This is a genomic window from Actinoplanes sp. NPDC019969 (assembly GCF_055562375.1).
The window spans coordinates 57,137-111,968 of sequence record NZ_JBVHFK010000004.1 but is presented as its reverse complement, the minus strand read 5'-3'; the positions used below and the strand labels follow the sequence as shown (position 1 = coordinate 111,968).

Annotated in this window: 57 protein-coding genes (2 of these 57 cut by a window edge); 36 read left to right on the top strand and 21 right to left on the bottom strand. The window is 72.4% G+C overall.

The annotated features are described in order from the left end of the window. Both ACZ3II_RS14010 and ACZ3II_RS14005 read right to left on the bottom strand, forming a co-directional pair. Nucleotides 1–1,003, bottom strand: partial view of a glycosyltransferase gene (locus tag ACZ3II_RS14010; RefSeq protein ID WP_465518020.1) — the 5' portion only. 152 nt of this gene lie to the left of the window's left edge; 1,003 of the gene's 1,155 nt are visible here — the first part of the coding sequence; its start codon is at nucleotides 1,001–1,003; its stop codon lies off the left edge, out of view. A 160-nt stretch (nucleotides 1,004–1,163) separates the two neighbouring features. Then, nucleotides 1,164–2,165, bottom strand: a complete 1,002-nt coding sequence (locus ACZ3II_RS14005) for a glycosyltransferase family 4 protein (protein ID WP_465518019.1) — start codon at nucleotides 2,163–2,165, stop codon at nucleotides 1,164–1,166. Nucleotides 2,166–2,270: 105 nt separating this feature from the next. Between ACZ3II_RS14005 and ACZ3II_RS14000 the strand changes: the two genes are divergently transcribed. Both ACZ3II_RS14000 and ACZ3II_RS13995 read left to right on the top strand, forming a co-directional pair. Beyond that, the gene (locus ACZ3II_RS14000) at nucleotides 2,271–3,548 is read left to right on the top strand and encodes a hypothetical protein (protein WP_465518018.1); all 1,278 of its coding nucleotides are present in this window, start codon (nucleotides 2,271–2,273) and stop codon (nucleotides 3,546–3,548) included. A 76-nt stretch (nucleotides 3,549–3,624) separates the two neighbouring features. After that, nucleotides 3,625–5,328: an alpha-glucosidase gene (locus tag ACZ3II_RS13995; protein ID WP_465518017.1), complete on the top strand. Its 1,704-nt coding sequence runs from the start codon at nucleotides 3,625–3,627 to the stop codon at nucleotides 5,326–5,328. Here the strand turns inward: ACZ3II_RS13995 and ACZ3II_RS13990 are convergent. Beyond that, a complete protein-coding gene (locus ACZ3II_RS13990; RefSeq protein ID WP_465518016.1) occupies nucleotides 5,310–6,110 on the bottom strand; it encodes an SDR family NAD(P)-dependent oxidoreductase in 801 nt (266 codons plus the stop codon). The two genes, ACZ3II_RS13995 and ACZ3II_RS13990, sit on opposite strands and share 19 nt — an antisense overlap. A gap of 64 nt (nucleotides 6,111–6,174) precedes the next feature. Here ACZ3II_RS13990 and ACZ3II_RS13985 point away from each other — a divergent pair, with 64 nt between their 5' ends. Further along, on the top strand, nucleotides 6,175–6,756 hold the full coding sequence (locus ACZ3II_RS13985; RefSeq protein WP_465518015.1) for a TetR family transcriptional regulator: 582 nt from the start codon (nucleotides 6,175–6,177) through the stop codon (nucleotides 6,754–6,756). Nucleotides 6,757–6,760: 4 nt separating this feature from the next. On the opposite strand, the gene ACZ3II_RS13980 is transcribed toward ACZ3II_RS13985, so the two are convergent. Next, the gene (locus ACZ3II_RS13980; protein ID WP_465518014.1) at nucleotides 6,761–6,907 is read right to left on the bottom strand and encodes a helix-turn-helix domain-containing protein; all 147 of its coding nucleotides are present in this window, start codon (nucleotides 6,905–6,907) and stop codon (nucleotides 6,761–6,763) included. A gap of 364 nt (nucleotides 6,908–7,271) precedes the next feature. On the opposite strand from ACZ3II_RS13980, the gene ACZ3II_RS13975 reads away from it, so the two are divergent. Both ACZ3II_RS13975 and ACZ3II_RS13970 read left to right on the top strand, forming a co-directional pair. Then, a complete protein-coding gene (locus tag ACZ3II_RS13975; RefSeq protein WP_465518013.1) occupies nucleotides 7,272–7,760 on the top strand; it encodes a TspO/MBR family protein in 489 nt (162 codons plus the stop codon). Nucleotides 7,761–7,874: 114 nt separating this feature from the next. Further along, nucleotides 7,875–9,986, top strand: a complete 2,112-nt coding sequence (locus ACZ3II_RS13970) for a peptidoglycan recognition protein family protein (protein WP_465518012.1) — start codon at nucleotides 7,875–7,877, stop codon at nucleotides 9,984–9,986. On the opposite strand, the gene ACZ3II_RS13965 is transcribed toward ACZ3II_RS13970, so the two are convergent. Continuing rightward, a complete protein-coding gene (locus tag ACZ3II_RS13965; RefSeq protein ID WP_465518011.1) occupies nucleotides 9,974–11,158 on the bottom strand; it encodes an FAD-dependent monooxygenase in 1,185 nt (394 codons plus the stop codon). The genes ACZ3II_RS13970 and ACZ3II_RS13965 overlap by 13 nt on opposite strands. A gap of 102 nt (nucleotides 11,159–11,260) precedes the next feature. Between ACZ3II_RS13965 and ACZ3II_RS13960 the strand changes: the two genes are divergently transcribed. Next, on the top strand, nucleotides 11,261–12,142 hold the full coding sequence (locus ACZ3II_RS13960) for a TetR/AcrR family transcriptional regulator C-terminal domain-containing protein (protein ID WP_465518010.1): 882 nt from the start codon (nucleotides 11,261–11,263) through the stop codon (nucleotides 12,140–12,142). On the opposite strand, the gene ACZ3II_RS13955 is transcribed toward ACZ3II_RS13960, so the two are convergent. Beyond that, entirely contained in the window at nucleotides 12,126–13,031 is a 906-nt protein-coding gene (locus ACZ3II_RS13955) for an NADP-dependent oxidoreductase (protein ID WP_465518009.1), read from the bottom strand. The two genes, ACZ3II_RS13960 and ACZ3II_RS13955, sit on opposite strands and share 17 nt — an antisense overlap. Before the next feature lie 71 nt (nucleotides 13,032–13,102). Between ACZ3II_RS13955 and ACZ3II_RS13950 the strand changes: the two genes are divergently transcribed. From ACZ3II_RS13950 to ACZ3II_RS13940, 3 genes are read left to right on the top strand one after another with little or no spacing between them, the layout of a single operon-like run. Next, the gene (locus tag ACZ3II_RS13950) at nucleotides 13,103–14,146 is read left to right on the top strand and encodes a class I SAM-dependent methyltransferase (RefSeq protein ID WP_465518008.1); all 1,044 of its coding nucleotides are present in this window, start codon (nucleotides 13,103–13,105) and stop codon (nucleotides 14,144–14,146) included. 60 nt (nucleotides 14,147–14,206) lie between these two features. Then, nucleotides 14,207–17,071, top strand: a complete 2,865-nt coding sequence (locus ACZ3II_RS13945; RefSeq protein ID WP_465518007.1) for an AfsR/SARP family transcriptional regulator — start codon at nucleotides 14,207–14,209, stop codon at nucleotides 17,069–17,071. A 4-nt stretch (nucleotides 17,072–17,075) separates the two neighbouring features. Beyond that, nucleotides 17,076–17,639, top strand: coding sequence for a hypothetical protein (locus ACZ3II_RS13940; protein ID WP_465518006.1), 564 nt, complete (start codon nucleotides 17,076–17,078; stop codon nucleotides 17,637–17,639). On the opposite strand, the gene ACZ3II_RS13935 is transcribed toward ACZ3II_RS13940, so the two are convergent. Further along, nucleotides 17,611–17,901 carry a DUF1707 SHOCT-like domain-containing protein gene (locus ACZ3II_RS13935; RefSeq protein WP_465518005.1) on the bottom strand — a complete coding sequence of 97 codons (291 nt, stop codon included), beginning with the start codon at nucleotides 17,899–17,901 and terminating at the stop codon, nucleotides 17,611–17,613. The two genes, ACZ3II_RS13940 and ACZ3II_RS13935, sit on opposite strands and share 29 nt — an antisense overlap. A gap of 50 nt (nucleotides 17,902–17,951) precedes the next feature. Here ACZ3II_RS13935 and ACZ3II_RS13930 point away from each other — a divergent pair, with 50 nt between their 5' ends. From ACZ3II_RS13930 to ACZ3II_RS13915, 4 genes are all read left to right on the top strand, one after another. Continuing rightward, nucleotides 17,952–18,764 (top strand): hypothetical protein, encoded by an 813-nt coding sequence (locus ACZ3II_RS13930; protein WP_465518004.1) that lies wholly within the window; start codon nucleotides 17,952–17,954, stop codon nucleotides 18,762–18,764. Between the two features lie 40 nt (nucleotides 18,765–18,804). Beyond that, entirely contained in the window at nucleotides 18,805–19,443 is a 639-nt protein-coding gene (locus tag ACZ3II_RS13925; protein WP_465518003.1) for a bifunctional 4-hydroxy-2-oxoglutarate aldolase/2-dehydro-3-deoxy-phosphogluconate aldolase, read from the top strand. Further along, nucleotides 19,440–20,366 (top strand): sugar kinase, encoded by a 927-nt coding sequence (locus tag ACZ3II_RS13920; RefSeq protein ID WP_465518002.1) that lies wholly within the window; start codon nucleotides 19,440–19,442, stop codon nucleotides 20,364–20,366. The genes ACZ3II_RS13925 and ACZ3II_RS13920 overlap by 4 nt, the downstream gene beginning before the upstream one ends. Nucleotides 20,367–20,440: 74 nt before the next feature. Further along, the gene (locus ACZ3II_RS13915) at nucleotides 20,441–20,851 is read left to right on the top strand and encodes a PRC-barrel domain-containing protein (RefSeq protein ID WP_465518001.1); all 411 of its coding nucleotides are present in this window, start codon (nucleotides 20,441–20,443) and stop codon (nucleotides 20,849–20,851) included. A gap of 57 nt (nucleotides 20,852–20,908) precedes the next feature. Here ACZ3II_RS13915 and ACZ3II_RS13910 read toward each other — a convergent pair whose 3' ends face one another. Continuing rightward, entirely contained in the window at nucleotides 20,909–21,811 is a 903-nt protein-coding gene (locus ACZ3II_RS13910) for an NADP-dependent oxidoreductase (protein WP_465518000.1), read from the bottom strand. A 108-nt stretch (nucleotides 21,812–21,919) separates the two neighbouring features. Here ACZ3II_RS13910 and ACZ3II_RS13905 point away from each other — a divergent pair, with 108 nt between their 5' ends. Next, nucleotides 21,920–22,333: a winged helix-turn-helix transcriptional regulator gene (locus ACZ3II_RS13905; protein WP_465517999.1), complete on the top strand. Its 414-nt coding sequence runs from the start codon at nucleotides 21,920–21,922 to the stop codon at nucleotides 22,331–22,333. A gap of 54 nt (nucleotides 22,334–22,387) precedes the next feature. Then, complete coding sequence (locus tag ACZ3II_RS13900) at nucleotides 22,388–23,560, top strand: calcium-binding protein (protein ID WP_465517998.1); 1,173 nt, start codon at nucleotides 22,388–22,390, stop codon at nucleotides 23,558–23,560. Nucleotides 23,561–23,567: 7 nt separating this feature from the next. On the opposite strand, the gene ACZ3II_RS13895 is transcribed toward ACZ3II_RS13900, so the two are convergent. Next, a complete protein-coding gene (locus ACZ3II_RS13895) occupies nucleotides 23,568–24,227 on the bottom strand; it encodes a TetR/AcrR family transcriptional regulator (protein ID WP_465517997.1) in 660 nt (219 codons plus the stop codon). 79 nt (nucleotides 24,228–24,306) lie between these two features. Here ACZ3II_RS13895 and ACZ3II_RS13890 point away from each other — a divergent pair, with 79 nt between their 5' ends. After that, a complete protein-coding gene (locus ACZ3II_RS13890; RefSeq protein ID WP_465517996.1) occupies nucleotides 24,307–25,197 on the top strand; it encodes an alpha/beta fold hydrolase in 891 nt (296 codons plus the stop codon). On the opposite strand, the gene ACZ3II_RS13885 is transcribed toward ACZ3II_RS13890, so the two are convergent. After that, nucleotides 25,120–25,905: a MerR family transcriptional regulator gene (locus ACZ3II_RS13885; protein WP_465517995.1), complete on the bottom strand. Its 786-nt coding sequence runs from the start codon at nucleotides 25,903–25,905 to the stop codon at nucleotides 25,120–25,122. The genes ACZ3II_RS13890 and ACZ3II_RS13885 overlap by 78 nt on opposite strands. An 82-nt stretch (nucleotides 25,906–25,987) precedes the next feature. On the opposite strand from ACZ3II_RS13885, the gene ACZ3II_RS13880 reads away from it, so the two are divergent. The 3 genes from ACZ3II_RS13880 to ACZ3II_RS13870 all read left to right on the top strand — a co-directional run bounded on the left by ACZ3II_RS13880 (nucleotide 25,988) and on the right by ACZ3II_RS13870 (nucleotide 29,423). Then, nucleotides 25,988–27,637 carry a DUF6194 family protein gene (locus ACZ3II_RS13880; RefSeq protein WP_465517994.1) on the top strand — a complete coding sequence of 550 codons (1,650 nt, stop codon included), beginning with the start codon at nucleotides 25,988–25,990 and terminating at the stop codon, nucleotides 27,635–27,637. Between the two features lie 249 nt (nucleotides 27,638–27,886). After that, the gene (locus ACZ3II_RS13875; protein ID WP_465517993.1) at nucleotides 27,887–28,471 is read left to right on the top strand and encodes a cysteine hydrolase family protein; all 585 of its coding nucleotides are present in this window, start codon (nucleotides 27,887–27,889) and stop codon (nucleotides 28,469–28,471) included. Between the two features lie 7 nt (nucleotides 28,472–28,478). Continuing rightward, complete coding sequence (locus tag ACZ3II_RS13870; protein WP_465517992.1) at nucleotides 28,479–29,423, top strand: GlxA family transcriptional regulator; 945 nt, start codon at nucleotides 28,479–28,481, stop codon at nucleotides 29,421–29,423. Here ACZ3II_RS13870 and ACZ3II_RS13865 read toward each other — a convergent pair. Next, complete coding sequence (locus ACZ3II_RS13865; protein WP_465517991.1) at nucleotides 29,417–30,931, bottom strand: MFS transporter; 1,515 nt, start codon at nucleotides 30,929–30,931, stop codon at nucleotides 29,417–29,419. The two genes, ACZ3II_RS13870 and ACZ3II_RS13865, sit on opposite strands and share 7 nt — an antisense overlap. A gap of 123 nt (nucleotides 30,932–31,054) precedes the next feature. Between ACZ3II_RS13865 and ACZ3II_RS13860 the strand changes: the two genes are divergently transcribed. Beyond that, nucleotides 31,055–31,762, top strand: coding sequence for a TetR/AcrR family transcriptional regulator (locus ACZ3II_RS13860; protein ID WP_465517990.1), 708 nt, complete (start codon nucleotides 31,055–31,057; stop codon nucleotides 31,760–31,762). Nucleotides 31,763–32,300: 538 nt separating this feature from the next. On the opposite strand, the gene ACZ3II_RS13855 is transcribed toward ACZ3II_RS13860, so the two are convergent. Together ACZ3II_RS13855 and ACZ3II_RS13850 are read right to left on the bottom strand one after the other, a co-directional pair. Beyond that, nucleotides 32,301–32,792, bottom strand: a complete 492-nt coding sequence (locus tag ACZ3II_RS13855) for an SRPBCC family protein (protein ID WP_465517989.1) — start codon at nucleotides 32,790–32,792, stop codon at nucleotides 32,301–32,303. Beyond that, the gene (locus ACZ3II_RS13850; RefSeq protein WP_465517988.1) at nucleotides 32,789–33,307 is read right to left on the bottom strand and encodes a HEAT repeat domain-containing protein; all 519 of its coding nucleotides are present in this window, start codon (nucleotides 33,305–33,307) and stop codon (nucleotides 32,789–32,791) included. Before ACZ3II_RS13850 ends, ACZ3II_RS13855 begins: the two co-directional genes overlap by 4 nt. Nucleotides 33,308–33,391: 84 nt before the next feature. On the opposite strand from ACZ3II_RS13850, the gene ACZ3II_RS13845 reads away from it, so the two are divergent. Beyond that, nucleotides 33,392–33,919, top strand: a complete 528-nt coding sequence (locus ACZ3II_RS13845) for a SigE family RNA polymerase sigma factor (RefSeq protein ID WP_465517987.1) — start codon at nucleotides 33,392–33,394, stop codon at nucleotides 33,917–33,919. Next, nucleotides 33,916–35,127, top strand: coding sequence for a hypothetical protein (locus tag ACZ3II_RS13840; RefSeq protein WP_465517986.1), 1,212 nt, complete (start codon nucleotides 33,916–33,918; stop codon nucleotides 35,125–35,127). The genes ACZ3II_RS13845 and ACZ3II_RS13840 overlap by 4 nt, the downstream gene beginning before the upstream one ends. Nucleotides 35,128–35,243: 116 nt before the next feature. Here the strand turns inward: ACZ3II_RS13840 and ACZ3II_RS13835 are convergent, their stop codons facing one another. From ACZ3II_RS13835 to ACZ3II_RS13825, 3 genes are all read right to left on the bottom strand, one after another. Continuing rightward, nucleotides 35,244–36,047, bottom strand: a complete 804-nt coding sequence (locus ACZ3II_RS13835) for a pectate lyase (protein WP_465517985.1) — start codon at nucleotides 36,045–36,047, stop codon at nucleotides 35,244–35,246. 192 nt (nucleotides 36,048–36,239) lie between these two features. Then, nucleotides 36,240–36,788 carry a nucleotidyltransferase family protein gene (locus tag ACZ3II_RS13830; protein ID WP_465517984.1) on the bottom strand — a complete coding sequence of 183 codons (549 nt, stop codon included), beginning with the start codon at nucleotides 36,786–36,788 and terminating at the stop codon, nucleotides 36,240–36,242. Then, complete coding sequence (locus ACZ3II_RS13825; protein ID WP_465517983.1) at nucleotides 36,785–38,194, bottom strand: hypothetical protein; 1,410 nt, start codon at nucleotides 38,192–38,194, stop codon at nucleotides 36,785–36,787. Before ACZ3II_RS13825 ends, ACZ3II_RS13830 begins: the two co-directional genes overlap by 4 nt. 111 nt (nucleotides 38,195–38,305) lie before the next feature. Between ACZ3II_RS13825 and ACZ3II_RS13820 the strand changes: the two genes are divergently transcribed. From ACZ3II_RS13820 to ACZ3II_RS13800, 5 genes are read left to right on the top strand one after another with little or no spacing between them, the layout of a single operon-like run. Beyond that, entirely contained in the window at nucleotides 38,306–39,205 is a 900-nt protein-coding gene (locus ACZ3II_RS13820; RefSeq protein ID WP_465517982.1) for a hypothetical protein, read from the top strand. Continuing rightward, nucleotides 39,202–39,348: a hypothetical protein gene (locus ACZ3II_RS13815; protein WP_465517981.1), complete on the top strand. Its 147-nt coding sequence runs from the start codon at nucleotides 39,202–39,204 to the stop codon at nucleotides 39,346–39,348. Before ACZ3II_RS13820 ends, ACZ3II_RS13815 begins: the two co-directional genes overlap by 4 nt. A 5-nt stretch (nucleotides 39,349–39,353) precedes the next feature. Next, nucleotides 39,354–40,496 (top strand): sensor histidine kinase, encoded by a 1,143-nt coding sequence (locus ACZ3II_RS13810; protein ID WP_465517980.1) that lies wholly within the window; start codon nucleotides 39,354–39,356, stop codon nucleotides 40,494–40,496. Further along, the gene (locus ACZ3II_RS13805; protein ID WP_465517979.1) at nucleotides 40,493–41,119 is read left to right on the top strand and encodes a response regulator; all 627 of its coding nucleotides are present in this window, start codon (nucleotides 40,493–40,495) and stop codon (nucleotides 41,117–41,119) included. The genes ACZ3II_RS13810 and ACZ3II_RS13805 overlap by 4 nt, the downstream gene beginning before the upstream one ends. Before the next feature lie 39 nt (nucleotides 41,120–41,158). Continuing rightward, nucleotides 41,159–42,796, top strand: a complete 1,638-nt coding sequence (locus ACZ3II_RS13800) for a S8 family serine peptidase (protein WP_465517978.1) — start codon at nucleotides 41,159–41,161, stop codon at nucleotides 42,794–42,796. Here ACZ3II_RS13800 and ACZ3II_RS13795 read toward each other — a convergent pair. Continuing rightward, a complete protein-coding gene (locus ACZ3II_RS13795; RefSeq protein ID WP_465517977.1) occupies nucleotides 42,784–43,017 on the bottom strand; it encodes a hypothetical protein in 234 nt (77 codons plus the stop codon). The genes ACZ3II_RS13800 and ACZ3II_RS13795 overlap by 13 nt on opposite strands. Before the next feature lie 220 nt (nucleotides 43,018–43,237). On the opposite strand from ACZ3II_RS13795, the gene ACZ3II_RS13790 reads away from it, so the two are divergent. The 3 genes from ACZ3II_RS13790 (at nucleotide 43,238) to ACZ3II_RS13780 (ending at nucleotide 46,305) form a co-directional block, all read left to right on the top strand. Further along, nucleotides 43,238–43,786 (top strand): winged helix-turn-helix domain-containing protein, encoded by a 549-nt coding sequence (locus ACZ3II_RS13790; protein WP_465517976.1) that lies wholly within the window; start codon nucleotides 43,238–43,240, stop codon nucleotides 43,784–43,786. A gap of 260 nt (nucleotides 43,787–44,046) precedes the next feature. Then, nucleotides 44,047–45,072 (top strand): S1 family peptidase, encoded by a 1,026-nt coding sequence (locus ACZ3II_RS13785; RefSeq protein WP_465517975.1) that lies wholly within the window; start codon nucleotides 44,047–44,049, stop codon nucleotides 45,070–45,072. A gap of 84 nt (nucleotides 45,073–45,156) precedes the next feature. Next, on the top strand, nucleotides 45,157–46,305 hold the full coding sequence (locus ACZ3II_RS13780; protein ID WP_465517974.1) for a cytochrome P450: 1,149 nt from the start codon (nucleotides 45,157–45,159) through the stop codon (nucleotides 46,303–46,305). 2 nt (nucleotides 46,306–46,307) lie between these two features. On the opposite strand, the gene ACZ3II_RS13775 is transcribed toward ACZ3II_RS13780, so the two are convergent. Beyond that, nucleotides 46,308–47,024, bottom strand: coding sequence for a hypothetical protein (locus ACZ3II_RS13775; RefSeq protein ID WP_465517973.1), 717 nt, complete (start codon nucleotides 47,022–47,024; stop codon nucleotides 46,308–46,310). A gap of 134 nt (nucleotides 47,025–47,158) precedes the next feature. On the opposite strand from ACZ3II_RS13775, the gene ACZ3II_RS13770 reads away from it, so the two are divergent. Beyond that, entirely contained in the window at nucleotides 47,159–48,076 is a 918-nt protein-coding gene (locus ACZ3II_RS13770; RefSeq protein ID WP_465517972.1) for a serine hydrolase, read from the top strand. On the opposite strand, the gene ACZ3II_RS13765 is transcribed toward ACZ3II_RS13770, so the two are convergent. The 3 genes from ACZ3II_RS13765 to ACZ3II_RS13755 form a co-directional block, all read right to left on the bottom strand. Then, complete coding sequence (locus ACZ3II_RS13765; RefSeq protein WP_465517971.1) at nucleotides 48,051–48,629, bottom strand: DedA family protein; 579 nt, start codon at nucleotides 48,627–48,629, stop codon at nucleotides 48,051–48,053. The two genes, ACZ3II_RS13770 and ACZ3II_RS13765, sit on opposite strands and share 26 nt — an antisense overlap. Beyond that, on the bottom strand, nucleotides 48,626–49,402 hold the full coding sequence (locus tag ACZ3II_RS13760; RefSeq protein WP_465517970.1) for an MBL fold metallo-hydrolase: 777 nt from the start codon (nucleotides 49,400–49,402) through the stop codon (nucleotides 48,626–48,628). Before ACZ3II_RS13760 ends, ACZ3II_RS13765 begins: the two co-directional genes overlap by 4 nt. A gap of 114 nt (nucleotides 49,403–49,516) precedes the next feature. After that, complete coding sequence (locus tag ACZ3II_RS13755; protein ID WP_465517969.1) at nucleotides 49,517–50,008, bottom strand: DUF1990 family protein; 492 nt, start codon at nucleotides 50,006–50,008, stop codon at nucleotides 49,517–49,519. Between the two features lie 76 nt (nucleotides 50,009–50,084). Here ACZ3II_RS13755 and ACZ3II_RS13750 point away from each other — a divergent pair, with 76 nt between their 5' ends. The 5 genes in view from ACZ3II_RS13750 to ACZ3II_RS13730 are tightly spaced (at most 33 nt apart) and all read left to right on the top strand, a layout consistent with a single transcriptional unit that may run on beyond the window. Then, a complete protein-coding gene (locus tag ACZ3II_RS13750; protein WP_465517968.1) occupies nucleotides 50,085–51,059 on the top strand; it encodes a diacylglycerol/lipid kinase family protein in 975 nt (324 codons plus the stop codon). Continuing rightward, nucleotides 51,056–52,087: a YihY/virulence factor BrkB family protein gene (locus ACZ3II_RS13745; RefSeq protein WP_465517967.1), complete on the top strand. Its 1,032-nt coding sequence runs from the start codon at nucleotides 51,056–51,058 to the stop codon at nucleotides 52,085–52,087. Before ACZ3II_RS13750 ends, ACZ3II_RS13745 begins: the two co-directional genes overlap by 4 nt. 33 nt (nucleotides 52,088–52,120) lie before the next feature. After that, nucleotides 52,121–53,584, top strand: coding sequence for a phosphatase PAP2 family protein (locus ACZ3II_RS13740; protein ID WP_465517966.1), 1,464 nt, complete (start codon nucleotides 52,121–52,123; stop codon nucleotides 53,582–53,584). Beyond that, entirely contained in the window at nucleotides 53,581–54,357 is a 777-nt protein-coding gene (locus ACZ3II_RS13735) for an endonuclease/exonuclease/phosphatase family protein (protein ID WP_465517965.1), read from the top strand. The genes ACZ3II_RS13740 and ACZ3II_RS13735 overlap by 4 nt, the downstream gene beginning before the upstream one ends. 1 nt (nucleotide 54,358) lies before the next feature. Further along, a protein-coding gene (locus tag ACZ3II_RS13730) for a mycothiol transferase (RefSeq protein ID WP_465517964.1) crosses the window boundary here: on the top strand, nucleotides 54,359–54,832 show its 5' portion. It continues 36 nt past the right edge of the window; the window shows 474 of its 510 coding nt (coding positions 1–474); the start codon lies at nucleotides 54,359–54,361; its stop codon lies beyond the right edge, outside the window.

Genomic DNA, 54,832 nt, shown 5'->3' with positions numbered 1-54,832 from the left:
CGTGCCGGATCGCCATCGCCATCGCCTCCGGGTCCTGGTGGGGCACGAGCAGGCCCGGCCCGTCCGCCAGCAGCTCCACCGCGTGCGGGAACTCGGTCGCGACCACCGGCACCCCGGCCCCGACCGCCTCGATCAGCACCCCGGAGGTGACCTGCTCGGTGGAGTCGTACGGCAGCACCACCGCGTCGGCCGAACGGATCAGCCGGGACAGGTCCGCCGGGGACAGGTACACATCGGACCAGCGCACGCAGTCGTCCACCCCGAGTTCGGCGGCCAGCTCCCTGAGCGAGTCCCGGTAGACGTCGCCCTGCTGTTCCAGGACCTTCGGATGGGTACGCCCGGCGACCGTGTACATCGGCCTCGGCCGTACGTCACCGAGGAACGCCAGGGCCCGCAGCGCCCACTCGATGCCCTTGCCCGGCCCGAGCAGCCCCCAGGTCAGCAGATGCGGCCGGTCGTGGTCCTCCCGGGGCGTGCCGCTGTGGCTGCCCGCCCCGTGCGGGATCACCGAGATCTTCCGCGGGTCCACGTCGTAATGGGTGGTGAGCCGCTGCCGGGCGGTGTCGGTCATGGTCACCACCGCGTCGGCGGTCGCGCCGATCTGTTCCAGCACGTCCCGCTGCAGGGGGTCGGGGCTGGTCAGCACGGTGTGCAGGACCACGATCGAGGGGATCCGCAGGGCCCGCAGCACCGGCAGCACCTCGGCGCCCGCGTCCCCGGGGTAGATGCCGTACTCGTGCTGGAGGATCGCGGTGTCGAAACGGTTCAGCGCGGTGGCGGCGGCCACCCATCCGCCGGGCCGGTCGGTGTTCCAGGTGTGCACGACCCGCGGCGCGGCCCGGTCGAGCGCGATCCCTCCACTGGTGTCGTCGCCGGCGACCAGGCGTACCACTCCCGATCCGCCGGCGCCGCCGGTGAGATGCGTGGCGAGTGCCGCATTGAATGTCGCCAAACCGCATTGAGTGGGGGGATAAGTGCTCAAAAACCCGTATGTCGCGGGCATGACTGGGCCTTTCTCCTCGGCCGGGCTGCATACCCGCAGCACGGACTCAGCGCGCGCGGGCACGGTGCCGTACACCGCGGGTGAACGGCGCAAACGGGAGCCAGGGAATAGGGCCGTTTAACGCGAAATTCACATTGCGACGTTAACAAGATCCAGCTAATCAACTGATGATTTTTCGGTAAATCGTCAGATACTCCTCGACCATCCGATCCGCCGAGAACCGCTCCCGCGCACGCGCCGAACAGGCGGCCCGGTCGAGGCCGGCGATCCGTTCCACCGCGGCCACCGCCTCGTCCACCGAATCCACCAGCCGCCCGGTCACCCCCTCGTCCACGACCTCCGGCATGGAGCCTTTCCGGTACGCGATCACCGGCGTGCCGCAGGCCATCGCCTCCACCACGGAAAGCCCGAACGGCTCGGCGAACCGGATCGGATGCAACAGGGCCGCTCCCGAACCGAGGATCGTTCCGCGTTCGCCCGGCCCGACCGACCCGAGATAGACCACGCGCTCGCCGTCGATCAGGGGTTCCACGCGTTCGGCGAAATAGTCGCTGTCCTGCACGATTCCGCACATCACCAGGCGCCGGCCGGCCCGCCGCGCGATCTCGATCGCGATGTCGGTGCCCTTGTCCGGGTGGATCCGGCCGAACAGGATCAGGTCGTCGCCGCCGTCGGCGTGGAACGGCAGCCCGTCCAGGTCGACGCCGTGATACACGGTGGCCAGGTACTCCAGGCCGGGCGAACGGTCGCTGTCCGAGATGGAGACGAAGTGCGACCGGGCCCGCCGGTACGCCGGCAGGATGTTCGCCCCGGAGAACCCGTGCACGGTGGTGAGCATCGGCGCCCGGCAGTGCGCCGAGAACGCCAGTGGCAGCCAGTCCAGGTGATTGTGGATGAGGTCGAACTCACCGGACCGGGCGAGCGCGTGGCTGACGTGGATCGCCTCCCACACCCGGCCGTCGATCCCGGGGTCCTCCTCGTACCCGGCCCGCACGACGCCGTCCAGGGTGGCCTTCGTGACCGAGTCCAGGGTCGCGAACAGCGTGACGTCCACGCCGCGGGCGGCGAGTCCCTCGGCGAGGAGGCTGGTGATCAGCTCCCACGGGCCGTAGTGCACCGGCGGGGTACGCCAGGCGATCGGGCCCAGCAGTGCGATCTTCATGACAAATACGAAAAGTCGGACGTAAGCACCCGCCCAGTATGCCCGTCGCCACCGCCCGCCTGTTAGAACTTCAACTTCGATCGATATCCGATCTGGAAGGAAGTCATGAGACCGAGGCATCTGGGACGGGGCGTCCTCGCGATCCTGCTCGGCGTGACGACGGTGGCCATCGGGGGTTCCCCGGCCGCCGCCGCGACGCCGGTGTCGGTGATCGACGCCAGCACCTTCACGCTCAAGACCGACCCCGCCCTGTGGCGCGACCACGCCACGAACATCGCGGCGGTGGAGGCCAGCGGTGCGGTGACACTGAACACGACGGTGCAGGTCGCGACGTCGAAGCAGCACGTGGGGGTGCCGAGGCTCTGCCACGACACCGGGCTCTACTCCACGTACGGCCCGGACGGGTTCTGCTGGGACGCCACCGACGACAAGAGCAGCAACTACAACACCACGACCGGCGGCTGGGTGCCGCAGGGGCTGACCGCCAGCCACGACGGCGACAACACCACCGGCACCATCGACGGCCACCACATCTACGCCGCGTCGTGGTACTACGGCATCAACCAGAGCAAGGACGAGTTCACCCGGATCTCGCTGGTCGCCAACACCGGGAGCAGCACCTCGTACGGTCACGTCCTGCTCGTCGAGCCCACCGCCGGCGGCGGTTTCCGGGCCGTCAAGGGCAACCACGCCGACGGCATCTCCTGGTACGGCAACAAGCTGTTCGTCGCCGACAGCGGCTGGCTGGAGGTGTACGACCTCCGGCACATCTGGCGGATGAACAGCCTCACCGAGACGGTCGGCCGGACCGGCGCCACCTCCTCGGCGCGCTGGCACCAGTGGGCGCTGCCGATGATCGGCAAGTACTGGACCGGCACGACCGGCGTGTACGGCTGCTCGACGGTGACCGGCGCGCAGCCCTGCCTCAGCTCGCTCAGCCTGGACCGGACCGGCGCGGACGCGCTGATCTCGGTGGAGTTCCTGGCCGGCAGGGCGGGTGGCCGGATCATCCGCTGGCCGCTGAACGCCACGACCGCGCTGCCCCGCGCCGACGACGGCAGCACGTACGGCACCACGACCGCCGCCGCGGCGTACAGCTCGCCGATCTGGGACATGCAGGGCGCGGCGGCCGACGCGAACCACCTGTACATCAGCGGCAGGTGCCCGACCTGGGTCAACCCGGACAACCCGACCAGCGCGGACGCCTGGTCGTGCATCCACCGGGCGAGGATCGGCTCGGCGCCGAGCGTGCTCACGCCGGCCCCGCCGCTGCTGCAGAACCTGTCGTACGCGCCGCTGTCCGGCCGGCTCTGGGGCCTCAACGAGCGGATCAACACCAGCGTGGGCAAGCGGGTCGTCTTCTCCATCAAGGTGCCCGCCTAGACGTCGCGAGCCGGGCCGGGTGACCGCGTATCCCGGTCGCCCGGCCCGGTCCGGACTTCTGCGTTAAGTTACGAAAATGGGCTCTGAGGCGTGGTGGAAGACAGCCGTCGTGTACCAGATCTACCCGCGGAGCTTCGCGGACTCCAACGGTGACGGGATGGGCGACCTGCGCGGCGTCATCGAGCATCTCGATCATCTGGCCGAGCTCGGCGTGGACGTGCTCTGGCTGTCGCCGGTCTATCCGTCGCCGCAGGACGACAACGGCTACGACATCAGCGACTATCAGAACATCGAGCCGCTCTTCGGTGACCTGGCGACCTTCGACGAGCTGCTGGCCGGCGCGCATCAGCGGAACATGAAGATCGTCATGGACCTGGTGGTGAACCACAGCTCCGACGAGCACCAGTGGTTCCTGGAGAGCCGGTCGTCCAAGGACAACCCGAAGCGGGACTGGTACTGGTGGCGGCCGGCCCGGCCCGGCATGGAACCCGGCACGCCCGGCGCCGAGCCGACCAACTGGGGGTCGGTGTTCGGCGGCTCGTCGTGGGAGTACGACGAGAAGACCGGCGAGTACTACCTGCACCTGTTCTCGCGGAAGCAGCCCGATCTCAACTGGGAGAACCCCGAGGTCCGGCAGGCCGTGTACGCGATGATGCGCTGGTGGCTGGACCGGGGCGTGGACGGCTTCCGGATGGACGTCATCAACATGATCTCCAAGGCGGTCGGCGCGGACGGGTCGCTGCCCGACGGCAGGCTGTCGGTCGGGTCCGCGTACGCCGACGGCTCCGCCGCGTTCATCGGCGGCCCCCGCCTGCACGAGTTCCTCCAGGAGATGCACCGGGAGGTCTTCGCCGGCCGCGACGGGCTGCTGACCGTCGGCGAGATGCCCGGCGTCACGGTCGACGAGGCCCGGCTGCACACCGACCCGGAGCAGCACGAGGTCGACATGGTCTTCCAGTTCGACCACGTGTGGGTGGACCGCGGGCCGGACCCGTGGCTGGTGGTCCCGCTGCAGCTCACCGCGCTGAAGGCGATCCTCGGCCGGTGGCAGGCCGGACTCGCCGACGTGGGCTGGAACAGCCTGTACTGGAACAACCACGACCAGCCGCGGGTGGTCTCCCGGTACGGCGACGACAGCCCCGCGCACCGGGCCGCGTCGGCGAAGATGCTGGGTACGGTCCTGCACCTGCACCGTGGCACGCCCTACGTCTATCAGGGCGAGGAACTCGGCATGACGAACTACCCGTTCGGCGGCATCGACGAGTTCCGCGACATCGAGGCGCGGGGGCAGTACCGTCAGGCCGTCGAGCTGGAGGGCCGTACCCCCGAGGAGGTCCTGACCGTCCTGCGGGCGCGGGGCCGGGACAACGCGCGCACGCCGATGCAGTGGGACGCCTCGCCGCACGGCGGCTTCACCACCGGCACGCCGTGGCTGCCGGTCAACCCGAACCACACGCTGATCAACGCCGAGGAGCAGCGCAGCGACCCGGACTCGGTGTTCCACTGGTACCGCCGGCTGATCGAGCTGCGCAAGACCGAACCCGCGGTGGCCCACGGCGACTTCACCATGCTGCTGCCGCACGACGAGCGCCTGTACGCCTTCACCCGCCGCCACCGGAACACCGAGCTGCTGGTGATCGGCAACTTCTCCGGCGAGTCCGCCCGCGCCGACATCGACGGGTGGGACGGCGCGGAGCTGCTGCTCGACAACCTGGTCTACCCGCCGGAGGGCCTGAACCTGGCCCCCTGGCAGGCGGTCGTCTATCGCCGCTCGGTCTGACGCATCATCGCGCCGAGCGCGGCGAGCGTGATCCGCCGCCCGGCCAGCCGGCTGGCGCCCATCATGATCCGGTTGCGGGCGCCGGTGATCAGGCTGGGCGGCGGGTTGCGCCGGTCCAGGGCCTTGATCGCCAGGTCGACCACGGTGTCCGCGGACATCCGGCTGGTCCCGCCGTCGGCGCCCTGACCGGCCACGTCGAAGAACTCGGTGGCGGTGGCGCCGGGCGACAGCGCCATCACGCGCAGCCCGGTGCCCCGCGACTCCGACCACAGCGCCTCGGTGAAGCTGAGCACGTACGCCTTGGTGGCCGCGTAGACCGCCAGGGTCGGGCTCGGCTGGTAGCCCGCGATGCTCGCCACGTTGACCAGGACGCCGCCGCCGTGCGCGCGCAGCCGCTCGATGAACGCCCGGCTGATCTCGGTCAGGCTGGTCACGTTGAGGGTGATCTCGTCGGTGATCCGCTGCGGTTCGGCCTCGTGGAACAGCGTGTGGGTGCCGAACCCGGCGTTGTTGATCAGGCTGGTGACGTCGAGCCCGCGCTCGGCGACGGCGGCGGCGAGCTTCGTGCCGGCGCCCGGCTGTGCCAGGTCCATCGTGATCGGGGTGACGGTGACGCCGTGCTGTCCGGTCAGGTCGGCGGCCAGGGCCTCCAGGCGGTCGGCGCGGCGGGCGACGAGGACGAGGTGGGAACCGCGGGCGGCCAGGCGGCGGGCGAACAACGCGCCCAGCCCGGAACTCGCGCCGGTGATCAGGGTGGTCTGGTTCCGATAATCGACGGCCATGGGCGTCACGCTATGCCTGTCTGGCACCGAGTGTCAATCAGGCATGGCGTGTTAGGGTGCGGGCATGTCGCTCTGGTCCCGGACCCGCACCGCCGTTCACGGCGAGATCACCCGGACCGCGATGGATCTCTTCCTCACCCGTGGTTTCGACGCCACCACGATCGACGACATCGCGGCCGCCGCCGGCATCTCCCGGCGCTCGTTCTTCCGCTACTTCGGCACCAAGGAGGACGTCGTCCTCGGCGACCTCGCGGCCCGCGGCGAGCTGATCAAGCAGGCCTTCGAGGCGCGCCCCGACGACGAGGAGCCGTGGACGGCCCTGTGCGCGGCGCTGCACAGCGTCAAGGACGCCGCCTACGAGACCGAGGAGGAGATGCTCAAGGTCTTCCGGATGGTCCACCAGACCGCCTCGCTGCGCGCCCGCAGCATCGAGAAACATCTGCAATGGCAGGCGCTGCTCACCCCCGAGGTGCGGCGGCGGCTGGGCGCCGACCCCGAGAAGACCTCGGACGTACGGGCGGAGGCGCTCGTCGCCTGCGTGCTGACCTGTCTGGACGTGGCCGGCGAGGCGTGGGCGCGACGCGACGGCGACGTGCCGCTGGAGGACCTGTTCGACGCGGCGGCGGCCGCCGTGCGGGGCGTCTGAGCGCTCAGCCCACCCGTACGCTGCCGGGGGAGACGCCGAAGGCGCGTTGGAAAGCACGGCCGAAGGCCGCCTCCGACTGATAGCCGAAACGGTGCGCGACGGCGGAGAGCGGTTCGCCGGTCGACCGCAGGTGGGTCCGGGCGGACCGCACCGCCACTCCGCCAGGTACCGCATCGCGGGCTCGCTGACCAGCGCTGCTGACCTTCGCCGAGATGGCGGCCGGGACCCGCGCGACTTCGCCGCCTTCTGCCGCGCCGCCGCCCGACCGGCGTGTGGTCCTGGTGACCGCCCGGATCCTGCTGACGGGGGCCGGCTCACCCGATCGGCCGCTGCCGCCGGAGCGGGGGGATACCTGATCACCGCGCTGTCCGGCTGCTCGGCCTGGCTCTCGACGGCGACCCCGGCGAGGATCTCCTGGTCGCCGCGGCCGTCGAGTTCGCGCTGGGCCTGGCCTGCGCCGCGCCGCTGTGGACCCGATCGGGGATAGGCGGTGGTGATTCGGGTATTCGGCGTGTATGACCAGTCATGTGGTGCGGAGGCAGGGGCGGGTTTCGCCGTGGTTGGCGCTGGCCGGGTTCGGGGCGGCGGTCGCCGTGGCGGCGCTGCTCGGCGGGCTCGGGGTGGCCGGGACCGCCGACGAGTACCGCACCCTGAACCAGCCGTCGTGGGCGCCGCCGTCGTCGGTGTTCGGGCCGGTCTGGACGGTCCTCTACGCGATGATCGCGGTCAGCGGCTGGCTGGTGTGGCGGCGGACCGGCTGGTCGGCGGCGCTCAACTGGTACGCGGCCCAGCTCGTCCTGAACGCGCTCTGGACGCCGATCTTCTTCGGCTTCGGCCAATACGGCCTCGCGCTGCTGGACATCGTGGTTCTCTGGGTGCTGATCGGTGTCACGGTGTGGAAGTTCCGGCCGGTGTCGAAGGTCGCGGCCGGGCTGCTGCTGCCGTACTGGGCCTGGGTCACGTTCGCCACCGCCCTCAACGCCGCCATCTGGCTCAGCAACTAAAAATCTGAGCTTTTTTCGCAGAACTCCCCATCTGTCCCGGTAGTTACCGGCAAGGTGGCTGAGGTCACCGGTGACCTCATCCGAACCCTTCTGCCGGTGGCCGGGGGAGTTCACATGCGCCGCAACCGGCTGACCGCACGTCTCGTCGCCGCTCTCGTCGCCGCCACACCGGCGATCGCCGTCGCCGTCACCGGGGGCGCCGTCGCCGTCCGGCACGCCGGCCCCGCGCCGGACGCCGCCCGGCCGGCGCCCGTGCTGCAGACCGTCGCGCTGACCGACGGCACGCCCGGCGCCGTGCCGGTGCTCCTCGTCGCCGGGCGGGCGGCGGAGCGGCCCCGGACCGTCCAGGTGCCGCAGCGGTCCACCGCGCCGTTCAGCCTGGTCGGGGTCACCTGGTCGGACCCGCGGGTGCGGCCGTCCGGCATCCTCGAGATCCGGGCCCGCAAGGCCGGCACCACGACGTGGACGCCGTGGCAGCCGCTGGAGACCGACAACCCGGACGCGTCGGCCGGCGCCGGCGGCCCCGGGACGCGCGGTGCGAGCGACCCGCTCTGGGTCGGGCCCTCGGACGGCATCGCGGCCCGCGTGATCACCACCGCGGGCAGCGGCCCCCTCCCGGACGGCCTGCGGGTCGATCTGATCAATCCGGACGCGCCCCCGGAGCCGGGGGTGCGGCTGGTGGCGGCCCACCGCGACGCCGGGCCGGCCGCGAGCAGAGGGCCGGCGCTGCCCGCCCGGCCGGTGCCGCCGCTCGTCACCCGGGCCGGGTGGCGGGCGAGCGAGACGCTGCGGAAACCGCCGGAGTACACCGGGCCGGTCCAGGTGGTGTTCGTGCACCACACCGCCAGCGGGAACGACTACGACTGCGCGCAGTCGGCGAGCATCGTCCGGGGCATCGAGAGCTTCCACATCAGGAGCAAGAAGTGGAACGACATCGGCTACAACTTCCTGGTCGACAAGTGCGGGCGGATCTTCGAGGGGCGGGCCGGCGGCGTGCAGCGGTCCGTGCTCGGGGCGCACACGCTGGGCTTCAACGAGAACGCCAGCGCGATCGCGGTGATCGGCGACTACCGGTCCGCGCCGGTTCCGGTGGCGGCGAAGGCGTCGGTGGCGCAGCTGGCCGCGTACAAGCTGGGGGCCTGGGGGAACGCGCCGCTCGGCCGGGCGCGGATGGTCTCCGGGGGCAGTGACCGGTTCGCCAGGGGTAGCGCGGCGATGCTGCACCGGATCTCCGCGCACCGCGACACCGGCCGCACCGAATGCCCGGGGACCTCGCTCTACGGCCAGCTCGGCTGGATCCGCTGGGTGGCCGGCGCGGCCCCGTCCGGTCTGAGGGTCACCGGGATCCGGGGCGCGGTCACGGCCGGCGGCAGGCACTTCACCAAGGCGTGGGCGGGCACCACGTGGTCGCTGGGCACCCCGGGCCGGATGCTGGACCGCTTCGAGGTGTACATCGACGGGCGCCTGACCGTCGGCGCCGTCGCCACGAGCCGGCTGTCCTGGGTGAAGCTGGAGCCGGGCGAGCACACCGTGTCGGTCCGGGCCGTGCACCTGTCCGGCCGGCACACGACCATCGCCGCGCGGGTGGTCGCCGACCCGGTGCCGCCGGTGTTCGGCGCCGCGCCGCGGGTGTCGCTGCTCGCCGGGACGGTCGGCGCGGCGGTGCCGGTACGGGTCGGCTGGGCGGTCACCGACTCCGCCTCCGGGGTCAGCACGGTACGCGTCAGCGGCGCCGACACGGCGAGCCTGTCCGGGGCGTCCCGGGCACTCGACGCGGCGGCCCGGATCGGGGACGCGGCGACGTGGACGGTCAGCGCGACCGACCGGGTGGGGAACAGCGGGAACGCGTCGGTGACCCGTACGCCCGCGGTCCTGAACGAAGCGCAAGCGACGCGGACCGGAACCTGGCGGCACCTCGACGACCCCGGCCATCTCGGCGGCGCAGCCGTCGCCGGATCGGTTCCCGCCGCGGCGATGAGCTGGACCTTCACCGGCAGCTCGGCGGCGCTGGTAGCCGGCCGGACGATGACCTCCGGCCGGGTCCGGGTCTCTGTCGACGGCGACTTCCAGGGCGTCGTCGACCTGCGATCGCCGGCGGCGAAGTACCGGCAGGCGGTGTGGACGCGGACGTGGCCGGCGACCGGCAGGCACACCGTCACGGTGCAGCCGGAGGGCACCGCGGGCCGGCCGTCGGTGGCGCTGGACGGCCTGGTCTACCTGCGCTGAGCGGTGAGAGCCGGATAGTCACTCAGGGTGATCGCATCGGCCTTGGCGAACTCCTTCGCGACGATCCGCCGGGACGGCCACCGGGTCATCATCCGGGTGCTGAGGGCGCGGACCGCGATCATCGCCCGGGACCGGGGCGCGGCCATCCGCATCCCGCCCGGCGGCAGCGCGATGGCGTCGGCCACGTAGCCGGCCATCTCCCGCTGGTACGCCGCGAACGCCTGCTCCGGGTCGGTCGCGGCGGTCAGCTCGCCGGCCAGCACGTACGCGCCGACCAGGCTCAGGCTGGTGCCCTTGCCCGCCAGTGGTGACCCGCAGTAACCGGCGTCGCCGAGCAGCACCACCCGGCCGCGCCACCAGCGGTCCACCGTCACCCGGTTCAGCGAGTCGAAGTAGAAGTCCGGTGCGCCGGGCATCGCGGCCAGCAGCGACTCGACCCGCCAGCCCGCGCCGGACAGCCGCTCGGTGAGCAGCCGTTCGGCCTCGGCGCGGGACACCCGGTCGAACGCGGCTGCCGGATTCAGGAACGACAGCGAGGCCTTGGCGGTGCCGCCGGTCTCCGGCCGCAGGTAGGCGCCCCGGCCACCGGGCGCGGAGTACATCTCCAGCCAGTGGTCGAGGTCGCCCGGGTCGGGGACGGTGAAATACGAGGTGTAGCCGCCCAGGTAGCGCACGAACTCCCGGTCCGGCCCGAACGCCAGCCGCCGGGTGCTGGAGTGCACGCCGTCCGCGCCCGCGATCACGTCGAAATCCCCGGTCGCGCCGCTCGCGAACGTCACCCGGCCGCCGTCGATCGCGGTGATCCGGTCGCCGAACCGGTAGTCGACGCCACCGGTCGCGTCCAGCAGGATCCGGGCCAGGTCACCGCGGGCGATCTCGATCTCGGCGACGATGCCCTCGCCGCCGAACGCGTCCGCCGGGACCTCCGCGAGCCGCCGGCCCTTCGTGTCCACCAGGGCGAAGCCGCGCTCGTCGACCTGCTTCGCGCGGATCCGCTCGCGCAGGCCCATCCACTCGACGACCTGCCGGGCGGCGCCGCGCACGTCCACCGCGTGTCCGCCCGGCCGCGGCTCGGCGGTCCGTTCCACCACTGTCACGTCGGCGCCGGCCCGGTGCAGCCAGAACGCCAGCGCCGGCCCGGCGATCCCGGCCCCGGAAATCAGAACACGCATTGTCCCCGCCTCCTGCGTACTGTGTACATCGATGTACTAGACGCTAAGTGACTGGTGTGGGGAAGGCGAGCCGCACTAGTACAGGGAGGCAGGTGTACTACCGTGTACCAGGAGATCGCCGCGGACATCCGGCGCCGCATCGAGGACGGCACCCTCCGGCCCGGCGACCGGATCCCGTCGGCCCGGGCGATCACCCGCGAATGGGGCGTCGCCATCGCCACGGCCACCCGGGCGCACGCGGCACTGCGCGACGAAGGGCTGACGGTGGCGCGGCCCGGGGTGGGCACGGTGGTGGCCGGGCCCGTACCCCCGAAGGATCGTGATCTGAGCCTGGGCCGGATCGTCGCGTCCGCGATCGCCCTCGCCGACCGCGACGGCATGGCCGAGCTCTCCATGCGCCGCATCGCCACCGACCTGAACGTGGCGACCATGTCCCTCTACCGCCATGTGCCCAGCCGCGACGATCTGGTCCTCGCCATGATCGACGCGGGGCTGGGCGAACTCCGGGTGCCACCGCGGTACAGCGGCGACTGGCGCACCGACCTGGACCGGTGCGCCCGCGCGCTGTGGGAGATCTTCCAGCGGCACCCGTGGCTCGGCCCGTCGATGTCGATGACCCGTCCCCAGCCGGCGCCCAACGCGCTGCGCCTCGGCGAGTGGATCATGGGCGCGCTGAACCCGCTGAGGACGCCGCTCACCGACCGGCTCCTGGTTCAGGTGACGCTGTTCAGCTTCGTGCGCGGGGTGGCGAGCGGCCTGGAACCGGAGGCGCAAGCGGTCCGGGACACCGGGCTGAGCGACGACGAATGGATGGAACGGCAGGGCGGTGCCTTCGCGCGGTTCGCCGCTCAGCATCCCGCGCCGCACTTTCAGGAGCTGGTCAAACCCGACCTGGACTTCGAGTTCGACCTGAACGTGCTCTTCGAGTTCGGCCTCGCCCGGTTCCTCGACGGGCTCGACGTGTGGATCAACCGCCGATCGTGAGCACCACCTTGCCGCGGCCGTGCCGGGACTCGACCACCGCGTGCGCCTCGGCGACCTGCTCGAACCGGAACGGGCGCACCGGCATCCGGACCTTCCCGGCGGCGGCCAGGGCGATCACCTCGGCGAGCAGCGCCGGGGAACGGCCTGCCCGGACCACCGCCGCGCCGTGCTCGGCGGCCGCCTTGTCGTCGACGATCGTGCCGACCCGCTGCGGCGCGACGCCGAGCGCGATCGATTGCGCGATCGCCTCGCCACCGGCGGCGTCGAGGGCGACGGTCGGCTTCCGGCCGGTGGCGCGGACGGCTTCGACCAGATCCGCGCCGTACGCGACCGGAGTCGCCCCGAGCTCCCGCAGATAGTCGTGGTTGCCCGGGCTCGCCGTCCCGATCACCGTCGCGCCGGCCAGCACCGCGAGCTGGGTGGCGACCGTGCCGACACTGCCGGCGCCCGCGTGCACCAGCAGCACGTCACCCGCCGTCACACCCAGCTCCCGCAGGGCGCCGGCCGCGGTCTGGGCGGCCGCGACCAGCCCGGCCGCGGCCGGGAAGTCCAGGCTGTCCGGCTTGACGACCACGTTCCCGGCGGGGACGGTCAGCAACTCGGCGACACCGTTCAGCATGGTGGAACCGAGCACGGCGTCGCCCGGCCGGAGCGTCATGACGCCCTCGCCGACGCTCGCCACCACACCGGCGTACTCCTGGCCGATCTGCTGCGGGAACACGGCCCTCACCCACGGCATCCGGCCGCGCCGGACGGCCACGTCGAACGGCTGGACACCGGCCGCCCGGACCCGGACCAGCACCTCGCCCGGACCGGGGACCGGATCGGGCAGCTCGGCGATGTGGAGAACCTCGGGCGGACCGTAACTCTCGAACACGGCAGCTCTCATGCGCGCAGTCTGCAAGTTGAATCCACGTTGAGGTCAAGCGTTCCGCACGCGGCCGCTGCGACCGTCGAGCCATGACGACACCCGCTGACATCCTGGGCGAACGCCTGTTCGGCGCCCTCCTCGGCGCCCTCGAACTCTGCACCGTCGAACTCGGTCGCGAGCTCGGCCTCTACACCGTGCTGCGGGACGGCCCGCAGACCCCGGCCGGGCTCGCCGCAGCCGCCGGCATCGACGAACGGTACGCCCGCGAATGGCTCGAACAGCAGGCCGCCGCCGGGTTCCTGACCGTCACCTCCGCCACGTTCGCGCTGGCCCCGGGCGCCGCCGAGGTGCTGCTCGACCTCGACGGGCCGGCGTACGCGGGCGCGGCGGCCGAATTCGCCCTCGGCGCGGCCCTGCTCACCCCGCGCGTCATCGACGTGTTCCGGACCGGGGCGGGCGTGCCGTACGCCGCATACGGCCACATCCGCCACGGCATCGCCGGATTCAACCGGCCCATGTTCACCCACCTGCTCACCGGCACCTGGCTGCCGGCCGTCCCGGAGATCGAACAGCGGCTGCGCGCCGCCCAGCCCGGCGCCCGGGTACTCGACCTCGGCTGCGGCATGGGGCACTCGTCGGTGGCGCTGGCCCGCGCCTACCCGTCGATCACCGTGCGCGGCGTCGACCTCGACGAACACTCGATCGCCGAGGCCCGCAAGGTGGCGGCCGACGCCGGGGTCGCCGACCGGGTCTCGTTCGTCTGCGGGGACGCGGCCACGGCCGCCGGCACGTACGACCTCGTCACGATCTTCGAGGCCCTGCACGACATGGGCGACCCGGCCGGGGTGCTGCGCAACGCGCGAGGGCTGCTCGCGCCGGGTGGCAGCGTCCTGATCGCCGACGAACGGGTGGCCGACGAGTTCACCGCGCCGGCGGGGGAGGTGGAGCGGCTCCAGTACGCGTTCAGCGTCCTGCACTGCCTGCCCGCGACCCGCGCCGAGGATCCGGTCGTGGCCAACGGGACGATCCTGCGGGCGCCGACGCTGCTGGAGTGGGCGCGGGCGGCGGGCTTCACCGCGCCGGAGGTGCTGGACGTGGAGAACGACTTCTGGCGCTTCTACCGCCTGCGCTGATTGTCCGGTTGTCGATTCGGGGTTGCACCGGCCCCGAGGGACGGGCCTACCGTCATGAACATGTTGGTGCGGGTGCTGGGACCACTCGAAGTGGACGGTGACGACGGGCCGGTCGTCCCGGCCGGCGCCGCCCAGCGCATCGTCCTGGCCGCGCTCGCGCTGCGCGCCGGCCGGCCGGTCCCGGTCGCCGAGCTGGTCGACGCGCTCTGGCCCGACGATCCGCCGCCGTCGGCGCGCAACAGCCTGCAGTCGCACGTGACGCGGCTGCGGGCCCGGCTCGGCGTGCCCGGCCTGATCAGCCTGGAGCCGGCGGGCTATCGGCTCAACCTGCCCCGGGACCGGGTCGACGCCCTCCTCTTCGAGGACCTGGCCCGGTCCCGGCCGGGCGAGGCGATGGCGTTGTGGCGGGGGCCGCCGCTGCCGGAGTTCCCGGACGAGCCGTTCCGGGGCGCCGCGGCCCGGCTCTGCGGCCTGCACCGGGGGGTGCTGGCGCGGCATGCGGCTTCGCTGCCGCCGGCCGACGCCGCCGACGCGTTGCGGCAGGTGGTGGACGCGGATCTCGGCTGGGAGGAGGGGGCGGTCGCGCTCGCCGGCGTGCTGACGGCGGCCGGACGCCGGGGCGAGGCCCTGGAGGTGCTGCGCCGCCATGCCGACGCGGTCGTCGACGGGTTGGGCCTGGACCCCTCCCCTCGGGTTCGCGACCTGCAACTCGCCATCCTCCGCGGTGACCCGCTGCCCGGTTCCGGTCACGCGCCCGCGGCGGAGGTTCGGCCGTCACTCGGGGCCGGCATCGACACAGCCATGAGAGCCGGCCGGCCGCTGCCCGGCTGGTCCGCGGCCGCCCCGGACAGTGGACGGGACCCTGTCCGGGGCGTGCCCCTCCGGTTCTCCTCTTTCCTCGGCCGTGAGCGGGAGCAGCGGCTTCTCGCCGCGCTTCTCGCCGAGCCGGGCCCGGTCTGCGTGATCGGGCCCGGCGGAGTGGGGAAGACCCGGCTGGTCACGGAGACCGTGCGGACCGCCACCGGGGTCGCCTGGGTGGACGCGGCGGATGTGCGCGCGGACGATTTCGTGGCCGCCGTCGCGGTCGCGGTCGGCGCCCGGGTGACGCCGCACGACGATCCGCTCGCGGTGATCGCCGCGGCGGCCGGCCGGCACCGGGTGCTGGTGCTCGACAACTGCGAGCACGTGCTCGGCGTCGCGGCCGCGCTGGTGGAGGCGCTGCGCGGGCTGCGGGTGGTGGTGACCAGCCAGGAGAGCCTCCGGGTGGACGGCGAGCGGATCCTGCGGCTCGGCCCGCTCGAACCGGCGGCGGCGCGGCGGCTGTTCTGCGAGCGCGCCCGGGTCCCGGAGTCCGGCCTGGCGGCGGAGATCGTGGAGCGTCTGGACCTGCTGCCCCTCGCGATCGAGCTGGCGGCGACCCAGGCGGCCGCGCTCGGGGTCGAGGAGCTGCACGCCCGCCTCGACGACCGGCTCGACCTGCTGAGCCGCGGCAGGCGCACCGGAGACACCCGGCACCGGACGTTACGGGCGGTGGTGGAGTGGTCGTTCGGGCTGCTCGATGAGCCGTCGGCCGTGCTGCTGCGGCGCCTGTCCGTCTTCGCCGGTTCGTTCACCGTCACCGCCGCCGAGGCAGTCGCCGGGTCCGGGCCGGCCCGGGGGCGGGTGGCCGCGGTGCTGGCCGGGCTGGTGGATCGGTCGCTGGTGGTGCGGCACGGGCCGGGACGGTTCCGGCTTCTGGAGACCGTTCGGGCCTATGCGGCCGAGCAGGCCGCCGGTGACGTCACGGACCGGGCGGTGACCGAGGCCCGGCACGCGGCGGCGATGGCCGATGCGGCGGAGGAGCTCGACCGGCGGATGCGGGGCCCGGATCAGGCAGCGGCGGTTCGCGGGATCGACGCCCTGTTGCCCGACCTGCGCCTGGCGTTCGCGCGAGGGCCGGCCGAGGTGCGGGTCCGGCTGGCCGCCGCGATGTATCGCTACGGCTACCGCTGCCAGCAGTACGAGGTGCTGGCCTGGGGCCGCGCCGCACTCGACGGCCCGGCTCATCCGGACGCGCTGGCCGCCGCGGCCACCCACGCCTGGGGGCGTGGCGACCTGGACGAGGCGCGGGCCCTGGCCGGACGGGCCGACCCGCCGGGCGCGCCCGCTCACGAGGTGCTCGGTGACGTGGCACTGGTCGCCTGTGACGCGGAGACGGCGGCGGCGCACTACCGGGCGATGGATGGCGAGCCGGTCCACCGGGTCTCCGGGCTGGTCGGCGAGGTTCTGGTGCTGGCCTGGTCCGGCCGGGTGGACGAGGCGATCGCCGTGGCCGCCGACGCGGTCGCGCTGGCCGACGCGACCGGCAACCCGGGCGCCCGGGCGGAGGCGCGGTACGGTCTCGGCGAGGCCCTCGGCGACAGTGACCCGGAGCGGGCGCTGGAGCTGTTCGCCGAGGCGTCGGCGCTGGCGTCCACGGTGGACGACCGGCTCTTCCGGGCGGCTGCCGGCAGTGCCGCGGTCGCCGTCCGCAGCCGTCATGGTGATCCGGCGGCGGCGCTCGCCGAGTTCCGGGACGTGCTGCGGCTGTGGCGGCGGGCCGGCAACGACACCCTGCACGCGGCCGCTCTGCGCAACCTCGTCGTGCTGCTGGTCCGGGTCGGTGAGGACGAGGCAGCGGTACGGCTCGACGGTGCGCTGCCACCGGCCGCCGTCTATCCCGCCGAACACGCCCGGCTGGAACGGGCCCGGGCCGCCGCCGCGGAACGACTCGGCGCCGGCCGGGCGGCCGTGCTGCGCCGCCACGGCGAGCTGCTCGGCACGGCCGCGGCCACCACCGCGGCAGCGACGGCGATCGACGCGGCCCTGGCCCGGAAACCGCCGGCCCGGTCGACGCGGCCGCGGGGAGCGGTTGACAGCCCGCCCGCCGCAAGCTCGCTACGGTAAGCGGGTGTCTCAGATCCCGTGGTGGGGACTGCCCCTGGTGGCGGTCGTGTTCGCACTCGCCGGCGCCGCGGTGGCGCACCTCGTCGCCGCGCGTAACAACGACCTTCTCGACCGGACCCGCCGGGACCGGCAGTGGTACGACGAACGCAAGGACGCCTACTGCCGGCTGCTGGCCGCTTTCGAGCACGCCACCCACCGGCTGCGGGTGACGTTCGAGGCGGGGGAGAAGCCGCCGTCGGCCCTCAACTACGGCGATCAGATCGGGCCGGTGCTGATGCCGGTGCGGCTGCTCGCGTCCGGGCCGGTCCGCAGCGCCGCCCTGGCCGTACACCTGCAGTTGGAACGCCTGCACGGGGAGATGAATCCGGCCGGGGTGGTCGGGGTGCAGCCGCAGACCCACTTCCGTGAGCTGCTCGCCCAGGTGCCGCTGGTGATGCAGCAGTTCGAGGCGGCGATCCGCGACGAGCTGGGCATCGTGGACACCCCGCCGAAGCCTTCCCTGAACGGGCGCGCCAAGCTGCCGCGCCGGGCCGCCGAGTTCAGCGGGCCAGACCCAGAACGACGCTGAACAACAGCAACACGACCGCCGCGGCGAGGAAAGCCCACAGCAGGTGCCGGCTCTCCTCCCGCGGCGGTTCTTCGTCGTCCTCCAGCGGCGGCAGGTCGGCGGTGGCCTCGGCCAGGTCGCCGTGCGTGCGGCAGGCCAGGACACGGTCGACCCGTTCCGCGTATTCGTCGAGGGTGAGACGTCCCGCGGCCGCATGCGTTTCCAGCATTGCGACGACACGGTACCGTTCTGCATCGGAGGCCCGGGTGGTCGGTTCATTCACGGCGCCAGGGTAAGCCTCCGCGGCCCGTTCCCCCACCTCAAGGAGTCGACATGGCAACCCCTTCCGGGTCCAGCCTCCTCGTGATCGAGCGCCTGCTGCGCGATCGCGACGGCATCTGGCGGCAGATCATCGAAGAGCGTGACCTCAAGCAGCTCACCGGTCAGATGCTGGTCAGCTCGGCGCTGAGCCTGGCGCTGTACGGCGCGGTCCTGGGCTTCTCCAACAGCGCTCTGCAGGCCGCGGCGTCCTTCGTGAAGCTGCCGCTGCTGTTCCTGGCCACGCTGGCCATCTGCCTCCCCACGCTGTACCTGTTCAACCTGGTCTTCGGGGCGAAACTGTCGGTTCTCCAGGCCCTCACCCTGATCATGGTGACGATCACCGTGACCGCCGTGCTGACCCTGGCGTTCGCTCCGATCAGCCTGTTCTTCCTGATCACCGCGCAGAGCTACTCGTTCTTCAAACTGCTCAACGTGGCGATCCTGATCCTGACCGCGATGGTCGGCCTGCGGTTCCTGACCGCCGGCATGCGGGCGCTCAACGAGCACCAGGAGTCCGTGGCGGTTCCGGCCACCCCGGCCGCCTTGGCGCCGCCGCCCGCTGCCGTCCCGGCGGCTGACGGCACGCTGCTGACGGCCCGGCCGCCGGTTCAGGTGCGCTCGGTTCCCGCCACCCGGCCCGAGGGCTCGGCCAGCATGACGCTGCTCTACATCTGGATCCTGCTGTTCGGGTTCGTCGGCACCCAGCTCGCCTGGACGCTGCGGCCCTTCTTCGGCAGCCCGGGCCGGGACTTCGAGCTGTTCCGCAGCATTGGCGGCACGTTCTACGCGGACGTCCTGGAGACCATCGGCCGCCTGGTCGGCTGACAACTGTCTGCAAACGTTTGCATCGGGCAGGATCGACGACGTGACTGATCAACGCGCTCCTCTCGATCCTGTTTCCGCCGCCATCGCCGACAGCGGGGTCGTCGCCGTCCTCCGCGCCCCGTCCGCCGACGGGTTCGCCGCGGTCGCCGACGTCCTGGTCGCCGCCGGGGTCACCGCCCTGGAGATCACCCTGACCTCGCAGGGCGCGCTGGAGGCGATCAGCGGCCTGCGCCGGCAGCTGCCGGAGACGGTCGTGATCGGCGCGGGCACCGTGCTCACCGAGGACGACGCGAAGGCATCGGTCGACGCGGGCGCCTCCTTCCTGGTGGCGCCGGTCAGCGTCCTCGGCCCGCAGCCGGTGCCGTTCTACCCCGGCGCGTTCACCCCCACCGAGGTCTACACCGCGCACCGGGCCGGAGCGCCGGTGATCAAACTGTTCCCGGCCGGCGGCCTCGGCCCCGGTTACCTCAAGGACCTCCGCGGCCCACTGCCGGACGTGCGGATCATGCCCACCGGCGGCATCGGCCTCGACGACATCGCCCAGTGGCTCACCGCCGGAGCGGTGGCGGTCGGTCTCGGTGGCCCGCTCATCGGTGACGCCGCCACCGGTGGCAGCCTCACCGCCCTGGCCGCCCGGGCCCGCCACGCGGTCGACGCCGTGACCTTCGCACGCTCATGAGCGGGCTCCTCACCCTCGGTGAGTCGATGGGCATCTTCGTGGCCGACGGGATCGGCCCGCTGGAGCACGCCCGCGGCTTCACCCTCGGCGTCGCCGGCGCGGAGAGCAACGTCGCCATCGGTGTCGCCCGCCTCGGCGGTTCCGCCACCTGGCTCGGCCGGCTCGGCCCGGACTCCACCGGCGCGCTCATCGAGGCGAGATTGAAAGCCTTCGGGGTACGGGCCATCGCGATCCGCGACACCGCCCACACCGGACTGATGATCCGATACCAGCGGTCCGGCCAGTTCATCCAGGCCGACTACCACCGCGCGGGCAGCGCCGGCTCCCGGCTCACCCCCGCCGACATCCCGCGCGACGAGATCCGGCAGGCCCGGATCCTGCACGTCACCGGCATCACCCCGGCACTGGGTGACACCTGCCGGGCGGCCGTCTTCCACGCCGTCGAGGAGGCCCGCGCCGCCGGCGTCCCGGTGTCGGTGGACGTCAACTACCGCGGCAAGCTCTGGTCCCGGGCCGACGCCGCCCCCGTGCTGCGCGACCTGGTCGGCCGGGCCGACATCGTGTTCGCCGGCCCGGACGAGGCGGCCATCTTCGTCGACTCCGGCGACCCCGCGGACGGGCTGGCCAAGCTGGGCCCGTCCGAGGTCGTGGTCAAGGACGGGGCCCGCGGGTGCGTGGCGCTGATCGACGGCGAACGGCGGACCGTTCCGGCGCTGCCGGTGACGGCGATCGACCCGGTCGGCGCCGGGGACGCGTTCGTCGCCGGCTATCTGGCCGACCGTCTGGCCGGTGCGGACGCCGGGCAGCGGCTGCGGACGGCGATCGCGGCCGGCGCGTTCGCGGTCACCGTCCCGGGCGACTGCGAGGGCCTGCCGAACCGGGCCGAGCTGGCCGCGCTCACCGGCGGCGACATCAATCGGTAGGAAGTTGGTTAGGACCACGGGGCGGGCGGGTACGGATTCCACAACGGCGAATTCATCGATTCGAGGAGGCCGTTATGCAACCGACGCCGTTCACTCCGTGGGCCTGGCGTGAGCCGTCGGCCCTGGGCAATGACCCGGTGACCGCGGCGAGCGCCGACGAAGACGGTACGACCGGCGTGGACCTGGTCGGCTACAAGGTCGAGGCCACCGATGGGCACATCGGCTCGATCGACAAGGCCAGCTACGACGTCGACGACTCGTTCCTCGTGGTCGACACCGGACCGTGGATCTTCGGGCGGAAGGTCCTCCTCCCGGCCGGCACGGTGCAGACGTTCGACCACACCGAGCGGAAGGTCTACGTGGACCGTACGAAGGAGCAGATCAAGAGCTCTCCGGAGTACGACAAGGACACCTTCGAGACGGCGCAGTACCGTCAGCAGGTCGGCGACTACTACACCGGTAGTTACCGCGACTACCCGCGCTGACCGCCCCGGTCCCGCCGCCCCGCCCGTCACCCCCACGGGCGGGGCGGCGTACGTCTGTCAGGGGACGATCACCACGGCGCCCCGCACCCCGCCCCCGGCCAGCCGCTCGTGCGCGGCCGCCGCGTCGGCGAAGGAGTGGACGGCGGCGACCCGGAGCGGGACGGCGCCGGTGGTGACGAGCGTGACCAGCTCGCTCAGCCGGGCGCCGTCCGGCTCCACCTCGAGCGCGAACGTCCGGATGCCCCGGACCGGCTCCGGGCGCAGCGGAGGCGACGCCGCCACGTAGCCGCCGCCGTCGCGGACCAGGTCCAGCAGCGAGCCGCCGAGGACGGCCAGGTCCACCACGGCGTCGTACGTCCCGGTGGGCTGCTCCGACCGCTCCAGGAACGCCGCGCCCAGCGACTCGACGAACGCCCGGTCGCCCGTCCCGGCCAGTCCCGTCGCGCGTAGGCCGGCCTGCCGGGCCAGCGCCAGCACGAACCCGCCCACCTGCCCGGCCGCCCCGGTGACGAGCACCGTCGCGCCGGTCGGAAGAGCCAGCAGGTCGAGGGCCTGCGCGGCGGCGAGGCCGTTGGTCGGGAGGGTCGCCGCCTCGGTGGCGGGGACACCGGCGGGCGCGGCGGTCAGCCAGGCGGCGTTCAGCACCACGAACTCCGCGTGCGCCCCCGACATGGTCCGCAGCCAGGGCGTGAACCCGACGACCCGGTCACCGATCGCGAATCCGCCGGCTGCCGGGCCGACCGCGTCGACGGTTCCGGCCACGTCCCAGCCGGGTGTGTAGGGCGGCGAGGCCGGCAGCGGCGCGGGGAACCGGCCGGAGCGGACCATCACGTCGACCGGGTGCAGCACGGACGCGGCGACCCGTACCCGGACCTGCCCCGGGCCCGGCTCGGGCACCGGCACATCGGCGACCTGCAGAACCTCGGGACCGCCGAACTCCGCGTAACTGACAGCGCGCATGACCTGACTCCTTCGTGGTGTTTCCCGAACACCACGAACGTACGGATCTGCGGGCACTATGAGAAAGTAGGTACCTTTGAGTGCCTAGGGCACCGGTGGAGGGTGAAGATGGCGACGACGACCGCGCAGCAACGCCGTGAACAGGCCAAACGGGAGTACGACGCGTTCCTCGACGCCTGCCCCACCCGCGAGCTGCTGAGCCGGCTCACCGACAAGTGGGTGGCGCTGGTCGTCCCGGCGCTCGCTGCCGGCCCACTGCGGCACAGCGAGCTGGCCGCCCGCATCGCCGGCGTCAGCCAGAAGATGCTCACCCAGACGCTGCGCGCGCTCGAGCGCGACGGCCTGGTCACCCGCACCGTGACCGCCGCGGTGCCGGTCCGGGTCGACTACGCGCTGACGCCGCTCGGCCAGGAGCTGTTCCCCGTCATGATCGCCATCAAGAGCTGGGCGGAGACCCACATGGACCGGGTCTTCGAGGCCCGCGCCGGCTACGACGCCTCGGCCGGTCACGGGGCAGCGTGACGGATTCCCGCCGACCTATGCTGTGGGCGGTCGTCACTTCGGGGGGAATCGTAGATGTCACGCGCGTTCAATGTGATCCGGATCGGTCTCGTTCTGTCGCCGCTTCTCGTGGTCGGCGCCGCCGCCGCGCCGGCGTCGGCAGCCTCCTGGGGCGACGCCTACGCGGGCGCGACCAGCGTCAGGTTCGAGGCCGACCGCAACGTCGTCAACAACGTCGTCATCACCCGGTCGGGACGGACCGTGACCATCGACGACCGGGTCAGGATCAAGCCGGGCCGGGGTTGCAAGCAGGCGTCGGGCGACATCACCAAGGTTCTCTGCACGACCACGCAGGCGCCCGTCACGGTGTCGGTCGACCTCTGGGAACTCAACGACACGGTGCTCAACAAGAGCGATCTGAGGCTGGAGGCCCAGGGTGGGCCCGGCGCGGACACGATCGTCGGCGGGCCGAAGGCCGACAGTCTCTACGGCGATGCGGCCTTCGCGCAGTACGGCAACGACAAGATCTACGGTGGTGGCGGCAGCGACTTCATCGCCTCTGGTGACGGTTCCGACTTCGTCTCCGGCGGCGACGGGAACGACTCCATCCAGGGGGACACCGACTACGTCGACCCGAAAGCCGGCCATCCCGGCAACGACGTGATCCACGGCGGCAACGGCGACGATCACCTGTTCGACGTGGGTGGCACCAACTGGCTGTTCGGCGAGAACGGCAACGACGGCCTCGTCGGCGGCACCTACCGTGACACCCTGGACGGTGGGCCCGGCAACGACACCTTCCGTGGTGATTGGGATCCGGCGAGGTCCGGGGCGGATGTGTTCCGTGGCGGGGCCGGTGTGGACGAACTGCGGTACGACGGCAACCGGCCCGTCACCGTCGACCTGGACGGCGCCTCCGGCGACGACGGGGCGGCAGGCGAGCGGGACAGCGCCGGCGCCGACATCGAGAACCTGATCGGTGGGCGGGGCAACGACACCTTGATCGGCAACGCCGCGCGCAACGAGATCGAAGGTGCCGAGGGCAACGACACCATCATCGGCGGCGCCGGCGACGACCAGCTGCGCGGATCGGAGGGCAACGACCGGTTCTGGGGTCTGGACGGCAACGACACGATCGAGACCGGCAGCGGCGTCAACCGTGCCGACGGCGGCCCGGGCACCGACACGTGCATCTCCCGGGTGCTCGAGGACGCCATCATCTCCTGCGAGGATCACCGCCCCTGGTGACGGCGGATCACTCGCCGAGCAGGCCGGTGAGGACGCGGGACACCGTGTCCTCGAAGCCGGGCGGCGGCGTCAGCGGGCCGCCGGTCAGCGCTGCCGCCAGGTGCGGGTGCCGGCCGGCCGCGATCACATGGGCCAGGTACGCGCCCTGCCGCTGCCGGCCGCCGGAGCCCGCGGTGATCTCGTTGAGGGCGAGGGCGGCGGTCAACGTGTTCATCACGGCGAACGCCTCCAGTTTGCGGCCCGTGCTCGCCGGGTGCCCGGCGAGCACGGCGAGGACGTGTTCGAGCAGGTCGGCGCCGTGCGGGCCGAGGGCCGAGCGGGTGAGGACGAGTTCCGGCAGCCAGCCGTGCCGCAGCATCAGCGCGTGTCCCTGCCGGCACACCTCGAGCAGTCCGGGCAGCCAGGGGCCGGCCGGCGTGGGCAGCTGATATCCGGCGGCCACCTCGTCGGCCATCAGATCGAGCAGGTCGTCGCGGCTGTCGACGTAGCGGTAGAGCGAGGCCGCTCCGGTGCCCAGCTCGGCGGCGACCCGGCGCATCGAGACGGCGGCGAGGCCCTCCCGGTCGGCCAGGGCGATCGCGGCGGCGGTCACCTCTGCCCGGGTGCGCTCGGCGGGGCGGCCCACCCCGGTGCGCCGTTCCCGTAGCCATACCGGCACCGCCTCCATGTCACCCCTCTCGTTCGCGTCACTCTACCCTTACGATTACGGTGTTCGCGAACGACGTACTCGAATAGGCGAGGTGGCGATGACCAGGACCCCGTACACCGCACGCAATGGCGACGTGCACCTCGCGGCCGACGACCTCGGCGGCGCCGGAGGCGAGCCGTTGCTGCTGCTCATGGGACTCGGCGTCTCCCGCTACTGGTGGCCCGACGGCCTGGTCGCCGCGCTGATCGACGCCGGGTTCAGCGTGGCCTCGTTCGACGGCCGGGACTCCGGTGGCTCCACCCGCTTCGACGACGTCCCGGCCGGCGGCCCGGTGAGCGGGCTGCTGCGCCGGAAGCCGCTCGCCTACACCGCCGAGGACATGGCCGACGACACCGTCGCCGTGCTCGACGCGCTCGGCTGGCAGCGCGCCCACCTGTTCGGCGTCTCGCAGGGTGGTCTGGTCGCCCAGCGCACCGCCCTGCGGCATCCGGACCGGGTGCACACGGTGACCTCGTACGCCGCCGTGCCCAGCGATGCCAGGGGCGCCGCCGTGCTGCGTTACGTGCGCCTGCCGTTCCTGGCCCGGCTGGCCCGCATGCGGCACCCGGAAGGCCGGGACGGCGACATCGCGGCCGGTCTGGACCTGCTGCGGGCGGTGGCCTCCCCGGGGTACCCGTTCGACGAGGCGGACGCCCGCCTGCGGGTGGAACGCGAACTCGGCGCCGGACTGCCCAGCGGTGTCCGCGACAGCCGCGCGCAGGCCCGGCAGACCAGCGCCACCTGGCACGGGCCCCGCCTGCGGCAGCTGCGCGTGCCCACACTGGTGCTGCACGGCGAACGGGACCCGCTGATCCGGCCCGCCGCCGGCCGGCGGATCGCCGCGGCGGTTCCCGGCGCCCACTACGCCGAACTACCCGGCACCGGCCACGACCTGCCCCGTGAGATCTGGCCCACGGTGGTCCGCGAGATCCGCGCCCGGGCCGGCTGAGCGATGCGGGAAGCCCGGCCCGGCCGAGGCGGACAGGTAGTCGTCGAGGCGGGCGGCGCCGGACAGCATGGCGCGGCCGCGGGCGGTGAGCCGGTCCTGCCACTGCTCGATCGAGGCGGCGAGCGGACCGGCCCCGCCCGCGGCGCGCACCTGCTCCAGGACGCCCGCGATGTGTGCGAGGGGGTAGCCGCCCCGGCGCAGCAGGTGCGCGAGTTCGGCGTCGCGGACATCATCCGGCGAATACACCCGGGCGTTGCGAACGCGGGCCGGCACGAGGATCCCGGCGCGTTCCCATTTACGCAGCGTGGCCGGGGTGACGTCGAGCCGGTGGGCGAGCACGCCGACGGAGACCGGCCGGTCCGGCGCCACCGCGGCGGCCGGGGCGGAGACCAGGGCGGAGACGGCGGAGGCGACCCGCCGCACGGTCTCCCGGTCGCGGTGCAGCCGCACGTGGGCGGTATCGATCACGGCGAGCGCGGCGGCGACGTCGGCACGGAGCACCGCGCGCATGATCTCGGCGGCGGCGCGGTACCCGTACCCCGGCAGAAGCGCGACGTACGCGCCGAGCGCGCCCACATGATCGTCGGTGTAGACCCGGTAGCCGCTGGCGGTGCGCCGCGCCGGCGGGATCACCCCGGCGTCCTCGTAGTTGCGGACGGCCTGCGCGGACAGCCCGTGCGCCCGCGCCAGATCCACCGGCCGGTACACCCCGTTTTGAGACCTCAGCGCGCTCTCCCCAGGTCGCTGCGACGAAAGTTTCAACCGCTGGTTCAACGATACGGTTGAGGTCATGGCTTTCGACACCGAGCTCCTGCTGTCCCTGACCGCGCGACGGCCGCTGATCCTCGGGCTGGGCGAGCCGACCCACGCCGAGCCCGCGTTCCCGCGCCTGCGCAACCGCCTGCTGGAGACCCTCGCCGGGCAGGGCTTCCGCTCGATCGCGATCGAATCGGACCGGGCCGCCGCGCTCGCCGTCGACGACTACGTGTGCGGCCGGCGCGACGACGTGCACCTCGGCGGCCCCTACACGCACGAGGTGGATCTCGGATCCGGCCTCACCCACGGCTTCGGCCTGCTGCCCGCGAACCGCGAGCTGATCGACTGGCTGCGCGACCACAACACGGCGCACGAGCACATCACGTTCCACGGCTTCGACGCCCCGGTGGACGTCACCGGCGCCGCCAGCCCCGGCCCCTACCTGCGGGAACTCCGCGATTACCTGGGCGTTCCGGCGCCCGAGCTGGACGATCTGCTGGGCGACGAGAGCCGCTGGACCGACCCGGCGATCATGATGTCGGACGCGACGCGATCTCCCGGGCGGTCACCGGAGGCTGCCGCGCTGCGCAGTCTTGCGGAGGATTTGAAGAACCGGTTGTACGGCTACGCGCCCCGGCTCCACACGGACTCCGCGTCCCGTTCCTGGTATCGGGCACAGGTGCTGGCGTCGACGGCGATCGGCCTGCTCACCTACCACGCGGCGATGGCCGAGCCGATGCCGCTGTCCGACCGGATGTCCCGCCTGCTCGGGGTCCGGGACGCCCTGATGGCCCGCAACCTGCTCGACATCGTCGCCCACGAACGCGACCGCGGCCCGACCCTGGTCTTCGCCGCCAACGCCCACCTGCAACGGCATCCGAGCAGCTGGACCGCGCACTGGGACGGCCAGGACGTGCGCGCCGAGTGGAACGGCGCCGGTTCGATCGTGTCCGCCCTGCTCGGCAACCGGTACGTGTTCGTCGCCGGCAGTCTCGGCGCCAGCCCGTCCCTGGGGCTGGACACCCCCGGCCCGGGCACGTTCGAGGACGGCCTCGGCGCGGAGACCGGCCTGTTCACCCCTGCCGTTGTCGGCGGTGGCCCGGCCCCCCTCGACGACACCGGCCAGGGCGGCCCGGTCACCCGTGACGACACCGCCAACGGCTGGCCGTCGTTCCCGCTCGACGCCGAGACGGTCGCCGGATGTGACGCGATCCTGCACGTCGGCTCCGGGCCGGGGGCGGCCGACGCGGCCCGGATCAGCGGTCTCCCGGGCGTGACCGAGACCCGGATCGAGCCGGGTTCCGAGATGCCGCCGTACACCTGGGGTGACCGCTTCTTCTTCGCCGGGGAAGACCGGATGCGCCCCTTCGCGACCATCGTGTACTCCGACGTCCCGGACTTCGACGAGCGCTCGCGACTGTCCGGGCCGGGCCGCTACCGGGTGAACGTGGAGGTGGGGCGGGACGAGTTCCGGAAGCTGTTCGGGTACGGCCCGGAGGAGTTCGCCCAGCACAGCGCCGAGATCGACTTCGCCGAGCCGGACCGGCTGCTGCCGCATCCGGCCTACGCCGTGCAGGGCTGGGCGAGCGTCGTCAACCCCGGCCCGGCCACCGCCGCCGACCTGGACCGCCTGCTGACCCGGGCCCGTTCCCGTTCGTGGGCACGGGAGCAGCGCCGGTCGTAACCCCACTCGGCTGGTTCTCATGGCTGTCTCAGCACCGCTGAGACAGCCATGAGAACCAGCCGGACAAGATCTGACCGTGACCATCGCATTCGGCCCGCAGGGTGCGGACGGTCCGGACCGGCGCCTACCTGTTCCGGAGTGTCACGGGACCCTGCGTGGCCCGTACGACGCAAGGGGTTGACCGGATCGTTCCGCCTCGCGGCGTGATGGTGCCTTCAGCCGGGGCGTGCCGCGGCGTTGAATCGAACCATGACCAACGCGCTCGTCGTGATCGACGTTCAGGAATCGTTCCGTGCCCGGCCGCTCTGGGCGACCAACAGCAACCCCCGGATCTTCGAGAACGTGCAGCGGCTGGTGGACGCGGCGCGGGCCGCCGGCGACCCGGTGATCTGGGTGATTCACTCCGAACCGGGCAGCGGTGGTGTCTTCGACCCGGAGAGCGGCTTCGTCCGGATCGTCGACGATCTGAAGCCGGCGGCCGGGGAGCCGGTGCTGACGAAGACCGTGCACAACGCGTTCACCACCACTGACCTGCAGCATCGCCTGACGGTGGCGGGCGTTCGATCGATCACGGTCTGTGGCATCCGCACCGAGCAGTGCGTGGAGACGACAGCGCGGTTCGCGTCCGACCTGGGGTACGCGGTGACGTTCGCCGTCGACGCCACCGCCACCAACCCGATCCCGCACCCGGACGCGCCCGCCGATCAGACCGTGGAGCAGCTGCTGGCCGACCCCCGTACGCTGTCCGCCGAGGACGTGGTGGCCCGCACCGTCTACGCGCTGTCCGGCCGCTTCGCCACCGTCAAGACCGTCGCGGAGATCATCGGGGAGTGACCGGATCGTGAGCAGGGTGCTGTTCGTCCTGACGCCGCAGGTGCACCTGCTCGACCTCGCCGGTCCGGCCCAGGTGTTCTCGACGGCGCCCGGCTACGAGCTGTCGTACGTCGCGGAGACCGTACCGGTGCCGACCTGGCAGGGCCTGCCGCTGCAGGCGGACACCGCGTGGCCGGAGCTGACCGCGGACGATCTCGTGCTGGTGCCCGGCTGGCGCGACGGTTTCGGCTTCTTCGCGCCGGGCACGTTGCGCCGGATCGCCGCGCATCACGCCGCCGGCGGCACCGTGGCCAGCGTGTGTGCCGGCGCCGACGCTCTGGGCCGGGCCGGCCTGCTCGCCGGCCGGCGCTGCACCACCCACCACGATCTGCAGGACCGGCTGGCCCGCCGCTATCCGGACGCGACGGTGATCCAGGACGTCCTCTACGTCTGCGACGACCGGGTGGTCACCTCGGCCGGCATCGCCAGCGGCATCGACCTGGCCCTGCATCTGGTCGCCCAGCGGCACGGCCCGGCGGTGGCCGCCCGGGTGGCCCGCGAGATGGTCGTCTTCGCCCGGCGCAACGGCGACGAACGCCAGCACAGCGCCATGCTGCGGCATCGCGCCCACCTCAGCGACGTGGTGCACCGGGTCCAGGACCGGATCGACGCGGACTTCGCCGCCGCCCTGCCGCTGGCCGAGCTGGCCGGCGGCGCCGGCGTCAGCGAACGTACCCTGACCCGGCTGTTCACCGCCGCGACCGGGCGCACCCCGCTGCGTTACCAGCAGGTGCTGCGGGTGGAACGCGCCGAGTACCTGATCGGCCACGGCGCGACCGCGGAGGCGGCGGCCCGCGCGGTCGGTTTCACCGACGCACGGATGCTGCGCCGCCTCCGGACTCGCGGTCCCGACGGCGTGTGGAGTTCGGGCGCGCATGACGGCCGAACTCCACACGCCGAAGACCGTCAGTGATCACTGTCCGGTCTGCCGTGCCGGGGCATCAGGAAGGTCAGGCCGAACGCGGTGACCAGCAGCAGGACGGCGATCCCGGCGGTCCGGACGGTGGTGTCCTGGAAACCGGCGCGCACCTGCTCGGCAGCCGCCGGTGAGAACTCCACGTTCCGGCAGGACGCCGGGACGACGTCCGGGTTCTCCTCGGCCACCCGTTCGGTCAGGCAGGTCCGCAGCCCGGCGGGGGCCGAGGCGTCCACGTGGTCGCCGACCGCGCCGGGCAGCAGTGCGAAGAACATGGTGCCGAGCACCGCGATCCCGAACGCGCCGCCGAGCTGCTGCACCGAGGTGATCGCCCCGGAGGCCGAGCCGCTCTCCTCGTCGTCGACGCCGGCCAGCACGATGCCGAAGAACGGCGCCATCGCCAGGCCCATCCCGATGCCGAGCAGCAGCAGGGCCGGGCTCAGGTGCCACGGGGTGATGTCCGCGCCGGCCAGGTGCACCGTGCCGGCGAAGACGCCGGTGCCGAGGATCATCACTGACGTGCCGATCTGCAGCAGCGTTCGGCCGAGCCGCTCGGCGAGGCCGGCGCCGGCGACGATGAAGCCGGCCACCATCCCGAGCGCCTGCGGCAGCGTGGTCAGGCCCGCCTTGAGGGGTGTGTAACCCAGCCCGATCTGCAGGTAGAACGTGATGATCAGGCCGGTGCCGATCAGCGCGGCGAAGAACATCAGGCCCAGCGCCAGGCCACCGGTGAACGCTCGCTTGCGGAACAGGCTCGGGGTGACCAGCGGGTCGAGGCCGCGCTTGTCCCGTCGGCTCTCGTAGATCGCGAACAGGCCGAACGCGGCAACGCCGAGGGCCAGCATGGCGAACATCCACACCGGCCAGTCCATCTCCCGGCCCTGCACCAGCGGGAACAGCAGCAGGAACGCGCCACCGGCGGCGAACAGCACGCCGAGCCAGTCCAGGCGCGGCGCCCGCTCGAGGCGTGACTCGGGCAGGAACGTGAGCGCGCCGATCACGGCGAAGACACCCAGCGGCAGGTTGATGAAGAAGATCATGCGCCAGCCGGAGCCGAAGTAGTCGGCGGCGACCAGCCAGCCGGCCAGGATCGGGCCGCCGACCGAGGAGAGACCCATGACCGGTCCGAAGGCGCCGAACGCCTTGGCCCGCTCGGCCGGGCCGAACATCTCCCGCATCATGCCCAGGCCCTGCGGCAGCATCAGCGCGCCGAACAGGCCCTGCACGGCCCGGGCGGCGACCAGGAACCCGGCGCCCGGGGCGAGCGCGCAGGCCAGCGAGGCGAGGGTGAAGCCGACGGCGCCGACGAGGAACATCCGGCGCCTGCCGTAGATGTCGCCGAGCCGGCCGCCGGTGAGCAGGCCGATGGCCATGGCCAGGGTGTACGCCGCACCGAGCCACTGGATCAGGCTGTAGGACCCGCCGATCTCGGCGCGGATGACGGGCCCGGCGATCGTGGTGACCAGGGAGTCGAGGAGATCCATCACCTCGACTGCCAAGATCACGAAGAGAGTGATCCAGCGATAGCGGTACGGCTGGGTTTCAGGCGGTTTGGTCTGAACACTGTTCGTTGTCACGAACACCGTTCTAGTGACGAACGCTGTTCGTGTCAACTAGATTAGTCGGCGATGAAGAGCTCCCCATGGCAGCCGCTCCCCGACCGGCGCCCCACCCGCGCCCCGCTCGACCGCGAGCAGATCGTCGACGCCGCGCTGCGGATCTCCGACGCCGAGGGCACCGACGCGGTCAGCATGCGCAGGGTCGCCGCCGAGTTCAGCACCGGCCCGTCCAGCCTCTACGCCCACGTGGCGAACAAGGACGAGCTGCTGCGCCTGATGTTCGACCGGATCGTCGGCGAGATCGAGCTGCCGCCCCACCAGCCGGAACGCTGGCAGGAGCAGCTCAAGGAGCTGATGCGGGAGACCCACCGGGTGATGCTGGCGCACAACGACCTGTCCCGGGTGGCCCTCGCCATGATCCCCAACGGGCCGAACGCGCTCCGCGCCTCCGAATGGATGCTCAGCCTGACGATCAAGGGCGGCCTGGCACCGGATCTGGCCGCCTGGGCCAACGAGCGGATCTTCCTGTACGTGACAGCGGACGCGTACGAGAACTCCATCCGGCGCGCCCAGTACCGCCACCTCAAACGTCCCAAGGAGGAGGTGGAACGGCAGGTCAGAGGTGAGATGCGGGAGTTCTTCCAGAGCCTGCCCGCGGATCGTTTCCCCGCCCTGAGCCGGCACGCCGAGGCGATGATCTCCGGCACCACCGCCGCCCGTTTCGAGTTCGGCCTGGACCTGCTGGTCGACGGCCTGACCCGGCACATCACCGGATGACCGGCGGGCGCCACCATCCTGATCGACAACCGGGACTTCACGGCCCCGCGCATCCTCCGCGATTGAACCCCGGTCATTCGTCCTCCCGCGGGGGACTTCTTCTCGGCCGTCCGCAGTCCCGGGCACCCGAGAGTGCCGACGAAGCGGCCGCATGGGCAACGATCTGCGAGCCACAGACAGCCGCCGCCCGGAATCTTGTGCGCATCGCACCGGCCTCCCCACCCAAGATCGGCAAGGCCCGCGATCTTGGGTTCGGGGCACCGGCTTTCCGGAGTGGGGCGCACAAGTTCGGGCGTGATGCCGATCTTGTGCACCTCGATCCGGTGCTGCATCCACAAGATCAGGCGCGGGGCCTCAGCTCGACATCGGTGGTGTCGCGTGGCTGGGAACCCGGGGCGGTTACTGCCCGCGTCTCGGGCGGGCGAGGCTGGGCTCGGCGTATACGGACGGGCGGCTGCCTGTGCCCGCGGGGACCTGCGGTGGTTTCGGGGGTCTGCGGTGGCTGAGGCTTGCGGTGGTCTCGCCTGCTTGTGGGAGATCAGCTCTTCGCTTCGCGGACGTCCGTTCCGTGCTCGGCGAAGGCCTTGAAGTCCCGCATGTGCTGGAGCGACTGTTTGCGGAACGCGCCCGGCATCACCAGCGCCATCAGCCGCATCGGCAGGCTGCTGAACCGGTATTCGTTCTCGCTCTCCCAGAGCGTCGCCTCCGGGCCGGCCTCGGTCAGCCGCTCGCGCGCGGCGTTCCACATGCCCTTGGTGACGATCTCCCGCTCGTAGTGGACGACACTGTCTCCCGGGATGTCGTGCAGGTCCGCCGGTTCGAGGCGGGTGATGGTCTCGGTGGCCTCGATCCGCTGTTGTCCCATCTGCAGCACGACGCGCGACTGGGTGCCGGCCTGTCCGTGCATCCCGTTCAGCGGCACGTGCAGCACCAGGCCGCGCAGCCACATCGGCAGATGCGCCGGGTCGGCGAGCATCCGCACCACCCTCTCCCGGGGCAGCGCGATCTCGATCGACACGGTGTACTTCATGCGGGCCACTTTAGATGGCGATAGCGAAGTGGGCCGGGGGTGAAGAAACCGGTGAGGAAGGTGATGGTCTCGCGGCGTTCCGGGTCCTTGGTGGGCAGGGCCTGCAGCAGGCGGTCGTGGAGCGGGAGCCACGTGTCGGCGGGGACCGGCTCCAGCGACGTGATCAGATAGGCGGCCTCGCGCGACGACTCCCAGGTGTCGTCGAGGACCAGGTCGACGAGCAGCGGCAGGATGGGCGTGCAGTCGAAGGGGCGCAGCGCGTACAGCAGGGTTCCCCGGTTGCCACGGGTACGGTCCTGCCGGAGCAGGCCGGTGATGACGTCGACGATCTCGGGGACCCGCATGGCGGAGAGGGCGTACGCGACACCGTCGCGCAGACCTCCGTGGGAGGTGGTGGCCAGGATCTCCAGCATGGCGGGGACGGCGGCGTGCTCCTCCCGGTCGCCGAGTTCCAGGGCGGCTTCGCGGGCCGCTGCCGGGTCCGGGCCGGTGAGCCGGGCCAGTAGATCCTCCACCCGGAGAATCGTGACAGGTTCGAACGGCGTACAACCTTCGGACACCGAAGTCCGTCGGAAGGTTATGACGCGACGGATACCCATATGAGTGATCGATCGGACGCCGGGTACCTGGCGTATGTCAACGGGCGCCTGACCGCCTTGCGCCGGGTCGCCCACATGCTGTGCGGGAACCCCGACCAGGCCGACGACCTGGTGCAGGAGACCATCACCAAGTTGTACGCGCGCTGGCCGCGGGTCTCCCAGGCGGACAACGTCGACGCCTACGTGCACACGATGATCGTACGGGCGTTCCTGGACGAGAAACGCCGCGGCTGGTGGCGGGTGGGGCTGTTCGCGAGCACGCCGGAGCGGCAGGCGGGGGAGCGGCAGCCGGTCGAGGAGCAGACCGTGGTGCGGGCCGCGCTGAGCGAGGTGCCGGCCCGGCAGCGGGCGGTGCTGGTGCTCCGGTTCATGTGTGACCTGCCGATCGCCGAGGTCGCCGAGATCCTCGGCTGTTCGCCCGGGACGGTGAAGAGCCAGACGTCGCACGGCCTGAACCGGCTGCGCCAGATCCTCGGCGATCCCGAGGACGTTCCCGCTACCCCGAGCAGCAGTGGAGGCATCCGATGACCGACGAGGAGTACGGCGTCCGGCGGCTGCGGCCACTGGTGATCGAGCCGGGACCGGCCATCCGTATCGATGTCGCGGAGGCGATGCGGAAGGGGCGGCTCCGGCGGCGCAACCGGATCTGGGCGAGCGTCACCGGCGCGGCGGCCGTGACCGGTGCCGCCGCTGTGGGTGGCGCTCTCGCGCTGGCCGCGCCCGCCGCCGAACCGGACCCGGTCCTGCCGCCCGATCCGGCGCTGCCCGCCGCGTGCGCCGCTGTCCGGCTGCCGATGGGCGGGGCGACCCGGGCCGCGGTGACCGGCGGCGACCCGAGCGGCGCCTACCTGGTCGGCACCACCAACCCGGACTACGGCCAGGGGGCGAGGAAGGTGCTGGTCTGGCGCGACGGTGAACTCGTCGCCGACGTCGCCCAGCCCGGCAGCGACGCGACGATGTCCGACATCAACGCTTCCGGTGTGGCGGTCGGCACGACCGGAGAGATGCCTTTCCTTCCGTACGTGTATCGCGACGGCAAGGTGACCCGGATGAAGGGTGACGGCAGCGCACGGGTGATCAACGATGCCGGGGTGGTCGCCGGCGCGCGGGAGACCGGGAGTTTCCTGGGCCCGCTGCGGTGGGCGAGCCCGGACGCCGAACCGGAGGTGCTGAAGCTTCCGGACGGCGTGCGCGGTGGCAAGACCGTCGACCTCGCCGAGGACGGCACTGTCGTGGTCGCTCTGGATGACGCCGGCTACCGGTCGGTGGGGTACCTGTGGCTGCCGGACGGGACGCTCCGGCCGGTCGGAACCCCTGGCCAGGGCGGCGGGACCTGGTTCACGCCGGCCTATCTCCGGTCCGGCTGGCTCTACGGCACCGTCGAGACACCGTTGCCGCCGTCCCCGGGGCCCGGCCGCCCGTCCGGGCCATCGGGCGCGGCGCGGCCGCCGGTGTCGGCGGGGTACGAGGGCAGGGCACACCGCTATCACGTCGCCACCGGGACCTGGCAGATCCTGCCGGAGGGCATGGAGTACGACCTGCGTGGCGCCATGGGCCGGGAGGTCTTCATCGGCGGCCGGATCCTCACGTTGCCCGAACCGGCTGACAAGCGCCGCGACGAGGGTTTCGACGTCGCTTCCGTCAGCGACGACGGCCGGATCGCCGGCGGGCAGGGGATGAGCGAGATCGCGAATCCGGACCATCCGAACAGCCCGATCCTCTGGCGCTGCGAATAGCCGGAAAAGGAATGGCCGGACCCGTCTGGCACCGGGTCCGGCCATTCCTTCGGGGCTCGCGCTCACACCGGGGGAAAGCGTCAGGGGAAACGCTTCGGTGGAGCCGCGAAGCCGTTTTACTTGTAGGTGATGTTCGAGGTGGTGAACTTGCAGCTGGTTCCGTCGCCGCCGGTGCTGCCCTTGTAGCTCTTGATCTTCTTGGGCTCGGCGCCGGTCTTGTTGCCGGTGTAGGTGTCGCAGATCGACATCTTCTTGTTCTTGTCACCGGTGATGGTGATGCCGGAGAACGTGGCGGTGTCGCCGAAGTTGGCGTTGATCCCGACCAGGCTGGAGCCGGGGTAGACGGCGGTGACGTTCTTCAGCACGACCGAGCGCTTGTACTGGGTCTTGCAGTTGCCGCAGGAGCGGTAGAGCTTGCCGAAGTCGCTGACCTCGAAGTTGCTGACGGTCAGGGTGCCGCCGCCGTTGTGCTGGAACACCTTGTCGTCGGCGCCCTTGGCGCCGCCGCCGGTGACGGTGTACTTGGCGTTGTTGCCGCCCTTGAACGTGGCGGCGTCCTCGCCGACGTTCTCCCACCACACGTTGGAGATGGTGCAGGAGCCGAGGCAGTGCACGCCGTCGGCGGCGGGGGAGCCGATGATGACGTTCTTCAAGGTGGCGCCGTCGGCCAGGACGAACAGCGGGTCCTGGCCCTCGTCCTGTCCGCTGCCGCCGAGCGCGCCGCTGCCGATGTAGCGCTTGAGCTTGCCGTCGTGGACGCCGGAGATCGGCTTGCTGGCGGTGACCTTCTCGGTGCCGGTCGCCTTCGGCCAGGTGGCGGCGGAAGCGCCTTGCGTGTAGACGACCGCGCCGAGGCCCAGACCGAGCGCCGCGACCGCAACGATACCGGCACGCCACCGCTTACGCAGATTGTTGAACACGCTCGACCTTTCGTCGTGACCATTCATGTGAACGTGAACATGCTGGCCCCGTGAAGCAGTTCCTGTCAACTTCCTTAATTGGTTAATAAACCGGCTGATAAATGCGTACGAAAATGCATCTGGAAATGCTTTCAACCGGTAAGTGTGCGCCGCGGCCGGAAAGGTTGCCTGTAATTTTGTGCAACCTGACGGTCACGGAACGTCCATGTCGGCGTCGTCGGCAACGTCGCCCACCGGGACGACCCGGACCGGGTTGGCGCGCAGATAGTCCCGCGCCCCGCGATCACCGGTGGCGACCGCCGCGACCCCGGCCCAGTGGTCGCGGCCGAGCAGCACCGGATGCCCGCGCCGGTCGCCGTAACCGCCCATCGCGAGCGCGTCCGGCGCCGCGCCGGCCAGGATCCGGCGGACCGCCGCGGCCGTGACCCCCGGCATGTCCACCAGCAGGACCAGCGCCGCGGTCGCGTCGGTCCCCGCCAGATGGGCCAGGCCGGCCCGCAGCGACGAGCCCATCCCGGTCGCCCAGTCCGGGTTGACGATCGTCTCCGGCAGATCCGGCGCGGCGGCGCGGACCTCGGCGGCGGCGGCGCCGAGGACCGTCACCACCCGGGCGCAGCCGGCCGCCTGCAGCGTCGCGACCGCCCGCTGCACCAGCAGCCTGCCGTCCCGGACGACGAGCGCCTTCGGCATCCCGTAGCGCCGGCCCGCCCCGGCCGCCAGCACCAGCCCGGCGGCCGTCACCGCGGCAGCGCCAGTCCGCGGACGGCGGCCAGCGGCAGCGCGGTCCGCGGGTGGTACGCGGTGTGCCACAGGCCGCCGTGCGCGGCGCAGGCGGCCTCGTCCCGCCAGGCGGCCGCGGCGGCGGACCGCGGCTTGCGGATCTGGTGCACCAGCAGCAGGGCCATCAGCTTGCTGGCCGTCTCCGGCTCGAAGATCTCCACGTCGAACAGGTGCGCTCCGGCGTACGCGGCGGCCAGCAGCCGGTTGCTGGTCACCGACTTGGTCCGGGTCGGCGGCGCGACCGCGAAGCTGACCACCCCGTCCCGGCGGGTCAGCGTGGCCCGCCACCGGTGGATGCGCTTGGCCAGGGCGTAGTTCGGTCCCTGCTGCGGGACCAGGCTGTCGCTGATCCCGGGGATCTCGGCGCACGGGTAGTTCGGCCGCAGCAGCCGTCCGCCGGAGGCCGCGGCGCCGATCCGGGCGCGCCACGACCGGGCGGCGTACCGGCCCCGGGAGTGCGTGACGGCGGCCTCGGGAACGGCGTACACGTCGGTCGGGGTGGCCAGGAAGGCGAGCGCGGTGTCCGGCCGGTGGTGCCGCAGGTGGGTGCCGAGGGCGTCGACGGCGGCCGCCAGCAGGGGATAGGCGCCGCCGGGCGCGTAAACGTAGTTGCCGAGGATCAGCCGCCCGTCGAAGCCGAGCAGCCACTGCGCCACCGCGCCCAGATCCCTCAGCAGGTCGGCGCCGCCGGTCGGGGCGTACAGCCGCCCGGCGGTCACCGTGCCGCGCACCCGCTGCCACAGGTCGTCGCGGGGCAGGTCGAGGGCGAGGACCGTGCCGCCCCAGCCGAGGACCGCCGCGACCGGGCCCATCTCGGTGCCGGCGCCGGCTGCGATCAGCGTCTGGTCGCTCAGGTCCAGCCAGTCCGGCGAGCCGGCCACCTCCTTGACCGCCTCGGCGCACGACTCCTCGATCACCCCGGCGGCCACCCACGCGTCCAGCTGCCGGCTCAGCGCGTCGCCGCGCAGTTCCGTGCCCCGGTACGGCAGGACCACCTCGGTCTCCGGACGCTCCCGCCCGATCACCTCGGTCGTCTCCAGCGGCCGTTCCGGGGCCGCCATCAGCGCCTGGGCCAGGCTGAACTCCCCGTCGTCGCGCCGGAACCGGACCCGGGCCTGCACCGAGGCCAGGCCCTCCTCGGCGATCTCGTAACCGGCCGTCCCGTCCCCGGCCAGCCCGGTCTCCACCAGGGCGCGGAAGTGGCGCAGATAGTTGCGCCGCCAGTCGGTCTCGCGTTCGGCCCCGGCCGCGGCGGCCGGGTCGAGGTGGCGCAGCGCGTCGGCGACGACGGCGCGGCCGAACGCGGTGCTGCTGCGCCGTCCGGTCTCGTCGGCGGGGAAGTCGGTGATGCCCGGGGTGTGATCCACCGCGCCAGTATCACCGCCTCGTACCAGAGGAGGAGAGGGCCTCGTTCGACCGGCCGCGGGTGCGGCCGCCCGGCGGGCGATCCCGGCGCCGCCGTGATCGAGGGTGAATCCATGACTACTGTCGATTCGAGGGCCGAAGCGCGTACCCCGGTCCGCTGGCACCGCCCGCTGCTCTGGCTCACCGGCGGCGCCGTGGTGCTGGCCGTCGTCTCCGGGATCGGGCTCCTCGCCGACGACCGGATGCTGGTCGGCATGCCGATCTGGGCCAAGCCGTTCAAGTTCTCCGTGTCGTTCGTCGTCTACGGCTGGACGCTGGCCTGGCTGCTGGCGATGTTGCCGCGGCGCAGCCGGGCCGCCGAACGCGCCGGGGTCGTCATCGTCGGCGTCGCCGTCGTCGAGATGTCCATCATCGTGACCCAGGTGATCCGCGGCACGACCAGCCACTACAACGTGAGCAGCCCGCTGGACGAGACGCTCTGGAACATCATGGGGCCGGCGATCATGGTGCTGTTCTTCGCGCAGGCGGTGATCGCGGTGGCGGCGCTGCGGCAGCGGATCCCGGACCGGCCCGCCGCCTTCGCGATCCGGCTCGGGCTCGGGATCTCGCTGCTCGGCATGGCCCTGGCGTTCCTGATGACCTCGCAGCAGACCGCGGACGGCCTGATCGGGGCGCACTCGGTCGGGGTCGCGGACGGCGGGCCGAGCATGCCGCTCACCGGCTGGAGCACCACCGGCGGGGATCTGCGGATCAGCCACTTCGTCGGGTTGCACGCCCTGCAGGCGCTGCCGCTGCTGGCGTACGGGCTGGCGCGGTGGACAGGGTTGGCGGCGAAGGTGCGGGCACGTCTTGTGTTGATCTTCGGGAGCGCGTACGCCGTACTGGTGCTGCTTCTGACCTGGCAGGCGCTGCGTGCGCAACCGCTGCTGCAACCCGATGGGATCACCCTCGCCGCGCTCGCCGCGCTCGCGGCGGTGACCGCCGGCGCGGCCGGTGTGGCGGTCCGCAAGTGACCGGCTTCCTGTTCAGCCTCACGTTCCTGCTGGCCGCGCCGTTCTGGGCGCTGATGATCCTGCTGCTCACCATCCTGCTCGGGCCGCTCGGGCCGGCCGCCTACCTGGCGGTGCGCCCCCGGCGGCGCGACCCCCTAGGCTGACGGTCATGTGGGCGGGCCGCCTTTTCAACGCGCGGGAGACGCTGCCGCGCATGCTGCTGCTGATCCTCAGCGGCGTGGCCTACCTGGTCGTCATCTGCGGCACGCAGCGGCCGCCGTCCGGGCTCCAGTGGGCGCTCGCGGTCACCGCGTTCGCCACCGGGATCCTGCTGCACCGTCGGCAACCGATCAACCTGCTGCTCCAGACGGTGCTGTTCGCCGCCGCGATGATCTGGACCGACGACGCGACGATCAACCAGGTCGGCACCGCGTGGGCGCTCGGCGAGCTGGCCTTCTGGGCGCCCCGGCGGGCCTGGGTCGGCGCGGGGGCTGCTCTCGTCGCCACGGTCTACCTGACGATCGGGCTGCCCGGCTCGGACGTCAGCGTGGCCGAGAGCCTGGTCGGGCTGGTCACCAACCTGGGCCTGCCGATCCTGCTCGGCACGGTCGGCCGGACCACCCACGAGCTGGGCGTGCAGGCCGCCGCGCGGGCCGAGTCGGAGCAGCGGGCGGCCCGTGCCGACGAGCGCAGCGCCATCGCCCGGGAGCTGCACGACGTGGTCGCCCACCACGTCGCCTCGATCGTGCTGCGGATCGGGGTGGCCCGGCACGTGCTGCCGGATCTCGACGGGAAGGTCGCCGACGTCTTCGACGACGTGCACCGGACCGGTTCGGAGGCGCTCACCGATCTGCGGCGGCTGGTCGCGGTGCTGCGCGACCCCGACGGGGTACGCGGTGACGCCGCGCTGACCGCCATCGAGCCGTCCGCGCTCCCGTCCGCGCTGGCCGGCGCCGTGGAGACGGCCAGGCTGGCCGGGGTGAACGTGGAGGCGGAGATCGACCCGGCGGTCACCGGCCTGGACGCGGTGCGGGGCCTGGCCGTGCTGCGGCTCACCCAGGAGGCGCTGACCAACGTCGCCAAGCACGCCGGCCCGTCCGCCACCGCCCGGCTGCGGATCACCGTGACCGGCTCGGACCTGGACTGGGAGGTGGCCGACGACGGGGGCCACCCGCACGCCGGGCCGCGGGACGTGCCGGCCGGCGGCCATGGACTGACCGGCATGCGCGAACGCGTGGCGGTGCTCGGGGGCAGCCTCACCGCGGGGCCGTCCGGGAAGGGGTGGCGCGTGCGCACGGTGTTGCCGGCGTGATCCGTGTCCTGCTGGTCGACGATCAGCAACTGATCCGGGCCGGGCTGCGGATGCTCTGCGACGCGGCGGACGGCATGGAGGTGGTGGGGGAGGCGGGTGACGGGCGCGCGGCGATCGAGCTGGCGGCGCGGCTCGTACCCGATGTGATCGTGATGGATCTGCGGATGCCCGGGGTCGACGGGATCACCGCGACCAGCCGCATCGTCGCCGCCCGGCCGGCCGCCCGGGTGCTGGTGCTGACCACGTTCGGGGACGACGACCACCTGTACCCCGCGCTGCAGGCCGGCGCCTGCGGGTTCCTGCTCAAGGACGCGCCGCCGGACGAGTTGCTGACCGGGATCCGGCAGGTCGCGGCGGGGGAGAGCCCGTTCAGCCAGGACGTGCTGCGCCGGCTGGTGGCCCGCGCGGTGGGCGCCCGGCCGGAGCCGCGCGCCCGTGCCGACGGACTGACCGCGCGGGAGCGGGAGGTGCTGGACCTGGTGGCCGAGGGCCTGGGCAACGCCGAGATCGCCGAGCGCATGCACATCGGCGTGACCACGGTGAAGACCCACATCGCGGCGCTGATGACCAAGACCGGGAGCCCGAACCGGGTACGCCTGGCCCTGTTCGCTCACCGGGGCTGATCCCTCAACCGGCCCGCCCGGCGACCGATCACGCCTGGCATGCGTAACGGGATCCTCGGCTCCGTGCTCACCGCGACCGTCGCCGCCTCGGCCCTCGCGGCCCCGCTGCCGGCGCGGGCCGCCGAGCCGCAGGAGCGTTACATCGTCACGTGGAAGCACGAGGGTGTCTTCGCGTCACGGGCCGCCGCGACGGGCCGGTTCCTGCACGGGTTCCGCGGTTTCCCCGGGTTCGTCACCGAGATGACCGCCGCGCAGGCCCGCCGGGTCGCCGCCGACCCGCAGGTCCGGCACGTCGAACGGGACCGGCTCGTCTCCGTCGCGGGCCGGCAGGCGAACCCGCCGTGGGGCCTGGACCGGATCGACCAGCGGCCGGTCACGGCGTCGAAGAGCTTTCTGCCGCCGGCGGACGGGGACACCGTGCACGCGTACGTGATCGACACCGGGATCCGGACCCGTCATCAGCAGTTCGGCGGCCGGGCCGAGTCGGGCTACGACTTCGTCGACCGGGACGCGGACGCGAACGACTGCAACGGCCACGGCACCCACGTCGCGGGCACGATCGGCGGGTCCACCTTCGGTGTGGCGAAGAAGGTCCGCCTGGTCGGCGTACGGGTGCTGGACTGCCACGGCGAGGGGTACGTCTCGGACATCATCGACGGCATCGACTGGGTGACCGCGAACGCGGCCCGCCCGGCGGTGGCGAACATGAGCCTGGGCGGCGGCAACAGCCCGGCCCTGGACCGGGCGGTCGCGGACTCGATCGCGTCCGGCGTCACCTACGTGGTGGCGGCCGGCAACGAGAACGTCGACGCGAACCGGAGCAGCCCCGCCGACCTGCCGCAGGCGGTCACCGTGGCCGCCACCGACAGCCGGGACCGGCGTGCGGTGTTCTCCAACTTCGGGCGCGGCGTGGACCTGTTCGCGCCGGGCGTCGGCATCCGGTCCGCGACGGCGGCGGGCGACACCGCCACCGCCGTGTACAGCGGCACCTCGATGGCGGCTCCGCACGTGGCCGGGGCGGCGGCGCTGATCCTGGACGCCTACCCGGGGTACACCCCGGCGCAGGTGCAGGCGCGCCTGATCGCGGACGCGACCAAGGGCCGGGTCACCGGACGGGCCGGTTCGCCGGACCGGCTGCTGTTCGTGCCCGTGCCACCCAAGGCCCCGGCGATCGCCACCACCCGGACCGCGACGGCGCAGGTGGGACGCCCGTACGCGGCACGGCTCGCGCTCGCGTCCAGCCGCCGCGGCGGCTGGAAGATCGCCTCCGGCATGCTTCCGGCAGGTCTGTCTCTTTCGGCTTCAGGCGTCATTTCCGGTACGCCCACCACGCCCGGCACCCGTACGGTCACCGTCCGCTTCACCGACTACGTGCCCCAGTCGGTGACCCGGCAGGTGACGATCCCGGTGACCGCCTCGATCCCGGTGATCGACGCCGAGCTGCCCGGCCTGCACAGCGAGGAGGACTACGAACAGCAGCTGACCGTCGCCGACGGGCGGGACGGCTCGTGGTCGCTGGAGTCCGGCGCGCTGCCGGACGGCCTGACGCTCGAGGAGTCCGGCCTGCTGTGGGGCACCGGCGCCACCGCCGGGGAGTACGCCTTCACGGTGCGTTTCACCGACGCGTGGCGCCAGACGGCGACCCGCGCCTACACGGTGACCGTTCACCAGTCCTGAGGGGCGGCGTACTTCTGCGCGATCGCCACGGACTCCGGCAGGTCCGACTCCAGCACCGGCAGGCCCGGCCGGACCACGATCGCACCGAGCGTCCCCACCTCGATCACGTGCGGTGGCGGCGCGCCGGTGCGCCCGGCGATCGCCTCGCCGACCGCGACGGCCGGCGTCGAGGTCCGCGATCCGGACCGCGGGTTGCCGGACACCACCAGGATTCCGGTCATCGTCGATCCCGCCTTCCATCTGGTGGGAACCCTCCACACTGTGGAGGGTGGCGCGCCCGCTGCGACTTCGGCAATAGCCTAGTTAGCCGATAGGGAATTGTCGCCGCTGGGGATATGACGCCTGACACGCTCAGGCACTATGCCTATTTAGCAGATAGGAAATGTATCCTTGCGGGGCGCTCGCCCGCTCTCGGGCGGGCTCATCGTCGAAGGAGTAGCCATGTCCGCTCTCGCCGTCGCGCATCCTCACGCCACGTACCCCCGCCCGGTCCTGCTGCGGCCCGCGCCCGACCCGCCGCCGGAGCAGCGGGTGGATGACGACCAGGCGCCCGTCACCGTGACGATCAGCATCGCCGGTGGCGCCGGCGGCCGGGAGCGGGTGCTGGCCGCCCTCCGTGAGCTGGTCGACGCCGCCGGTGCCGCGGGCGCCGTGGAGGTGGGTGGCGACGACGCCGTCCGGCCGGAGGCCGCCGCCGGAATCCGTCTCGACCCCCGGGCCCGGACCGCGTTCCGCGACGGCCGGCTGCTCGAGCTCAGCCGCCTGGAATACGACCTCCTGCTCTTCCTGGCCCGGCACCCGCGACAGGTGTTCAGCCGGGCCCAGCTGCTCACCCATGTCTGGGGGCACCGGCACACCACCAACCGGACGGTCGACGTGCACGTCAGCCGCCTGCGGACCAAGCTGGACGACCCGGAGCTGATCACCACGGTGTACGGCCTGGGCTATCGGCTCGCCGACGACGCGCCCATCGTCGTCGTCGAGCGGTAAGAGGGCCGGTCGGGTGTGTCGATGTAGTGGCGGTGCCGGCCGGCGACGAGGGTCGCCGGCCGGCACGCGGTTCATCCCGAATGGGTTATAGGGCCACGGTATGACCCGGTTGTCTTGCCTGTTCACGGGCGGTTTGGACGCCGATCGGTGATCGTTCACACACCCTTGCCAAGAAATCGATCAATTTAAATACTGCGAGCACGCGGTACGCCGGACCGGCGTACCACCCCCATCCCCCGGGAGGAACCGTGCTCAACCCGATGCTTCGCCGACCGATCGTCGGCCTGGCGGCGGGCGTACTCGTCGCCAGTGGGCTGGCCGCCTCACCCGCCTCCGCCGCCCCCTCCGCCGACACGTCCCTCGCCGCCGCCACCCTCGCCACGACCCTCGACGCCCGGCTGGGCGCCAGGGACGCCGGTTCCTTCCTGGACTCCTCCGGCAAGCTCGTGGTCAACGTGACCGACGCGGCGACCGCCGCCGAGGTGACCCTGGCCGGAGCCAAGCCGCGGTACGTGGCCCGCAGCGGCGCCACCCTGGCCGCCGCCGACGAGAGCCTCAAGGTCAACCTCAAGACGCCGGGCACCGCCTTCGCCGTCGACCCGATCACGAACCAGGTCGTCGTCTCGGTGGACGAGAGCGTCACCGGCGCGAAACTGGCCGCCGTCAAGGCCACCGTCGCCAAGCTCGGCGACACCGCCCGGATGGAGACCGTCCCCGGCAAGCTCAGCCTCCGGATCTCCGGCGGCGACGCGATCTATTCGGGCGGCGGGCGTTGCTCGCTCGGCTTCAACGTCCGCAACAGCGCCGGCACCTCCTACTTCCTGACCGCCGGCCACTGCACCCGGGGCTCGTCGTCCTGGAACAACGGCTCGGTCACGCTCGGCACCACCGCCGGCTCCAGCTTCCCCGGCAACGACTACGGCATCGTCCGCTACACCAACACGACGATCGTCAAGACCGGCGGCGTCGGCACCACGGTCGACATCGCCTCGGCGGCCACCCCGGCCGTGGGTGCGACCGTCTACCGGCGCGGCTCCACCACGGGCACCCGCTCCGGCCGGGTCACCGCGCTCAACAGCACGGTGAACTACGCCGAGGGCTCGGTCTCCGGCCTGATCCGCACCACCGTCTGCGCCCAGCCGGGCGACAGCGGCGGCTCGCTCTACTCCGGCACCACCGCGCACGGCCTGACCTCGGGCGGTAGCGGCAACTGCACCAGCGGCGGCACGACGTACTTCCAGCCCGTCGTCGAGGCCCTGAACGCGTACGGCGTCTCGGTCTACTGACAGATCACGCGTGTTGACTTCGGGCGCTATGCGCGCCCGAAGTCAACACGCCAGATTTTTCGTGCCGTGTATCAGAATCGATGAATGACCACAGTCGACAACAGCCGCAAGGTCCACCGCGGTGAGCGGTCGCCCGGCTGTCCGGTCCGGATCGGCCCCGACGGCGTCTGGGAGATCCAGGACTACCCGACCGCCCGGCAGTTCCTGCGGCACACCGACACCCGGCAGGCCGGGCTCGGCATCGAGAACGCGTTGCGTCACCAGGGCCGGATGCGGCTGCCGATGCTCTACCGGGACGGGCCGGAGCACCGCGAGCAGCGACGGCAGACCGCCCGGTTCTTCACCCCGAAACGGGTCGAGAGCGCGTACGGCGACCTCATGCACCGTCTCGCCGCCGAACAGTGCGAGGCGCTGCGGCGGCGCGGCGCGGCCGACCTCTCCGCGCTCTCCTTCCAGCTCGCCGTCGCGGTCGCCGCCGAGGTGGTCGGCCTCACCGAGAGCCCGCCCGGGATGCCCCGCCGGCTCGACCGGTTCTTCCGCATCCCCGACCCGCGGGCCCGTGGGCTGTCCGCGCTCCGGGAGAAGGTCTTCAACAACGGCGTGCTGCTGTCGTTCCTCTGGCGCGACGTGCGCCCGGCCGTCGCCGCCCGCCGGAGGAACCGGCGCGACGACCTGATCTCGCACCTGCTCGACGAGGGCTGCACCACCGCCGAGATCCTCGGCGAGTGCGTCACGTTCGCAGCCGCCGGCATGGTCACCACCCGCGAGTTCATCACCGTCGCCGCGTGGCACCTGCTCAGCGACGAGACGCTGCGGACCCGGTACGAGACCGGCGACCAGAGCGAGCGGGTCGCCATCCTGCACGAGATCCTGCGCCTGGAGCCGGTCGTCGGCGACCTGCTCCGCTGGACCACCGCCGACGTGCCGCTCGGCGACGTGACGATCCCGGCCGGGGCGCGCGTCGACATCGCGGTGGCGGCGGCCAACCTGGACCCCGGGGAAGCCGGCGAGCAGCCCGGCGCGGTCTGCCCGGGCCGCACGGTCGGCGCCGGCCTCTCGTTCGGCGACGGCGCGCACAAGTGCCCCGGCGCCTACGTCGCGATCCAGGAGACCGACATCTTCCTCAGCAGGCTCTTCGCCATGCCGGGCCTGCGGATGATCCAGCATCCGACCGTGACGATCCGGCCGGACATCGCCTCGTACGAGATCAAGGGGTTGATCCTCGCCGTCTGACCTCAATCCTGCTCGTGGGTGCGCTCCTCGCCACGGCGGCGCAGCATCTTCAGACCGGGCAGGCCGGCGATCGCCAGGTGCAGGTCCTCGGTGACCGACAGAAGCTTGTGCAGGTCGGGGCCGACCTGATCGAGCTTGCCGAGCAGCGGCATCACGTCGTGGACCAGATGCCGCTGCAGGGCCGGCAGCTCGTCGATCATCCGGATCGCGGCGGTCACCTCGTCCGGCGTGAGCTCGGCGACGAACCGGGCGGCCAGCGGGGCGGCCTGGCGCAGGGTGGGGGAGTAGTCGCCGACCATGGTCTCCACGTCTCCGGCGACCGTTTTCGCCCGGGCCGTGATCGTGGTCACCTCGCCCACCGCGGTGGCCGCGTCGCCGACCACCATGCCGGCCGCCTCCGCGGTGATCGAGACCCGGCGGACCAGGTCGCCGGCGGCGGTCGCGATGGCGGCGGTCTCCTGCACGGCGAGGGCCGCGGCACTGGCCACGGCCCGGGTCTCGGCCGCCGCGGACTCGGCGGCGGCAGCCACCGCGGAGATCCGTTTCACCAGCTCCTCGGCCTGCGCGGCGACCACGGTCACCCGGCTCACCAGCAGCTCGGTCTGGCCGATCAGGCCGACCGCGCGCACCGGAATGGTCACCGCGGTGGCGGCTGTCTCGATCACCCGGCCCAGAGCGGAGGTGGTCAAACGGATGGCGCCGGACACGAGAGAGGACATGTCCCCATTGTGCGCCCGGAACGCATCTCCCACCTGGTCACGGAAAGTGCGGGTAGGAGAGCTGAGCGTCGAAAGTCCGGAATACACAGCATTCCGATGGCCCGATCCGGCTCCCGGCACGGCAGTATGCATGCGTGCGACGTACCCGAAATCTGATCCTCGTGGTGGCTGCGGTCGGCATCCTGGGCGGATCGGTCCTGGTGGCGAAGGGCATGCTGGGCGGCTCCTCCGGCAGCGCCGGCGGCGGCACGCTGGCCGGCTCCTTTCAGGACGTCCCGGCCTCGGCGCCGTCCCCGACCGGTCCCTCCCCGGCGGAGCTGGCGGCCCTCGAACGGGCCAAGCGGGCCAAGGCCCTCGACGCGGCGCTGGCGAAGTACGCGACCGGCAAGCCGGAGTTCTCGGTCGCCGTCTACGACCGCAAGACCGGGCAGACGTACGCCTACCGCGGCGCCGAGAAGTACGAGACGGCCAGCGTCGTCAAGGTGCAGGTGCTCGCCTGCCTGCTGCTCACCGCCCAGGACGCCGGCCGCAAGCTGACCACGAACGAGAAGTCGCTGGCCGACAAGATGATCCGGTACAGCGACAACGCCGCCACCACCGCGCTGTACGGCAAGGTCGGCCGGATCACCGGGCTGACCGCCTGCAACAAGCGGCTCGGCCTCACCCAGACGAAGGTCAGCAGCTCCTGGGGCCTCACCCGGACCACGGTGGTGGACCAGGTGAAGCTGCTCACCCAGCTGGTCTCCGATCGCAGCGGGCTGACCCCGGCCTCCCGGGCGTACGCCCACCAGCTGATGAGCACCGTCGCCCCGGACCAGGACTGGGGAGTCACCGCGGCGGCCCGCGACGGCGAGGACGCCACCGTCAAGAACGGCTGGCTGCAGCGCTCCACCGAGAACAACCTGTGGATCATCAACTCGGTCGGCCGGATCACCGGCGCCGGCGCCGACGTCTCGATCGCCGTGCTGACCCACACCAACAAGACCATGGACGGCGGCATCGGGCACGTGGAGAAGGTCGCGAGCCTCACCCGGACGCATCTGAGGTATTGACCTCGCGGCGCCGGCCCCACCAGGCCAGCACCCGGTTCAGCAGCAGGATCGCGATCAGGGCGGCGAGCACGCCCTGCCACGGCTCGGCGAACAGCGACCCGCCGGCCACCCCGATCGCCGCGTAGACCGCCGACCACAGGGCACAGGCCGGCAGGTTGGCGACCACGAACGTGCGCCACGGAACCCCGGCGAACGCGGCGGCCAGCAGCACCGGGATCCGGCCGCCCGGGATCAGCCGGGACACCAGCAGCACCTGCACCTGGTTCGTGGTGATCCGGGCCTTCACGGCGGTGAGCCGGTCCTCGTTGCCCAGCCAGCGCAGGCGGCGGGCCAGCTGCTCACCGCCGAACCGGCACATCGCGTACATCACCAGGTCACCGGCGTAGGCGCCGGCCGCGCCGGCCAGCACCACCAGCCCGACCGTGAACGACTGCTGATGGAACGCCAGCGCCGCGGCCCCGCTGACCGCCGCCCCGGTCGGCACGACCGGCACGACCGCCCCGAACGCCACCACCAGGAACAGCCAGCCCAGACCGGACAGCGCGTCGATCACGCGGCCGGCTCGATGCCGAGGGTCTCACCGTGCGCCAGCACCCGGACCCGGCTGCCCGGGGCGGCCTCCGCGGCGAAACCGGCGAACCGCTCGCCCGGCTCGTCGAACATGTGCCGCCGCACCCGGCCCATCCCGATCGGCCACAACGTGCCGTAGTGCACCGGCACCGCCCAGGACGCCTCGACGCGGCGCAGCGCCTCCGCGCCGTCCCTGGCGTCCAGGTGGCCGTGCGCGCCCAGGGTCGGGCCCCAGCCGCCGACCGGGATCAGCGCCAGATCCAGCGGGCCGAACGAGGACATCTCGTCGAACAGGCCGGTGTCGCCCGCGTACCACGTCCGGGTGGCGCCCTCCACCACGAACCCGACGGCTGCCGCCCGCTCCCGGGACCACGGGCCGCGGTTGCCGTCGTGGCGGGCGGGCACCGCGCGTACCCGGAGCTTCCCGATCGTGGCCTCCTCGCCCGCCGCGAGCTCGACGCATCGCCCGGCCACCCGCCTGCCCAGGGCTTTCACGGCGAAGGCCGCCGCTCCGCGCGGCAGGATCAACAGCGGTTCCCCGGGTACGGCGCGCAGCGACGCCACGTGGAAATGGTCGGCGTGCAGGTGCGACAGGAGGATCGCGTCCGGCGGGCCCGGCAGCCGGGGCGGGGGACCGGCCATCCGCCGCAGGTGGGCCAGGCGGCCGGTGAGAACCGGATCGGTCAGCAGGGTCACGCCGGAGTCGGCGATCCACACCGTGCTGTGCCCCCACCAGGTCACCGAGGTAACGCTCACCGCCCCACGTTACCCAGATCCCCCGTGTTGATCTCGGCCGTCCGGCGCGCCGTAACTCCACACGCTCGAGAGTGTGTTGTTTTCGGCCGTCACGCGCGCCGCAACTCCACACGCTCAGCGGGACAGGCGGCGCACGGCCAGGCCGCAGGCGCGGGCGAAGGCGTGCTGGAACCCCACCGCGGCCGGCCCGGCCACCCGCATCAGCGTCCCGGCCGGGCGGGAGAACGCGGTGACCGTGAACCACACCGTGTCGTGCGCGTCACGTTCCACCACGAACGCCTCCTCGCCGCTGGCGGGATGGCCGGGCCGGGTGCCGTACGCGAATCCGATCCGATCCCCCTCCTCGATCGTCCAGACCACCTCGCAGGGGGCGCGCAGCGGCCCGAGCCCGATGGTGAGCAGCACGCCCGGCGCCGCCCGCCCGGCGTCGGCGGTGATCCGGGCGCCGATGGCCCGGTGCATCCGGAAGCCGAGGATCGCCGCGCCGGCCCGGGCCAGCACGTCCTCCCCGGCGCCGATCGCGGTGCGGTGGCGCAGGTGCCGGTATCCGGTCGGCAGGCGGCCGGTCCGGGTCGCCCCGACCTGGGGGTAGGTCACTTCGGTCACCCGTGCAGTGTGCCTTCATGCTCAGGTGACCGTTGCCGAGTCGCCCCCGTGACATGACTCCGGCACACTGAGCGGCGTGACTGGACCTCGCTCCGCCGTCGTGGTGAACCCCACCAAAGTGGCCGATATCGATCACCTTCGGCGCACCGTGCACGAGGGACTGCGCCGGGCCGGCTGGCCGGAACCGCGCTGGTACGAGACCACCCCGGAGGACCCCGGCCGTGGTCAGGCCCGCCGTGCCGTCGCCGACGGCGCCGAACTCGTCTTCGCCTGTGGCGGCGACGGCACCGTGACCGCCGTCGTCACCGCTCTGGCCGGCAGCGACGTGGCCCTGGCCGTCCTCCCGGCCGGCACCGGCAACCTGCTCGCCGCGAACCTGGGCCTCGGCGGCGACCCGGCCACCGGGCTGGAGGTGGCCCTGGAGGGCGGCCGGCGGCGCATCGACGTCGGGGTGCTCGGCGACCGGTGCTTCGTGGTGATGGCCGGGATGGGTTTCGACGCGCAGATGCTCGAGGACACCTCGGAGAAGGCGAAGAAGCGGATCGGCTGGCTGGCGTACGTCGGCGGCGCCGCCCAGCACCTGCTGGACCGCCCGATGCGGGTCCGGATCCGGCTGGACGGCGGCCCGCCGATGCCGCGCCGGCCGAAAGCCGTGATCGTCGGCAACGTGGGCCGGCTCCAGGGCGGGGTGCGGCTGCTCAGCAAGGCCCAGCCCGACGACGGCAAGGTCGACGTGGCGATCCTCAGCCCCGGCAATCTGGCCCACTGGGCGGCGCTGGCCTGGGCCGTGGTCAGTCGCCGGGAGCGGGTGCCGCTGATGGAGACGTACACCGCACAGCGGGTTGAGATCTACAGCAACCGGGCACAGGCCCGCCAGCTCGACGGTGATCTGATCGCGCCGGGCAAGGTCATGAAGATCCAGGTGCGGCCGAAGGCGCTGCTGCTCTGTGTGCCCCAGCCGGACGCCGACCCGGATCTGGCGTACGACGCCTCCCAGGCCGCCCGCCGGGCCGAGCCGGTCCGGGAAGCCGTGGCGGAGGAGAAGGCTTGAGCAGCACCGAACCGGTTCCCGAGACGCGGATGATGCCGGGGGACAAGCTCTCGGCCGACGACGCGTTCCTCGCGCTGCGCCACTACGGGCGCTGGCCGCTGCTGCACGACGCGTTCGTCCGGTTCCGGTACGGCGACGGCTTCAGCCACGCCCGGGCGTTCGGTTTCCAGCTCTGCCTCGCCATCGTGCCGTTCCTGATCGCCCTCTCCGGCCTGGCCACCGACCTCGGCGTGCAGGACGGCGGCCGGATCGTCGCGGACACCGTCGTCGGGCTCACCCCCGGCGACAGCAAACAGATGGTCGAGCAGCTGCTGATCGACGACGACCGGACCGAGGAGGCGGGCGAACTGGCCCTGACCCTCGGCATGATCACCGGACTGTTCGCGCTGACCAGCGCGATGGCCCAGATCGAGCGCGGGGCCAACCGGATCTACGGGGTGGAACGCGACCGGCCGGCCCTGCGCAAGTACCTCCGGGCGGCGATCCTGGCGCTGGTCGCCGGGTTGCCCGCGCTGTTCGGGTTCCTGCTGCTGGTGGCCGGGCGGGTGACCGGCGACTCGGCGCAACGCAACCTGGAGCTGTCCCACGGCGTGCGCGTGACCTGGGACGTGATCCGCTGGCCGCTGAGCCTGCTGCTGATCGTCTTCGCGGTCAGCCTGCTCTTCCGGCACTCGGTACGCCGCAACCAGCCCGCCCTCTCCTGGCTGCTCTTCGGCGCGGTGGTGTCGACGGTGCTGTGGTGGCTGGCGAGCCTGCTGCTGGCCGGGTACATCCGGTTCAGTGACGGGTTCGGCGCCACGTACGGCCCGCTGACGGCGATCATGGCCCTGCTGATCTGGGCCAACCTGACCGGGATCGCGCTCTTCCTCGGCCTCGCCTTCGCCGCCCAGCTGGAGGCCCGCCGGGTGGGCGTGCAGCGGCCCGCCCTGGAGGACCGCTGGGAGCCGGACGCGGAGGAGCCGGTCGCCGAGTTCCCGCAGATTCCCGCCCCTCGCGAACCCGGTGTATCGGCGGAGTCGTCCGGGTAAGAACGCGGCACCCCCGATACGTTGGAGTGCCCCGTGGAAGACAACCGTGTGGTGGAGCGCACCGGCTGGGCGCCGGTGCGCCACTTCGCCGAGCGCAGCGTGCTCGGCCTGCTCGTGGTGACCGCGATCGGCCTGACCTTCGGTGTGCTGTTGCTGCTGGTCCGGTTCCACTGGCAGCCGCTGCTGGACCTGGACCGGTCGGTGGCCGACGGCCTGAACCGCTGGGCCTCCGGCTCGGAGACGACGGTGGCGGTGCTGAAGCAGATCTCCTCGTTCGGCGGGCGCGGCGTGCTGCTGCCGCTGGTCGTCCTGACCGCTGCCGTGCTGCTGATCCGCCGGCGGCCGCGCCCGGCGGTCTACCTGCTGGTCACCGGGGCCGGCGCGCTGATCATGGACCCGTCGCTGAAGGCGCTGATCGGCCGGCTCCGCCCGGTCGTCGAGGCGCCGGTCGCGACCGCGCCGGGCAACAGCTTCCCCAGCGGGCACGCGCTCGGGTCGATGGTCGTCTACGGGATGATCGTGCTGATCTTCCTGCCCGCGGTCCGGCGGCGCTGGCGGCCCTGGTTCATCGGGCTCGCCGCGCTGATCGTGGCGGCGGTCGGGTTCACCCGGGTCGCGCTGGGCGTGCACTTCGTCTCCGACGTGCTGGGCGGGTGGCTGCTCGGGCTGGCGTGGATCAGCGTGACGGCGTACGCCTTCCGGATCTGGCGCCGCGAGGCCGGCCACGAGACCCCGCCGATCACCGACGGCCTGGAGCCGGAGGCCGGGATCGACCTCAAGCCGGCGCCGGCCGAGGGCGCCGTCCTGCCGCACCCGTGGGCCAAGGCGGCCGAGATCCTGGTCGGCTGGGTGTTCGTCTTCGGCCTGCTCTACCTGGTCGGGTACAGCGTCAACCGCTGGGAGCCGGCCTTCGACGACCGGTTCGTGCGGTGGCTGCAGACGTTCCGTACGCCGCGGCTCGACGACCTGAGCTGGCTGGCCAGCAAGGCCGGTGACACCCACGCCATCCTGATCATCTCGCTGATCTTCTGCCCGCTGGCGCTGGCCCTGTGGCGGCAGTGGCGCCCGGTCGTCTTCCTGGCCTTCACCATGATGGGCGAGCTGACCCTGTTCCTCTGCGCCGCCGCGTCGGTGGGCCGCGACCGCCCGTCCGCCGAGCAGCTCGACGGCCCGATGCCGACCTCGTCGTTCCCGTCCGGGCACATCGCCGCGACCATGTGCCTCTGGGCCGCCATCGCGATCATCGTGATGGCCCGGGTCCGGCAGCCGTGGCGCTGGATCTTCCCGGCCCTCGCGGTGATCATGCCGCTGATCGTGGCGCTGTCCCGGATGTACCGCGGCATGCACCACCCCACCGACGTCATGGGCGCGGCCCTGCTCACGGCGACCTGGATCGGGGTGCTGTGGTGGACGGTACGCCCCAACGAGCACGCCGAGACCGTCTCCGAGGCCGCCGTCCGCGTCGAGGACCGCCGCAAGCTGGAGCCCGTCGCATGACGGTCCGCCTGATGACGTGGAACATCAAGAACGGCGGTGGCGATCGCCTGCCGGCGATCATCGAGGTGATCCGCGGGGAGCGGCCCGACGTCCTCTGCCTGCAGGAGCTGCAGCATTTCCCGCGGTACGGGCAACGCCGGCTCCGGGAGCTGACCGACGCGACCGGGATGACCGCGCACCTGGCCCGTTCCCTGTTCGCCCAGCCGGTCGCGGTCCTGGTCCGCAAGCCGCTGCGGATCATCCGGCGGGTGTCGATCAGCTGCCGGCTGCACCACGCCGCCGCGGTCGCCGTGATCGGCACCCCGGCCGGCACACTCACCGCGATCAGCGCGCACCTCAACCCGTTCTCCCCGCAGCGCCGGTACCGGGAGGCCCGCTGGCTGGCCGCCCGGTACGCCTCGGCCCGCTCGATGGTCCTGATCGCCGGCGACATGAACGGCCTCGACCCGGACGGCGACCACGCGGCGGAACTGGCCGCCCAGCCGTCGTTGTACCGGGTCCGGCACCTCGGGCCGGACGGCGCCCCGGACACCCGGGCGGTCGCGGCCATCCGCTCGGAGGGCTTCACCGACCTGTGGCACACCGCCGGCGAGGGCGACGGCCGGACCGTGCCGACCGGTTTCGCGGGCCGCGAGTTCGGCCAGGTCCGCCTCGACTACCTGCTGGCCAGCCCGCCCCTGGCCGCCCGGGCGCAGCGCCTCTGGACGGTCCGGGACGCCACCACCGAGCACGCCTCCGACCACTACCCGGTCCGCGCCGACATCGACCTCTGAGATGACCGTCTTCCCCGCGCCCACCGTGCCCGCCGCCGGCCGTCCGGAGCTGTTCGTCCGCTACCTGGACTACTACCGGGAGACCCTGCTCGCGAAGGTGGCCGCGCTGCCCGAGGCCGAGCTGCGGTCCAGCCGGCTGCCGTCCGGCTGGACACCCCTCGAACTCGTCAAACACCTGCGGTACGTGGAACTGCGCTGGATCGAGTGGGGTTTCCAGGGTCGCCGCGACGTCGGCGACCCGTGGGGCGACCGGCGGGACGACAGGTGGCACGTGGACCCGTCCGAGACGGCGGACGGGCTCGCGGAGGCGCTGCGGGCACAGGGCGCCCACACCAGCGCGGTGATCCTCGGCAGCGAACCGGACGCGGTGGGCCGGCCCGGGCCGCGCTGGGACGGCGACGACCCCGCCACCCTGGAGCGGATCTGTTTCCACCTGCTCCAGGAGTACGCCCGGCACACCGGTCACCTGGACGTC

Excerpts from the sequence above, each read along its gene's own strand:
- ACZ3II_RS13785 (WP_465517975.1), top strand. The coding sequence starts at position 44,047 with ATGCTTCGCCGACCGATCGTCGGCCTGGCGGCGGGCGTACTCGTCGCC.
- ACZ3II_RS14000 (WP_465518018.1), top strand. The coding sequence starts at position 2,271 with ATGAGACCGAGGCATCTGGGACGGGGCGTCCTCGCGATCCTGCTCGGC.
- ACZ3II_RS13800 (WP_465517978.1), top strand. The coding sequence starts at position 41,159 with ATGCGTAACGGGATCCTCGGCTCCGTGCTCACCGCGACCGTCGCCGCC.
- ACZ3II_RS13810 (WP_465517980.1), top strand. The coding sequence starts at position 39,354 with ATGTGGGCGGGCCGCCTTTTCAACGCGCGGGAGACGCTGCCGCGCATG.
- ACZ3II_RS13855 (WP_465517989.1), bottom strand. The coding sequence starts at position 32,792 with ATGAAGTACACCGTGTCGATCGAGATCGCGCTGCCCCGGGAGAGGGTG.
- ACZ3II_RS13965 (WP_465518011.1), bottom strand. The coding sequence starts at position 11,158 with ATGCGTGTTCTGATTTCCGGGGCCGGGATCGCCGGGCCGGCGCTGGCG.
- ACZ3II_RS13845 (WP_465517987.1), top strand. The coding sequence starts at position 33,392 with ATGAGTGATCGATCGGACGCCGGGTACCTGGCGTATGTCAACGGGCGC.
- ACZ3II_RS13910 (WP_465518000.1), bottom strand. The coding sequence starts at position 21,811 with ATGCGCGCTGTCAGTTACGCGGAGTTCGGCGGTCCCGAGGTTCTGCAG.
- ACZ3II_RS13955 (WP_465518009.1), bottom strand. The coding sequence starts at position 13,031 with ATGAGAGCTGCCGTGTTCGAGAGTTACGGTCCGCCCGAGGTTCTCCAC.
- ACZ3II_RS13970 (WP_465518012.1), top strand. The coding sequence starts at position 7,875 with ATGCGCCGCAACCGGCTGACCGCACGTCTCGTCGCCGCTCTCGTCGCC.
- ACZ3II_RS13840 (WP_465517986.1), top strand. The coding sequence starts at position 33,916 with ATGACCGACGAGGAGTACGGCGTCCGGCGGCTGCGGCCACTGGTGATC.
- ACZ3II_RS13880 (WP_465517994.1), top strand. The coding sequence starts at position 25,988 with ATGGCTTTCGACACCGAGCTCCTGCTGTCCCTGACCGCGCGACGGCCG.
- ACZ3II_RS13990 (WP_465518016.1), bottom strand. The coding sequence starts at position 6,110 with ATGGCCGTCGATTATCGGAACCAGACCACCCTGATCACCGGCGCGAGT.
- ACZ3II_RS13995 (WP_465518017.1), top strand. The coding sequence starts at position 3,625 with ATGGGCTCTGAGGCGTGGTGGAAGACAGCCGTCGTGTACCAGATCTAC.
- ACZ3II_RS13975 (WP_465518013.1), top strand. The coding sequence starts at position 7,272 with ATGACCAGTCATGTGGTGCGGAGGCAGGGGCGGGTTTCGCCGTGGTTG.
- ACZ3II_RS13895 (WP_465517997.1), bottom strand. The coding sequence starts at position 24,227 with ATGGAGGCGGTGCCGGTATGGCTACGGGAACGGCGCACCGGGGTGGGC.
- ACZ3II_RS13930 (WP_465518004.1), top strand. The coding sequence starts at position 17,952 with ATGGCAACCCCTTCCGGGTCCAGCCTCCTCGTGATCGAGCGCCTGCTG.
- ACZ3II_RS13780 (WP_465517974.1), top strand. The coding sequence starts at position 45,157 with ATGACCACAGTCGACAACAGCCGCAAGGTCCACCGCGGTGAGCGGTCG.
- ACZ3II_RS13950 (WP_465518008.1), top strand. The coding sequence starts at position 13,103 with ATGACGACACCCGCTGACATCCTGGGCGAACGCCTGTTCGGCGCCCTC.
- ACZ3II_RS13920 (WP_465518002.1), top strand. The coding sequence starts at position 19,440 with ATGAGCGGGCTCCTCACCCTCGGTGAGTCGATGGGCATCTTCGTGGCC.
- ACZ3II_RS14005 (WP_465518019.1), bottom strand. The coding sequence starts at position 2,165 with ATGAAGATCGCACTGCTGGGCCCGATCGCCTGGCGTACCCCGCCGGTG.
- ACZ3II_RS13985 (WP_465518015.1), top strand. The coding sequence starts at position 6,175 with ATGTCGCTCTGGTCCCGGACCCGCACCGCCGTTCACGGCGAGATCACC.
- ACZ3II_RS13915 (WP_465518001.1), top strand. The coding sequence starts at position 20,441 with ATGCAACCGACGCCGTTCACTCCGTGGGCCTGGCGTGAGCCGTCGGCC.
- ACZ3II_RS13875 (WP_465517993.1), top strand. The coding sequence starts at position 27,887 with ATGACCAACGCGCTCGTCGTGATCGACGTTCAGGAATCGTTCCGTGCC.
- ACZ3II_RS13905 (WP_465517999.1), top strand. The coding sequence starts at position 21,920 with ATGGCGACGACGACCGCGCAGCAACGCCGTGAACAGGCCAAACGGGAG.
- ACZ3II_RS13775 (WP_465517973.1), bottom strand. The coding sequence starts at position 47,024 with ATGTCCTCTCTCGTGTCCGGCGCCATCCGTTTGACCACCTCCGCTCTG.
- ACZ3II_RS13790 (WP_465517976.1), top strand. The coding sequence starts at position 43,238 with ATGTCCGCTCTCGCCGTCGCGCATCCTCACGCCACGTACCCCCGCCCG.
- ACZ3II_RS13900 (WP_465517998.1), top strand. The coding sequence starts at position 22,388 with ATGTCACGCGCGTTCAATGTGATCCGGATCGGTCTCGTTCTGTCGCCG.
- ACZ3II_RS13735 (WP_465517965.1), top strand. The coding sequence starts at position 53,581 with ATGACGGTCCGCCTGATGACGTGGAACATCAAGAACGGCGGTGGCGAT.
- ACZ3II_RS13795 (WP_465517977.1), bottom strand. The coding sequence starts at position 43,017 with ATGACCGGAATCCTGGTGGTGTCCGGCAACCCGCGGTCCGGATCGCGG.
- ACZ3II_RS13820 (WP_465517982.1), top strand. The coding sequence starts at position 38,306 with ATGACTACTGTCGATTCGAGGGCCGAAGCGCGTACCCCGGTCCGCTGG.
- ACZ3II_RS13945 (WP_465518007.1), top strand. The coding sequence starts at position 14,207 with ATGTTGGTGCGGGTGCTGGGACCACTCGAAGTGGACGGTGACGACGGG.
- ACZ3II_RS13860 (WP_465517990.1), top strand. The coding sequence starts at position 31,055 with ATGAAGAGCTCCCCATGGCAGCCGCTCCCCGACCGGCGCCCCACCCGC.
- ACZ3II_RS13890 (WP_465517996.1), top strand. The coding sequence starts at position 24,307 with ATGACCAGGACCCCGTACACCGCACGCAATGGCGACGTGCACCTCGCG.